Origin of the sequence: Pseudomonas mandelii (assembly GCF_900106065.1) — a bacterium.
Classification (GTDB): Bacteria; Pseudomonadota; Gammaproteobacteria; order Pseudomonadales; family Pseudomonadaceae; genus Aquipseudomonas; species Aquipseudomonas mandelii.
The window spans coordinates 1743706-1801376 of sequence record NZ_LT629796.1 but is presented as its reverse complement, the minus strand read 5'-3'; the positions used below and the strand labels follow the sequence as shown (position 1 = coordinate 1801376).

Genomic DNA, 57671 nt, shown 5'->3' with positions numbered 1-57671 from the left:
CCGACAGCCTGCCGGGCAACTCCATCACCATGGAAAACGCCCTGAGCAGCAACGACATTCAAGTGTTCGCCGAAGAGTGGGTTGGCCGCAGCGAAGTCTGGAACAAGGCCGAGAAGGCCGGCAAGGTTGTCGGTGTCGGCGCTCCGGTCGTTGGCGCAATCGAAGGCTGGTACGTGCCGCGCTACGTGATCGAAGGCGACGCCAAGCGCAAGCTGGAGCCCAAGGCCCCGGACCTGAAAGCAATCGCCGACCTGGGTAAATACGCCGCCGTGTTCAAGGACCAGGAAGAGCCTTCCAAGGGCCGTTTCTACAACTGCCCGGCCGGCTGGACCTGTGAACTCGACAACAGCGAAATGCTGAAAAGCTACGGCCTGGAAAGCACCTACACCAACTTCCGTCCGGGCACCGGCCCGGCGCTGGATGCCGCGGTGCTGTCGAGCTACAAGCGTGGAGAGCCGATCCTGTTCTACTACTGGTCGCCCACCCCGCTGATGGGCCAGGTTGACCTGGTCAAACTTGAAGAGAAACCAGGCGTGAACAAGGAAGTGACCATCAAGGTCGGCCTGTCCAAGACGTTCCACGAGCAAGCCCCGGAACTGGTGGCGGTGCTGGAAAAGGTCAACCTGCCGATCGACCTGCTCAATCAGAACCTCGGGCGCATGGCCAAAGAGCGGATCGAGTCGCCAAAACTGGCCAAGATCTTCTTGAAGGAACATCCTGAAGTCTGGCACGCATGGGTAAGCGAAGACGCAGCCAAGAAAATCGACGCGGCCTTGTAGGTTGGGCCTCTCCGACTGTCGGCAACGGCAATCGGGTGCTTGATCGCAACCCCTTGATTGAGAGTCTCTTATGTTTCCCGAAAGCTTTACCTTTTCCATCGCCGACTGGGTCAACGGTTGGGTCGACTCGCTGGTCACCAACTACGGCGATGTGTTCCGGCATATCTCCGACACTCTGTTGTGGGCCATCGTCAATCTTGAAGGGTTGCTGCGTGCGGCGCCCTGGTGGCTGATGCTGGCCATCGTGGCGGGCGTTGCCTGGCACGCGACTCGTAAAGTGGTGACCACGGCAGTCATCGTCGGCCTGCTGTTCCTGGTGGGTGCGGTCGGCCTCTGGGACAAGCTAATGCAGACCCTGGCGCTGATGATGGTGGCCACGGTCATTTCGGTGCTGATCGGCATCCCGCTGGGCATTCTCTCGGCACGCAGCAATCGCCTGCGTTCGGTGCTGATGCCGTTGCTGGACATCATGCAGACCATGCCGAGTTTCGTGTACCTGATCCCGGTGCTGATGCTGTTCGGCCTGGGCAAGGTGCCGGCGATTTTCGCTACCGTGATCTACGCTGCGCCACCGCTGATCCGCCTGACCGACCTGGGCATCCGCCAGGTGGACGGTGAAGTGATGGAAGCGATCAACGCCTTCGGTGCCAACCGCTGGCAGCAACTGTTTGGCGTGCAACTGCCGCTGGCCCTGCCGAGCATCATGGCCGGGATCAACCAGACCACCATGATGGCCCTGTCGATGGTGGTGATTGCCTCGATGATTGGCGCCCGTGGCTTGGGTGAAGACGTGTTGGTGGGGATTCAGACCCTCAACGTCGGACGTGGCCTGGAAGCCGGTCTGGCGATCGTGATTCTGGCAGTGGTCATCGACCGCATTACTCAGGCGTATGGTCGGCCACGGCATGAGGTGAGCAAATGAACGACGCAACCGTGAGCAAAATCGAAGTCAAAAACGTCTTCAAGATTTTCGGCAACCGCTCCAAGGACGCGCTGGGCATGATTGGCCAGGGCAAAACCAAGGATCAGGTGCTGGCCGAAACCGGCTGCGTGGTCGGCGTGAACGACTTGTCGTTGAGCATCGGCACCGGCGAAATCTTCGTGATCATGGGCCTTTCGGGTTCCGGCAAATCGACCCTGGTGCGCCACTTCAACCGCCTGATCGACCCCACCAGCGGCGCGATCCTGGTGGACGGCGTGGACATCCTGCAATACGACATGGAAGCCCTGCGCGAATTTCGCCGGCACAAGATCAGCATGGTGTTCCAGAGCTTCGGCCTGCTGCCGCACAAGACCGTGATCGACAATGTCGCCTACGGCCTGAAAGTGCGTGGCGAGAGCAAGCAAATGTGCTCCGAGCGTGCGCTGCACTGGATCAATACCGTGGGCCTGAAAGGCTACGAAAACAAATACCCGCACCAGCTCTCGGGCGGCATGCGTCAGCGTGTTGGCCTGGCCCGCGCCTTGGCGGCAGACACCGACATCATCCTGATGGACGAGGCCTTCAGTGCGCTTGATCCGTTGATCCGCGCGGAGATGCAGGACCAGTTGCTGGAACTGCAAAAGACCCTGCACAAGACCATCGTCTTTATCACCCACGACCTCGATGAGGCCGTGCGCATAGGTAACCGCATCGCGATCCTCAAGGACGGCCGCCTGATCCAGGTGGGCACGCCGAGAGAGATCCTGCATTCGCCGGCGGATGAGTATGTGGACCGGTTCGTCCAGCGTCGGGCGGCGGTGGTTTAAAGGTTTGCGGCGGTTGTGCCGGCCTATTCGCGAGCAGGCTCGCTCCCACAATTGGAATGCGTACCCTGTGGGAGCGAGCCTGCTCGCGAAAGCGTCGGCAAAGCTGCATCAATATTCAGGTAAGAGGTCAAAGATGTCCCAGGCTGAAAAAATCGTTATCGCCGACGCCCCGTTGCGTTGGCAGGATGTGGTTGCCGTCGCCCGTCATGGCGCTCAGCTTGAGCTGTCGGCCCAGGCCTGGGCGCGGATCGAGAATGCCCAGGCGATCGTCCAGCGCATCGTCGCCAGCGGCGAGCGAGCGTATGGCGTCAACACGGGCCTGGGTGCGTTGTGCAACGTCTCGCTCAAAGACGAACAACTGAGCCAGCTGTCGCGCAACACCTTGCTCAGCCACGCTTGTGGCGTTGGCGCTCCGCTGGCCGACGAGCAGACCCGTGCAATCATGTGCGCGGCGATCCGCAATTACAGCCATGGCAAATCCGGCATTCATCGCCGGGTGGTCGAAGCCCTCCTGGCGCTGCTCAATCGCGGCATCACCCCGCAAGTGCCGTCCCAGGGATCGGTCGGTTACCTGACCCACATGGCCCATATCAGCATCGCGCTGTTGGGTGTCGGCAATGTCAGTTATCGCGGGCAGATCGTTACCGCCCAGCAAGCCCTGGCCGAAGAAGGTCTGCAACCGGTTCAGTTGGGTGCCAAAGATGGCTTGTGCCTGGTCAACGGCACGCCGTGCATGTCCGGCCTCAGCTGTCTGGCGATTGCCGATGCGACGCGCCTGGTGCAATGGGCCGACGTGATCGGCGCCATGAGCTTCGAAGCCCAGCGTGGCCAGATCGCGGCGTTCGATGCCGAGATCATCGCGCTCAAACCGCATCCGGGCATGCAGCAGGTCGGCATCAATCTGCGAGCGTTGCTGGATGGCAGTGAAGTGATTGCATCGAGCAAAGGCATTCGCACGCAGGATGCGCTGAGCATCCGTTCAATCCCGCAAGTCCACGGTGCTGCACGGGATCAACTGGCGCACGCGATCCGCCAGATCGAAACCGAACTCAACGGCTGTACCGACAACCCGTTGCTGCTGGGTACGCCAGACAACTTCCGTGTCATGTCCCAGGCCAACCCGCATGGCCAATCCGTGGCCCTGGCGGCGGACTTGCTGGCCATCGCCATGGCCGAAATCGGCTCCATCGCCGAGCGTCGCCTGGACCGCTTGATCAACCCGCACGTCAGCGGCCTGCCAGCGTTTCTGGTGGCCAACCCCGGGGTGAACTCCGGGATGATGATTGTCCAGTACGTCGCCGCCTCGCTGTGCGCGGAAAATCGCCAATTGGCGCAACCGGCCGTGCTCGACAACTACGTTACCTCGGGCTTGCAGGAAGACCACTTGAGCATGGGCACCAACGCGGCGCTGAAGCTGCATCGCGCCCTGGAAAATTGCACGCAGATCCTCGCCATCGAGTACCTGCTGGCGGCCCAGGCGTTTGAATTTCTCAAGGAACAGCGTTTTGGCGCTGGCACCGATGCCGCGTGGCGTCTGCTGCGTGAACGCGTCCCGGCCTACGACCAGGACCGCTGGCTGGCGCCGGACATTGCCGCCGCTGCCGGCGTGTTGAAAGATCCGATTTTGCTGCACAAGGCGTTACCGAACCTCAACTGATTCCTACATCAAACCAGCGTGCCAAGGCGCCAGCCCCCCACGAGGCGGGAAGCGACGGACAACGGACATTTCCGGAGCGTCTGGTTAGTTAACAAAAAGACTCTCAAAAGGAGAATAAAAGTGACTGCGCTAAATTTGATTCCCGGCCAACTGAGCCTTGCCCAACTGCGTGATATCTATCAGCAGCCGGTCAAAATCACCCTCGACAACAGTGCATCAAAGCAGATCGAAGCCAGCGTTGCCTGCGTGGAACAGATCCTCGCCGAGAACCGCACCGCCTACGGCATCAACACCGGTTTTGGCCTTCTGGCTTCGACCCGCATCGCCAGCGAAGACCTGGAAAACCTGCAGCGCTCGCTGGTGCTGTCCCATGCCGCCGGTGTCGGCGAGCCGATCAGCGACGCGCTGGTGCGGTTGGTCATGGTGCTCAAGGTCAACAGCCTGAGCCGTGGTTTCTCCGGCATTCGTCGCGTCGTGATTGACGCGTTGATCGCGCTGATCAACGCCGAGGTTTACCCGCACATTCCATTGAAAGGTTCAGTCGGTGCGTCCGGCGATTTGGCGCCTTTGGCGCACATGTCCCTGGTGTTGCTGGGTGAAGGCAAGGCCCGCTACAAAGGCGAGTGGATGGAAGCGACTGAAGCACTGAAAGTCGCCGGCCTGACGCCGTTGACCCTGGCGGCGAAAGAAGGCCTGGCGCTGCTCAACGGCACTCAGGTGTCGACCGCTTATGCGCTGCGCGGTCTGTTCGAAGGCGAAGATCTGTTCGCCGGTGCCGTGGCGATTGGTGCCCTGACGGTCGAAGCCGTGCTGGGTTCGCGTTCGCCGTTCGACGCACGCATCCACGCCGCCCGTGGCCAGAAAGGCCAGATCGACGCCGCTGCCGCTTACCGTGATCTGCTGGGCGAGCGCAGTGAAGTGTCCGACTCGCACCAGAACTGTGAAAAGGTCCAGGACCCGTACTCCCTGCGCTGCCAGCCGCAAGTCATGGGCGCCTGCCTGACTCAGTTCCGTCAGGCGGCCGAAGTGCTGGCCGTCGAAGCCAACGCCGTTTCCGATAACCCTCTGGTCTTCGCCGCTGAAGGCGACGTGATCTCCGGCGGTAACTTCCACGCCGAACCGGTGGCCATGGCCGCTGACAACATGGCCCTGGCCATCGCTGAAATCGGTTCCCTGAGCGAACGTCGCATCTCGCTGATGATGGACAAGCACATGTCGCAACTGCCGCCGTTCCTGGTGGCCAATGGCGGGGTGAACTCCGGTTTCATGATCGCCCAGGTGACTGCGGCGGCACTGGCTAGCGAGAACAAGGCGTTGTCCCATCCGCATTCGGTGGACAGCCTGCCGACTTCCGCGAACCAGGAAGACCACGTATCGATGGCACCGGCTGCCGGCAAGCGCTTGTGGGAAATGGCTGAAAACACGCGCGGTGTGTTGGCGGTGGAATGGTTGGCGGCGGTTCAGGGGCTGGATTTGCGTGAAGGTCTGAAGACTTCGGCGAAGCTGGAAAACGCCCGTGGGATTCTGCGTAAAGAAGTGCCGTTCTATGAGAAGGACCGCTTCTTTGCGCCGGACATCAATGCGGCGACTGAACTGTTGGCCACGCGTTGCCTGAATGAACTGGTGTCGGCCAGGCTTTTGCCGAGCCTTTAACCCCCACCCACCGATCGTTCCCACGCTCTGCGTGGGAATGCAGCCCGTGACGCTCCGCGTCACTGGACGCAGAGCGTCCCTAGAGGCATTCCCACGTGGAGCGTGGGAACGATCAAAGTCGAGGAACTCGGGATGAAAACTCTCTGGCAACACTGCCACGTCGCAACCATGGCGCAAGGCGTCTACTCGATCATCGAGGACGCGGCCATCGTGACGTCCGGTGCGCACATTGAGTGGGTCGGCCCGCGCAGTGAACTGCCGTCGGGTGAGTACCCGGCGGTCAATGATTTGAAAGGGGCCTGGGTCACCCCGGGCTTGATCGACTGTCACACCCACACGGTGTTCGGCGGTAACCGCAGCGGTGAATTCGAACAGCGCCTGAAAGGTGTCAGCTACGCGGAAATTGCAGCAGCCGGTGGCGGCATCGCCAGCACCGTGCGCGCCACCCGTGCAGCGACCGAAGATGAGCTGTTCGCCAGCGCCGCCAAGCGTCTGAAAAGCTTGATGCGCGACGGCGTGACCACGGTCGAAATGAAATCCGGCTACGGCCTCGACCTGGCCAGTGAACGCAAGATCCTGCGAGTCATCCGTCGTCTCGGCGCCGAACTGCCGGTCAGCGTGCGCAGCACGTGCCTGGCCGCTCATGCGTTGCCACCGGAATATGCGGATCGCGCCGACGACTACATCGATCACATCTGCGCTGAAATGCTCCCGGCCCTGGCCGCCGAAGGGCTGGTGGATGCGGTGGACGCGTTCTGCGAATACCTGGCCTTTTCGCCGGCACAGGTCGAGCGGGTGTTCATCACCGCACAAGAACTGGGTCTGCCGGTGAAGCTGCACGCCGAGCAATTGTCGTCGCTGCACGGTTCGAGCCTGGCGGCGCGTTACCACGCTCTGTCGGCCGATCACCTGGAATTCATGACCGAAGACGACGCCATCGCCATGGCCAGATCCGGCACCGTCGCGGTGCTGCTACCCGGTGCGTTTTACTTCCTGCGTGAAACCCAGTTGCCACCGATGGATGCCCTGTGCAAACACGGCGTGAAAATCGCCATCGCCAGCGACCTCAACCCCGGCACGTCACCGGCGCTGTCGTTGCGCTTGATGCTGAACATGGCCTGCACCTGTTTGCGCATGACCCCGGAAGAAGCCTTGGCGGGCGCGACCATTCATGCCGCCACCGCGCTGGGCATGGCTGACACTCACGGTTCGCTGGAAGCCGGCAAGGTCGCGGATTTCGTCGCCTGGCAAATCGATCGTCCCGCCGATCTGTCGTACTGGCTGGGCGGTGACCTGGAAAAACGCGTCGTGCGTCACGGCGTCGAAACGAGCGTTTAGGAGAGCAGTTGTGGATAAGGTTCTGAACTTCAAACAAGGCCGCGTGCCGCTGCTGATCAGCATGCCCCACGCCGGCCTGCGCCTGACTCCGGCGGTGGAAGCCGGGTTGATCCCCGATGCGCGCAGCCTGCCGGACACGGACTGGCACATTCCCCAACTTTATGAGTTCGCTGCCGAACTGGGCGCCAGTACATTGGCTGCCGAGTACTCGCGCTTCGTCATCGACTTGAACCGTCCGTCTGACGACAAGCCGCTGTATGTCGGCGCCACCACCGGTCTGTATCCGGCGACGCTGTTCGACGGTATTCCGTTGTTCCGTGAAGGGATGGAACCGTCGGCGGCGGAACGAGCGACGTATCTGGAGCAGGTGTGGACGCCGTATCACACCACCCTGCAGAACGAACTGGCGCGACTCAAAGCCGAGTTCGGCTACGCGCTGCTGTTCGATGCGCATTCGATCCGCTCGATCATCCCGCACCTGTTCGACGGCAAGCTGCCGGACTTCAACCTCGGCACCTTCAACGGCGCCAGTTGCGATCCACAATTGGCCACTCAGCTGGAAGCGATCTGCGCCAGGCAGACCGATTACAGCCACGTGCTGAACGGTCGCTTCAAGGGCGGCCACATCACCCGGCATTACGGCAACCCGGCCGAAAACATCCATGCGGTGCAACTGGAGCTAGGGCAGTGCACGTACATGGAAGAGTTTGAGCCGTTTCGCTATCGCCCGGACCTCGCGGCGCCGACGCAGGTTGTGCTCAAGGAATTGCTGCAAGGCCTGCTGGCCTGGGGCCAAAAGCACTACAACGCGTAACCCTGTGGGAGCGCGCTTTTGTGGCGAGGGCGCTTGCTCCCGCTCGGCGGCGAAGCCGTCGTAAACCCGGCGAGTCGGGTGTATCTGATAACACTCGGTTGAATGGGTTGGGGACTGATTCGCAACTCAGCGGGAGCAAGCTCCCTCGCCACAGGGTGGGGTTGGTCTCGCTACCTGAGCGGAACGGTCGCCACCGTGCAAATCTCGGTCGCTACAGTTCGCTTTTACCCTCTCGACGCTGCGTAATGTGCTGGTCACGGTGCAAGAAGACACCGGCCCTCACAATAATCTGCCGCACGAGAACGCTCTCTATGACAAGCACCAAAGGTTTGTTCACCCGCTGTCTCTCAATCCTCTGCGGCACCGCTCTTCTGAGCACTAGCGTCCTGGCCAGTGACGACGCGTCCTGCAAGGCCGTGCGCATGGGCGTGGTCAACTGGACCGACGTGATCGCCACCAGCGGCATGGCTGACGTATTGCTCAACGGCCTCGGCTACGAAAGCAAGCAAACCAGCGCCGTGCAGCAAATCATCTTTGCCGGCATCCGCGACAAACGCCTCGATATTTTCCTCGGTTACTGGAAACCGGCGATGGACAAGAACATCGCGCCGTTCCTTGATGCCAAACAAGTGAAGGTCCTGGATAAGCCGAGCCTGGCCGACGCGCAGGCAACGCTCGCGGTGCCTCAGTACGTTGCGGACGCCGGGCTGAAAACCTTCGCCGACATCGCCAAGTTCAAAGACAAGCTCGGCGGCAAGATCTATGGCATCGAGCCCGGCAGTGGCGCCAACACCACGATCAAAACCATGATCGAGACCAATCACTTCGGCTTGAAAGACTTCAAGCTGATCGAGTCCGGTGAGGCCGGCATGCTCGCGGCCGTTCAGCGGGCGGTGAACCGTAAGGAGTTCGTGGTGTTCGTCGGTTGGACTCCGCACCCGATGAACATCAACATGAAAATCGCCTACCTGACCGGCAGCGAAGACGTTTATGGCCCCAACGAAGGCGCAGCGACGGTCTCGACTGTGACGTCCCCGGACTATGCCGAACGTTGCCCGAACGTGAACCGTTTGCTGGAGAACCTGACTTTCACCGCCGCTCAGGAAAGCCAGTTGATGGTGCCGATCATGGAGCGCAAGACGCCTCAGGACGTTGCCCGGCAATGGCTGCGTGATCATCCCGAAGACCTTCAGCGCTGGCTGGCCGGTGTGACCAGCTTTGAGGGCAAGGAGGGCGTGGCGACCGTTCTGGCCAGCTTGAAGCCCTAAACGCAAAACCTGTGGGAGCGAGCCTGCTCGCGAAGACGGAGTGTCAGTCGACATCAATGTTGACTGACACTCCGCTTTCGCGAGCGGGGCTCGCTCCCACAGGGGTTGGCCCCATCTCCTGAACGGGCACCAGACCCATGAAGCCTTACCCGATTTCTGAACAAATGTCGGCATTCGTCGAGAAAACCGTCAGCTTCAACAGCACCGACAGCAGCCTCGACGGTTTGCGCCAGGCCTACAGCACGATGTGCCGGGCGTTCACTCCGCCACGTCCCGCCGGGCTCTACGTGGTCGATTTCGAGTTGGCCGGTGTGTCGGTCCGATCCTATCAACCGCCGGTTTCACCTCCGACCGGCGGTGGACCGTGCATCGTGTATCTGCATGGCGGTGGTTGGGTGGTAGGGGATCTGGAATCCCACGATTTCATCTGCGCCGAACTGGCGTCGACACTCGGCGTACTGGTGATCGCGGTCGATTACCGATTGGCGCCGGAACATCCTTTTCCGGCGGCGTTCAATGATTGCCTGGGAGTCTGGCGCGCGCTGCGAAGCGGACCTTTTCGGCTTGATCCCGGACGAACGCTGGTGGCGGGGGACAGTGCCGGTGGCAATCTGGCTGCTGCGTTGTGTCTGGCGCTGCGGGATGCGGGCGAGCCGGTCCCGGCGGCGCAGGTTTTGATCTATCCGGGGCTGGGCGGTGATCGCTCGTTGCCGTCGCGTAGCGAATGCATCGACGCGCCATTGCTCGCCAGCAGTGATGTGGATTGTTATCACGCCCTGTACTTGCGCGGCACCCGACAGCCGGGCGCCTATGCGATGCCGTTGCTCGCCGGACACTTCGGCGGGCTGCCGCCGGCATTGATTGCCGTGGCGCAATTCGATCCGCTGCGCGATGACGGCGTGCTCTATGCCGAGCATCTCCAGGCCGCGGGTGTGCCCACCACGCTTTACTATGGAAAAGGGCTGGTTCATGGCTGTTTGCGGGCCCGGGGCCAGGTCGCCGAGGTCGACTTGCTGTATGAAACGCTGCTCGGGTTTTTGGCTGACAGGTTATGACGCTGCAAGGGGCATGCTCATTGGCGTAATTCGGGTTTATGATGCCGGACGGCAGAATAATAGAAGTCCCCCCAGGGATGACCTCGACCCCTTACGGAGCGCGCAATGCAGACTTTGTACCCGCAGATCAAACCCCACGCCCGGCACGATCTGGCCGTCGATGAAACTCACACCCTGTATGTCGACGAAAGCGGTTCACCGGAAGGTTTGCCGGTGGTGTTCATCCACGGCGGCCCCGGTGCCGGGTGTGATGCCCAGAGTCGACGGTACTTCGATCCGAACATGTACCGCATCGTGACCTTCGACCAGCGCGGTTGCGGGCGTTCCACGCCCCACGCCAGTCTTGAAAACAACACCACCTGGGATCTGGTCGCCGACCTTGAGCGCATTCGCAAACACCTGGGCATCGAAAAATGGGTGCTGTTTGGCGGCTCTTGGGGCTCGACCCTGGCGCTGGCCTACGCGCAAACCCACCCGGAGCGTGTACACGGTCTGATCCTGCGCGGGATTTTTCTCTGCCGTCCGCAGGAAATCGAGTGGTTCTACCAGTGTGGCGCCAGCCGTCTGTTCCCCGATTACTGGCAGGACTATGTCGCGCCGATTCCATTGGATGAGCGCGGCGACCTGCTCAGCGCTTTCCACAAGCGCCTGACCGGCAACGATCAGATCGCCCAGATGCATGCGGCCAAGGCCTGGTCCACCTGGGAAGGCCGGACCGCGACCTTGCGTCCGAATCCGCTGGTGGTCGATCGCTTCTCCGAGCCGCAGCGCGCATTGTCCATCGCACGTATCGAATGTCACTACTTCACCAACAATGCCTTCCTCGAGCCGAACCAGCTGATTCGCGACATGGGCAAGATCGCCCATTTGCCTGGCGTGATCGTCCACGGTCGTTATGACGTGATCTGCCCACTGGACAATGCCTGGGAACTGCATCAGGCCTGGCCGAACAGTGAACTCCAGGTGATCCGCGACGCCGGCCACGCCGCGTCCGAGCCGGGCATCACCGATGCACTGGTGCGTGCCGCCGGGCAGATGGCTCGCCGCTTGCTCGACCTGCCGCCCGAAGAAGCATGAAAGGCCTGCTGCAACGCGTGCATGGCGCGCGAGTCGAGGTAGCGGGGGAAGTGGTGGGGGCGGTCGATCAGGGATTATTGGTGCTGGTGGCGGTAGAGCCCGAGGATACTCGTGCCAGCGCCGACAAACTTCTGCATAAACTGCTTAACTATCGAGTATTCAGTGACGCCGAGGGCAAGATGAATCTGTCTTTGGCGGATGTAGGCGGCGGGTTGCTGCTGGTCTCGCAGTTCACCCTGGCCGCAGACACCAAGAGCGGGTTGCGCCCGAGTTTTTCGACCGCTGCCCCTCCGGCCCTGGGCGAGGAGCTTTTCGACTATTTATTAAGCAAAGCGAAACAGGTGCATGGCACTGTGGCATCAGGTAGATTCGGCGCGGATATGCAGGTGCACTTGGTCAACGATGGCCCGGTCACCTTCCTGTTACAGACGTGAAAGCACTTGAAACATGTTTTTCAGGGCTTTTCGACTGAAAACAGGGGTTTTTCGCGATAAATACTTTGTTACCCCTGATGCGTTGTAACGCGGCCTACTAGATAATCGCGCGCTACGGGGATCAGCGTTCGTTGGTCCATTTTGACTTAGGTAGAGACTTGTCCGAGACCTGTTGGGGAATCATTTAGCCCCATAGGAGTCGGAACAATGCTCGCCAACCTGGCATATAGATAGCTGGCCGTTGGTTTTTTGATCTGTTTTCGGCGAGGGTTGCTCGTGATTGTTACTCCCTGTAATGCACCAAAATTGACTGCCAAACGGTTCCGAAGCGCTCTGGTAGCGGGCTCTGCACTGCTCTGCTTGCTCAGCGCCGGCCAGATTTGGGCATTCAATCTGGAGGATGTATCGGTCAAGGCGAAAGAGCTGGCCGGACAAAAATACGAAGCCCCGCGCAGTAACCTGCCGAACGAATTCCGCGAAATGAAATTCGCGGACTATCAAAAAATTCGTTTCCGCACTGAAAAAGCCGAGTGGGCCGATCAGAAAACCCCGTTCAAGCTTTCGTTCTATCACCAGGGCATGCACTTCGACACGCCGGTGAAAATCAACGAAATCACGGCTAACACCGTCGAAGAGATCAAATACGACCCAACTCGTTTCGATTTCGGCGATGTGAAGTTCGATCCTAAAGCTACCGAACAACTGGGTTATGCCGGTTTCCGTGTGCTTTACCCGATCAACAAGGCCGATAAGCAAGACGAAATCATGACCATGCTCGGCGCGAGCTACTTCCGCGTTGTCGGCAAGGGTCACACCTATGGCTTGTCCGCTCGCGGCATGGCCATCGATACCGCATTGCCGTCCGGCGAAGAATTCCCGCGCTTCACCGAATTCTGGATTCAACGGCCAAAACCGGGTGACAAACACCTGGTGATCTTCGCGCTGCTGGATTCGCCACGCGCCACCGGTGCTTATCGTCTGACCCTGCGTCCTGGCAGCGACACCATTGTCGACGTCAAGGCCCGCATGTTCCTGCGTGACAAGGTCACCAAGCTTGGCGTTGCGCCGCTGACCAGCATGTTCCTGTTCGGCGCCAACCAGCCGTCGAAAGTGCTGAACTACCGTCGTGAACTGCACGATTCCAGCGGTCTGTCGATTCATGCCGGCAACGGCGAATGGATCTGGCGTCCACTGAACAATCCAAAACACTTGGCCGTGAGCAACTACTCGATCGAAAACCCGCGTGGTTTCGGCTTGCTGCAACGTGGCCGCGACTTTAGCCACTACGAAGACCTCGACGACCGCTACGACAAGCGCCCAAGTGCCTGGATCGAACCAAAAGGCGATTGGGGCAAGGGTTCCGTCGATCTGGTAGAGATTCCGACTGCCGACGAAACCAACGACAATATCGTTGCGTTCTGGAGCCCGGAAAAACTGCCTGAGCCTGGTCAGCCGCTGGACGTCGCCTATCGCATGCACTGGACCATCGACGAAGCCGCACTTCACGCACCGGACAGCGCCTGGGTCCAACAGACCCTGCGTTCCACGGGTGACGTGAAACAGTCCAACCTGATCCGTCAGCCGGATGGCAGCGTTGCCTATCTGGTGGACTTCGAAGGTCCGTCCCTGGCAGCACTGCCGGAAACCGCGGACGTTCGCAGCCAGGTCAGCGTGGGCGACAATGCCGAGCTGGTCGAAAACAGCGTGCGTTACAACCCTGAAACCAAGGGCTGGCGCCTGACCCTGCGGATGAAAATCAAGGATCCGGGCAAGCCTACCGAGATGCGTGCGGCACTGGTCGAGAACATCGTGCCGGGCGACCTCTCCAAGAACTCGCTGCCAGTCTCCAACTCTTCGGTTGCCAAGGCCGATAAAGTGGCCGCCAAGCAACAAGAGAAGGCGGACAAGGAAGCCAAGGAAGCCAAGGACGCCAAGCAAGCCGAAGCCAAGCAGGCTGACGCCAAGCCAGTTGCCGATACCAAGGAAAAGGACAAGGACAACAAAGACGCCAAGCAGCCTGTTGCTGCGGACGCGGCCCCAGCCACACCGGAATCGGCAGCGACGGAAGAAGTCCTGACCGAGACCTGGAGCTACCAGTTGCCTGCCGATGAGTAATTCTCAACTACAGCCAGAGACTCTTGCCGAGTATCTGGCGCATCTACCGATGACCGACCAGCAGCGCGCGGAACTCGCGGGCTGCCAGTCCTTCAGCGAACTGCACCAACGTCTGTCGTCTTCGACGTTCGACGCTCCGACCGAGGCTGCCCAAGCCTCGGTGGGCCGTCGCCTGACCCTGAGCACTGCTGAAGAACTGGAAGAAGCGGAAATGCTGGCGGTCGACGCCAGTGGTCGGGTTTGCCTCAAGGCCACCCCGCCGATCCGTCGGACCAAAGTCGTGCCGGAGCCGTGGCGCACCAACATTCTGGTGCGTGGCTGGCGGCGTCTGACCGGTCGCACCAATCCCCCGGCCCCGCCGAAGGACGAGAACGTGCTGCCGGCGGCTCGCTGGCGCACCGTCGGTTCGATCCGCCGTTACATTCTGCTGGTCCTGATGCTTGGCCAGACCATCGTCGCCGGCTGGTACATGAAAGGCATCATGCCGTACCAGGGCTGGTCGTTCGTCGACCTGAACGAGGTTCTGCACCAGCCGATCCTGAAAACCGTCACGCAAGTGCTGCCGTATGCGCTGCAAACCAGCATCCTGATTCTGTTCGGGATTCTGTTCTGCTGGGTCTCGGCCGGTTTCTGGACGGCGCTGATGGGCTTCCTCGAATTGCTCACTGGCCACGACAAATACCGGATCTCCGGTAAAAGTGCTGGCAACGAGCCGATTGCCAAGGACGCGCGCACTGCACTGGTGATGCCGATCTGCAACGAAGACGTGCCACGGGTGTTTGCCGGTTTGCGTGCGACCTTCGAGTCGGTTGCAGCCACGGGTGACCTGGATCGCTTCGACTTCTTCGTCCTCAGTGACAGTAATGACGCGGACATCTGCGTGGCCGAGCAGCAAGCCTGGCTGGACGTCTGCCGTGAAGCCAAGGGTTTCGGCAAGATTTTCTATCGCCGTCGTCGCCGTCGTGTGAAACGTAAAAGCGGCAACCTCGACGACTTCTGCCGTCGCTGGGGCGGTGACTACAAGTACATGGTCGTGCTCGACGCGGACTCCGTAATGAGCGGTGACTGCCTGACCAGCCTGGTGCGCTTGATGGAAGCCACGCCGGACGCCGGGATCATCCAGACCGCGCCGCGTGCGTCGGGCATGGACACCCTTTATGCGCGTATGCAGCAGTTTGCTACCCGCGTGTACGGTCCGTTGTTCACCGCCGGCCTGCACTTCTGGCAGTTGGGTGAATCCCACTACTGGGGCCACAACGCGATCATCCGCATGAAGCCGTTCATCGAGCACTGCGCCTTGGCGCCGTTGCCGGGTAAAGGTGCTTTTGCCGGTGCGATTCTGTCCCACGACTTCGTCGAAGCTGCGCTGATGCGCCGTGCCGGCTGGGGCGTGTGGATTGCCTACGATTTGCCGGGCAGCTACGAAGAACTGCCGCCGAACCTGCTGGACGAACTCAAGCGTGACCGTCGCTGGTGCCACGGTAACCTGATGAACTTCCGCCTGTTCCTGGTCAAGGGCATGCACCCGGTGCACCGTGCGGTGTTCCTGACCGGCGTGATGTCTTACCTGTCGGCACCGTTATGGTTCTTCTTCCTGGTGTTGTCGACGGCGCTGCTGGCGGTCAACACCTTGATGGAACCGCAGTACTTCCTTGAGCCGCGTCAGCTCTATCCGCTGTGGCCGCAATGGCACCCGGACAAAGCAATTGCGCTGTTCTCGACGACGATTGTGCTGTTGTTCCTGCCGAAGCTGTTGAGCATCATCCTGATCTGGGCCAAGGGCGCGAAAGAGTTCGGTGGCAAGTTCAAGGTGACCTTGTCGATGCTGCTGGAGATGCTGTTCTCCATGCTGCTGGCGCCGGTGCGGATGATTTTCCACACCCGTTTCGTCCTCGCCGCGTTCCTCGGCTGGGCCGCGACCTGGAATTCGCCACAACGTGACGACGACTCCACGCCATGGAGCGAAGCGGTCAAGCGCCACGGTCCGCAAACCTTGCTGGGCTTCTTCTGGGCCCTGCTGGTGGTCTGGCTGAACCCGAGCTTCCTGTGGTGGCTGGTGCCGATCGTCGGTTCGTTGATGCTGTCGATCCCGGTATCGGTGATTTCCAGTCGTGTCGGCCTGGGCCTCAAGTCCCGTGACGAAAGCCTGTTCCTGATCCCTGAGGAATACAATCCGCCGCAGGCGTTGCTGGCAACCGATCAGTACACCCACGAAAACCGTTGGCATGCACTGAACGACGGTTTCATCCGTGCGGTGGTCGATCCACAGCAGAACGCCTTGGCGTGCTCGCTGGCGACCTCGCGTCACGGTCAGGCCGAGCCGATCGAATGGTTGCGCATCGAGCGGGTGCGTCACGCATTGAAAGTCGGGCCTGACGGCCTGAACAACAATGAGCGTGTGCAATTGCTGAGCGACCCGGTGGCATTGGCTCGCTTGCATGAGCAGATCTGGAATGAAGGCCATCCCGAGTGGCTGGCAGCCTGGCGCAAATCGGTGAAAGCCGATCCCCATGCGCCGCTGCTACCGCTCAAACCACTGAGTGCGCAGCCTCAGTTGGCCTGACGAGAAACCCCGCGAAAGCGGGGTTTTTTTTGCGCTGCTGATCGTTAGAGCAACAATTCCTGCTTAAACCCTTGTGCAAACGGAGGCATGACCATGGTCTGCGTCACCCACGAGATGGGCTTTGCACGGGAAGTCGCGGATCGAGTGCTGTTCTTCGATCACGGCAAATTGCTGGAAGATGCCTCGCCGGCCGAGTTCTTCGATGCGCCGAAGGATCCGCGGGCGCAGGCCTTCTTGCGTCAGGTTTTGTAGCTTGAGCGCCTGTCGTGACGCCTTCGCGGGCAAGCCTCGCTCCTACAGTATTGTGTCGTGGCTCAATCGAGCGATACGCAAAGTCCTGTAGGCGCGAGGCTTGCCCGCGAAGGCATCACCTCGGTTTCAAACCTTGAACCTGCCCACCAGCATCTGCAGATGCGTCCCCAGGCGCGCCAGCTCGACGCTGGACGCCGCGGTCTCTTCACTGGCTGCCGAGGTCTGCTCGGACACATCGCGCACGTTCAGCACGCTCCGGTTGATCTCCTCGGCCACTGCGGTTTGCTGCTCGGCAGCGGCGGCAATCTGCTGGTTCATCGATTGAATCGCCGACACCGTGCGGGTGATGCTTTCCAGCGAGCTACCGGCGCGGCGGGTCAGTTCGACGCTGCTGTCGGTCAGGCTGCGGCTGTTGTCCATGATGGTCGCCACTTGCTGGGTGCCGGTTTGCAGGCCGACGATCAGCTCTTCGATTTCCTCGGTGGACTTCTGAGTGCGCTGGGCCAGGCTGCGCACCTCGTCGGCGACCACCGCGAAACCACGTCCGGCCTCACCGGCACGGGCGGCTTCAATCGCGGCGTTGAGGGCCAGAAGGTTGGTTTGTTGGGCCACGGATTTGATCACGTCCAGCACGCTGCCGATCTTGTCGCTCTCGCGTTTCAGATCACCCATGGCCGCTGTGGAATTGCCGACCTCAAGGGCCAGGCGCTCGATCTGAGCGATGGCCTCTCCGACCACTTTGTCACCTTCGCGGGCCTGCTGATCGGCGGCGACGGCGGCTTCGGAGGCTTCTTCGGCGTTTCGCGCGACTTCCTGCACGGTGGCCGTCATTTCGTTCATTGCCGTGGCCACCTGATCGGTCTCGACCTTCTGGCTGTTGACCCCGGCGCTGGTCTGTTCGGTGACGGCGGACAGTTCTTCGGCGGCGCTGGCGATTTGCGTTACGCCATCGCTGATACCACCGATCAGTTCGCGCAGGCCCAGAGTCATGTTCTGCATGGCACGCTGGAGCTGGCCCAATTCGTCGCGACGTTCAGAAACAAGGTTTTGCGTCAGGTCGCCAGCCGCCACGCGTTCGGCGACTTTGAGGGTCTGGTTCAGCGGAACCACGATCTGGCGAGTGATCGCCCATGCCGCCAGCAAGCCAAACGCCAGGGCCAGAACGGTGGCCATCAGCAGCAGGTTCTTGGCGTGTGCTGCGTCGGTGTCGCGGACGATGGTTTGTGACACGGTGAGTTTTTTACTGACGTCGAGCAAGATATCGCCTTGCGCGGCCATGCGCTTGAGGGCGGCGGCGCTGGCTACTTGCGAGTCGCGGAACTGGCTGACGGCGGCACGATAGGCCTTGAGCGAATCGCTGGCCTGCTGCAGGTTGGCAATGTGCTGTTCCGGCAGTTTGGAGGGCAGGCTTTCGAGGTTCTTCAGGGCGTTGTCGATGGCGTCCAGTGCAGGTTGCTCGGCCTCGGTCTTGCCGCTGTAGGTGTAGCCGCGCACCTGGAAGCGTGCCTGCTGAATCAGTTTGCTCAGGTCGATCACGCTGTTGAAGTCGGCGACGCTGTCGCCTTGCAGCATGGACTTTTCGACTTCAGCGACGCGGGCCACGGCGTTATCGGCGGTGGCGCCCAGTTTGCTGCGGGCGTCTTCGCGGTTGGCACCGGCCAGGGTCATCGCGATGAAGGCTTGCTTGTACTGGCTGACGGCGGCCAGTTGCTGGTCAATCATCGCCGCATCAGCAGGCTGTTCGATCAATTTGCGTGCGGTTTGCAGGCCTGTGTCGAGTTGGCTCAACAGATCGTTGACGGCGCCCGGGCCTTGTTCGCCTCGGCGCATTTCGTAGTCCAGACGGGCCAGGCGCAGGTCTTTGGTCTGGTTGTTGAGGCTGGCAATGAACCCCAGCTTGTCGCCCCGGCTCATCACGCCCGTCAGGCCGGTCCAGGCGGTGAAGGTGATCAGCAGCGTCAGCAGCAGCACCAGACCGAAACCGATCCCCAGTTTGCGATTGACGCTTACGTTTCCCAGACTCTCGGTTAGCCAACGGTACATGCTGCTACTCCCTCGGACTACAAATTGGTTTTATGGGAGCTGTATCGGCCGGCGGCCGGGTATCTGTAGGTACAGCGCGGTATTCAGGGCGAGTAAATCCCTGTGGCGAGGGAGCTTGCTCCCGTCCGGCTGCGAAGCAGTCGCAAATCAGGCTGAGATGGTTTTGCAGGAATAAATCGGTGGCCGCGGCGCGCCCAAACGGGAGCAAGCTCCCTCGCCACAGTGACCGTGCTTGATCTTAAAAGAGGCGGGCGAGCAGGGCGGTGACGGCGGTTTCGACGCGCAGGATGCGCTCGCCAAGTTGTACCGGTTGCAGGCCAGACTTGGCCAGCAGGTCGATTTCGTAAGGGATCCAGCCGCCTTCGGGGCCGATGGCCAGGGTCACCGGTTCATTCAGGCCGCGAGGGCAGGGCGGGTAATTGCCCGGGTGACCCACCAGGCCTAGGGTGCCTTCGGAAATGGCCGGCAGCCGATCTTCGACGAACGGCTTGAAGCGCTTCTCGATGACGATTTCCGGCAGCACGCTGTCCCGGGCCTGTTCCAGGCCGAGGATCAATTGCTCGCGAATCGCTTCAGGTTCCAGAAACGGCGTCTGCCAGAAGCTCTTCTCGACGCGATAGCTGTTCACCAGGATGATTCGTGGCACACCCATGGCCGCCACGGTCTGAAACACCCTGCGCAGCATTTTCGGCCGTGGCAGGGCCAATATCAGTGTCAGGGGCAGCTTGGTCGGCGGCGGCTGGTCAAGGGTGACGCGCAATTCTGCTTCATCAGCGTCCAGGCGCAGCACTTCGGCCGCACCCATCAGGCCGCCGATACGCCCGACGCGCATGCTGTCACCCACTTCACAGCGGTGGACTTCCTGCATGTGCGTCAACCGGCGATCACGCAGGATCACCCGGTCGGCCGCAATGAAATCGGCCTCTTCGAGGAGCAGCAGGTTCACGGCTGGGTCGCTGGCGGCTGGTCGTTGTGATCGTCTGCCGGCTGGTTGTCCGGCTGATCGTCTGGATGATCGCCGCGCTTGCTGATCAGACCGCCGAACAGGATGCCGATCTCGAACAACAACCACATCGGTACAGCCAACAGCGTCTGCGAGAAGATGTCCGGTGGTGTCAGGATCATGCCGACCACGAAGCAGCCGATGATCACGTAAGGGCGGATTTTCTTCAGGTATTTGACGTCGACCACGCCGATCCATACCAGCAGCACCACAGCCACCGGGATCTCGAACGCCACGCCGAAGGCAAAGAATAGCGTCATGACGAAGTCGAGGTAGCTGCTGATGTCAGTCATCATTTCCACGCCGGCCGGGGTGGCGGCGGCGAAGAACTTGAAGATCAGCGGGAACACCAGGTAATAGGCGAATGCCATGCCGGCGTAGAACAGCATGATGCTGGACACCAGCAACGGCACGGCGATGCGCTTCTCATGCTTGTACAGGCCCGGCGCGATGAAGCCCCAGATCTGATGCAGGATCACCGGGATTGCCAGGAACAGCGAGACCATCATGGTCAGCTTCAATGGCGTCAGGAACGGCGACGACACGTCGGTGGCGATCATCGTTGCGCCCACGGGCAAATACTGGCGCAGCGGCGTCGAAACGAAGGTATAGATCTGCTGGGTGAAGGCGAACAACCCGGCGAAGATGATGAAGATCGCCGCTACGCAACGCAGCAGGCGGGTACGCAACTCGGTGAGGTGCGAAACCAGCGGCATGTGCTGGTCGTTTTCAGGAAGATCGCTCATGGGGCTCGCGGCGCCAGTGTTGGGTCATGAGGGGCCGGCGCAACAGGCGCAGCCGCAGGCGTGGCAGGTTCAACCGGTGGCGTTGCAACAACGGGTGCAGGTGCTTCTACGGCGACGACAGGTGCTGGCTCGGCGGCGGGGGCATGAATCGTTTGCTCCGCGATCGGTTCAACAGGCTGAACGGGCGTGGCCTCCTGCTGGGTCGGCGTGAAAATCTTCCGCGCCTCCTGTTCCAGCGACAGGATGTGCTCGTTGTGCAGTTGCCGACGAATCTCGTCGGCACCGATTTCACGTTCAACTTCCTGTTTGATCGCGTTGAAGCTGCGCTTCAGGCGACCGACCCACAGGCCTGCGGTGCGCGCAGCGCCCGGCAGGCGCTCGGGGCCCAGCACTAGCAGGGCGACGAGGCCGACGAGCAGCAGTTCAGAGAAGCTGATACCAAACATTAGTCAGTGCTCACACGTCTTTGCGGATCGGCTCTTCGACTTTTTGCGCCTGCACGTCGATGGTGTGCGGCTGGTTCACGGACTGCGTGGTCTGTGGCTGAACAGGTGGAACCGGTTGCGCCGGAGTCACGGTAGGATCGGCCGGTTTCTCGTCATCGTTCATGGCTTTCTTGAAACCCTTGATCGACTCGCCCACGTCAGTACCGAGGTTTTTCAGTTTCTTGGTGCCGAACACCAGCACGACAACAACCAGGATGACGATCCAGTGTTTCCAGTCAAAAATGCCCATGTTGCTGCTCCTCTCTAATAGTTGTTCAGGCGGACGGGCGCGAGGCTTTCTCGGCGTGTCCGGACAGACCGAAACGACGGTCCAGTTCATCGAGTACAGCCTGTGGATGCTGCCCCAGTTGGGCGAGCATGACCATGCTGTGGAACCACAGGTCGGCGGTCTCGTAGATCACATCGCTGCAGTCGCCGCTGATGGCGGCATCCTTGGCGGCAATGATGGTTTCGACCGACTCTTCGCCGACTTTTTCCAGAATCTTGTTCAAGCCCTTGTGGTACAGGCTGGCGACATACGAGCTGTCAGCGGCAGCGCCTTTGCGCTCTTCCAGCACCTCGGCCAGACGGGTCAGGGTGTCACTCATGGCTGTGTCCTGCGGAATAAATGGCGTGCGGGTCCTTGAGCACGGGATCGACGGTTTTCCAGTCGCCGTTCTCGAAGACGCGGTAGAAGCAGCTCTGCCGACCGGTATGGCAAGCAATGTCGCCGATCTGCTCGACCATCAGGATGATCACGTCGGCGTCACAGTCCAGGCGCATCTCATGCAGCGTTTGCACGTGGCCGGACTCCTCGCCCTTGCGCCACAGCTTGCCACGGGAACGTGACCAGTAAATGGCACGGTTCTCGGCAGCGCTCAGTTCCAGTGATTCGCGGTTCATCCAGGCCATCATCAGGACGCGCCCGGTCTTGTGATCCTGGGCAATCGCCGGCACCAGGCCGTCTGCGTCCCACTTGATCTCGTCCAGCCAGTTTTTCATCTTCGACTCCGACAGCGGGTTCCACACTTCATGAGCAGAACCCAAGCGTTCAAACAGTGTGCCAGCGTGCGGGGGCGCTGGCTATCGGCGAACGACCAGATACAAACCGACGGCCACCATGATTCCGGCCGGCCAATGACCCATATCGCTCAATGGCCCGCCGGCCAGCAGAATGGCGCCGCCCGCCAGGTGAGCGCAGCCGAGCAGGCGCAGGAACCAGTCGTCCTTGCGCTTGTGCCACGGTGGCGGCGGATCGTTGGCGTGGGGCTGGGACATGCGTTCGAGCAGGTCACGGGCCATGTTGGCCAGGTGCGGAATCTGTTCGAACTGGCTCTGCACGTTGCCGAGCAGGGCTTTGGGGCTGACGCGCTCACGCATCCAGCGTTCGAGGAACGGCTGGGCGGTGTTCCACAGATCGAGATCCGGGTACAGCTGACGGCCGAGGCCTTCGATGTTCAGCAAGGTTTTTTGCAGCAACACGAGTTGCGGCTGCACTTCCATGTTGAAGCGGCGAGCGGTCTGGAACAGGCGCATCAGTACTTGGCCGAATGAAATATCTTTTAACGGTTTTTCGAAGATCGGCTCGCACACGGTGCGGATCGCTGCCTCGAATTCGTTGAGCTTGGTTTCTGCCGGTACCCAGCCCGAATCGATGTGCAACTGCGCCACACGACGGTAGTCACGCTTGAAGAACGCGAACAGGTTACGCGCCAGGTAATCCTGATCTTCAGGGGTCAGGCTGCCGACGATGCCGCAGTCGATCGCAATGTATTGCGGGCTCCACGGGTTGACGGTGCTGACAAAGATGTTGCCCGGGTGCATGTCGGCGTGGAAGAAACTGTCGCGGAACACTTGGGTGAAGAAGATTTCCACACCCCGTTCGGCGAGCATCTTCATGTCGGTGCGCTGGTCGGCCAGGGTCGCGAGGTCGGTGACCTGAATCCCGTAGATGCGCTCCATTACCAGCACTTTCGGCCGGCACCAGTCCCAATAGACTTGTGGCACATACAGCAGCGGCGAGCCTTCGAAGTTGCGCTTCAACTGGCTGGCATTGGCCGCTTCGCGCAGTAGGTCGAGTTCGTCGTAGATGGTTTTTTCGTAGTCCTGGACCACGTCCACCGGGTGCAGCAAACGTGCATCGGCCGAGAGTTTTTCGGCGGCGCGGGCGAGGATGAACAGCCACGCCAGGTCCTGGGCAATGATCGGTTTCAGGCCCGGGCGTATCACCTTGACCACCACTTCTTCGCCGGTCTTCAGTTGCGCGGCATGCACCTGCGCCACCGAGGCTGAGGCCAGCGGTTCGACGTCGAAACGGCTGAACACTTCACTGATCTTTTTGCCGAGCTGCTCTTCGATCAGGTTGACCGACACTTGCGAGTCGAACGGCGGCACACGGTCCTGCAGCTTCATCAACTCATCGGCGATGTCTTCGGGCAGCAGGTCGCGACGCGTCGAAAGGATCTGCCCGAACTTGATGAAAATCGGCCCAAGGTCCTGCAACGCCAGGCGCAATCGCGCACCACGGCTCAGGTCCAGCGTCTTGCGCGGGAACCAGCGCCACGGCAAGGCGTAGCGCAGCGCCAGGAGAAACCAGGGCAGCGGCAGGGCGAACAGCAGGTCATCGAGGCGGTAGCGAATCACAACGCGCTGGATGCGCAACAAACGGCGGACGGCAAGCAGCTTCATGCGTTATCGCTTGGGTCGAGGGATCGGGAAAGGCGCTCGAAACGCGCCTCGAGACGTTCCAGATCGAGCTTGATCTGGTCCAGTTCACTGAAACGGGCTTCGGCTTCGCGCTGACCGACGAGGGTGCGCGATTCTTCGGCCAGGTATTCGCCAAGATTCTGATTCAGGCTGGCGAAACCTTGCTGATACCAGCGTGCGCGGCTGCGCAGGTGACCTCCGACCAGTTGCGTGGCGACCGGGCCGAGCCAGCGCGAGAGTTCGTACTCCCAGTCCAGCTCAAGGTCCTGAAGGATCGCCGCCAGCTCCAGCAGCACGCCGCTGTCACCGTCGAGCTCGACTTCAGGGCCATGCAGCACCGAGGTCTTTTCCTTGCTCATCGCCAGTTTCAACAGGCTGGAGGCCGGTGCACGCAACGTGCAGTCAGCGCCGGTTTCCCAGTGGGACGCGAGCATCAGGCCTTCGTCGCTGGGCAGGATGAACAGTTGCAGCGCCGGGCTGCGGCAGTCGACGGCAATCACCCTGCCGCTCAAATGCGCCAGTCGCGGTAGCGCCGTGCTGTCGAGACGCAGCACCCGGTTCAGACCGAGTTCAACGCTGGCGAGCAGGCCGGCCAGCAACATCAGGGTTTGATGCCGCGGTGCAGGGCGACGATGCCTGCGGTCATGTTGTGGTAGGTCACGCGGTCGAAACCGGCCTCGACCATCATCGACTTCAGGGTTTCCTGATTCGGGTGCATGCGGATCGATTCGGCCAGGTAGCGATAGCTTTCCGAGTCGTTGGTGATCAGCTTGCCCATCAACGGCATGAAGGCGAACGAGTAGGCGTCGTAGGCTTTGGACATCAGCGCATTGGTCGGCTTGGAGAATTCCAGCACCAGCAAACGGCCGCCCGGTTTCAGTACTCGCAGCATCGAGCGCAGGGCGTCTTCTTTATGGGTCACGTTGCGCAGACCGAACGCGATGGTCACGCAGTCAAAATGGTTGTCCGGGAACGGCAGCTTTTCAGCGTCGGCCTGAACGAACTCGACATTACCGGCCACACCCAGATCCAGCAGGCGGTCACGACCGACCTTGAGCATGGATTCGTTGATGTCGGCCAACACCACCTGGCCGGTCGGGCCAACGAGGTGCGAGAACTTCTTGGTCAGGTCGCCTGTGCCGCCGGCGATGTCCAGCACGCGGTTACCGGTGCGAACACCCGACAGCTCGATCGCAAAACGCTTCCACAGACGGTGCATGCCGCCCGACAGGAGGTCGTTCATCAAGTCGTACTTGGCGGCTACCGAGTGGAAAACCTCAGCGACTTTTTCCGCTTTCTGGCTTTCCGGTACGTTTTTGAAGCCGAAGTGAGTGGTGGGTTCGGCATCGCTGCCTTTGCGCTGATCAGTCATATCGCTGTCACCAAAAGAGAATGCGGGACATTCTAATCCCGGTGGCCTGCTTTGTCTTGGCAAGGCTGAAGGTAAGATAGGCAACCACCGGGACGTTTTGCCGCAGCAGCGGTCAAGATGCTTCAGGAAAGTATCCATAAAGCAGGAGTCATTCGATGGCCCGTATTAGTGTTGAGCGTGCCCACGGCCTGGGCAAGGAAGCAGCCCGCGAGAAGGCTGATCTGTTGGCGCAGAAGCTGTCCGATCAATATGGCCTGGAGCCGCAATGGTCCGGCGACACCCTGAACCTCAAACGTTCCGGTGTGAAAGGCGCGGTACATGTCAGCGAAGATTCGATCCGCGTCGATGTGGAGTTGGGCCTGATGATGTCGGCCATGAGCGGCATGATCAAATCGGAAATCGAAAAAGCCCTTGATAAGGCCTTGGTCTGATTCCGGATTGAAATCCCTTCATCTGTAGGAGTGAGCCTGCTCGCGATAGCGGTCTGTCAGTCGAAATCAATGTCGACTGACAGACCGCTATCGCGAGCAGGCTCACTCCTGCATTTGTTTTGTGTGAAGCCAAAGTTTTATGTCAGTTGTTAGGGTGCCGTTTCTAATTTTTCTCCCTACTTTGTGCCTGAGCCCGACACTTTCGCGGGCAGTTCCTCAAACCTTCTGCGCGTGAGGTGCACCATGGCCAAAGTTATTTTGAAGAAAAAAATCGACGCTTCGACTACTGCTCTGGGCGACGTCAAATCCTATGCCCGCAAGATCTGGCTGGCAGGCCTAGGGGCCTACACCAAGGTCGGTCAAGAGGGCAGCGAGTACTTTCAAGAGTTGATCAAGGCTGGTCAAACTGTTGAAACCAAAGGTAAAAAAGTTGTTGCCGAGAAACTTGAAGCGGCTAACACAGAGATTGAAGAAGCCAAGAGTGAAGTGAGCACTTTCAAAGGCAAGGTCGAAGTTCAACTCGACAAGGTCGAGAAGGCTTTTGACTCGCGTGTCGCAAGTGCCTTGAATCGTATCGGCATTCCGTCTAAACATGACGTTGAGACACTCTCTGCTAAGCTCGATGAGCTGACGGCATTGCTCGAACGCGTCGCGCGTAAATCTTAAGGAGAACGGGATGGCTGGTAAAAAGAACACCGAAAAAGAAGGCAGCTCGTGGATCGGGAAAGTCGAAGACTACTCCCGCAAAATCTGGCTTGCTGGTTTAGGCGTGTACTCGAAGATCGACACTGACGGCAGCAAGCTCTTCGATACATTGGTTAAAGACGGCGAGAAAGCCGAGAAGCTCACCAAGAGCGCTGTCGGCAAGAAAGTCGATGCCGCCAAGGACTCCGCTTCGTCGGCCAAGTCGCGCATCAGCGGCGTGAAAGATCGTGCACTGGGCAAGTGGGATGAGCTGGAAGGGGCTTTTGACAAGCGCCTGAACAGCGCCATTTCGCGCCTGGGTGTACCGAGCCGCAATGAAGTGAAAGCGCTGCACAGCAAGGTCGATACCCTGACCAAGCAGATCGAGAAACTCACCGGCGCCAAGGTTGCACCTGTTGCGGCGAAAACCGCAGCGGCCAAACCTGCTGCTAAACCAGCCGCCAAAAGCGCTGCCAAGCCACTGGTAAAAGCGGCTGCCAAACCGGTCGCCAAAGCCGCGTCGAAAGTCGCATCCGCCGCCAAGTCCGCTACCAAGACTGCCGCCGCCAAACCTGCAGCAGCCAAGACAGCGGTCAAATCGGTTGCTGCCAAAGCCGCCGCCAAACCAGCAGCAAAACCGGCTGCCAAAACTGCAGCGGCCAAACCGGCAGCCAAGCCAGCGGCAAAACCTGCCGCAGCGAAGAAGCCAGCAGTGAAGAAACCGGCCACGCCTAAGGCTGCCGCGCCAAAACCAGCAGTGGCTGCCGCCAAACCGGCGACCCCGGTCAGCACGTCGAACTCCGCTGCTGCACCGACCCCTGCTGTAACCCCGACTGTCGCGCCAGCTCCATCGACGCCAACCAGTCAGTCCTGATTTTTCAGGGCTCAAGAAAACGCCCGGCCTGCAAAGGTCGGGCGTTTTTGTTTGTGCGCGATTTCATACACACCGCAGAACCCTTGTGGGAGTGAGCCTGCTCGCGATTGCGGTGTGTCATTCAACATTGATATTGACTGACCCGGCGACATCGCGAGCAGACTCGCTCCCACAGTGAAATGTGTTTATCCAGTGAAAGGGTTACTCGTGTTCTTCGAGGTATTGCAGGGCCAGGTGCTCGGTCGCCACTTTGATCGGCGGCAGCAAATGCGGCGCCACCAGCATCATGATCTGATACACCACCAACCTGACTTCACCCTCGCGATCAAGAATCCGCTGATAGTCCAGTGAGAACAGCAGCGTCATGGTGATCTGCTCCACCAACTGCCCCAGCGCTTGAGTGTCACTGACCAACTGCCCTTGCGCCTTCAATCGCGCCAGCAACGAAGCCAGCGTGCGCTTCAGTGCATTGAGCAGATTGCGGATGCCCTTGGCCAGTTTCGGCAGGCGCCCGGCCAGGTTTGACAGGTCCTGGAACAGAAACCGGTAATGGGCCAGCCGCTCGACGATCAAGTGCAGGAACAGCCAGTAATCCTCCGGTGCCAGCTCCACGTCGGCCGGAGGATCAAGCAGTGGCGCAAGCTCGGCCTGGAAACGCTCGAACAAGCCGAGAATCAACGGTTCCTTGCCGTGGAAGTGGTAGTAGAGATTGCCCGGGCTGATGCCCATTTCGTTGGCAACTTCCATGGTGGAAACGTTCGGTTCACCCTTCTGATTGAACAATTGCAGGGCACATTCGAGGATCCGGTCGCGGGTTTTCATCCAGTCTTCTTAATGGTCGGGTCATGCCACGGCAGGCGTGTGCCGTGGTTCGTTGTCAGTCAGCGCACACGCACGTAAGTACCGGGTGCCGCCTCCATCGGTGGATAGTTCTGGTTGCCGAGGGCCATGTGGGTTTCTTTTTGCGCGCCCGAGCGTTCCTGAATCCAGCTCAGCCATTGGGTCCACCAACTGCCGTCGACTTGCTTGGCGTCGTAATACCACGCTCGTGGGTCGCTGCTCAGTTTCGCGCTCTCGACGAAGTTGGCCTTCGGGTTGCTCGGCGGGTTGAGGATGCTCTGCACATGACCGCTGTTGGACAGGACGAAACGTCGCTCGCCACCCAGCAGCAGCGTCGAGCGATACACCGCGTCCCACGGCGTGATGTGGTCGTTGATGCCGGCCACGCTGAAGCTGTCGACCGTGACTTTCTGCAAGTCGATCGGCGTGCCGCACACTTCAAGGCCGCCCGGATGACTCAGTGGATTGTGCTTGAAGAAGTCCAGCAGGTCGCCATGCAAGGCTGCCGGCAACCGGGTGTTGTCGTTGTTCCAGTAGAGGATGTCGAACGCTGGAGGCTCCTTGCCCAACAGGTAGTTATTGACGAAGTAACTCCAGATCAAATCGTTGGGGCGCATCCAGGCAAAGACCTTGGCCATGTCGCGCCCGTCCAGCACACCTTTTTGATAGGAGCGACGCTTCGCCGCTTCCAGGGTCTGTTCGTCAGCGAAAAGCGTCGCCGGAGAGTCCATCTGACTGTCGAGCAGGCTCACCAGATACGTTGCGCTGGATACCCGCCGCAGTTGTCGCTTGGCCTGCAAGTGGCCTTGCAGCGCGGCGATGGTCAGCCCACCGGCGCAAGCGCCCATCAAGTTCACTTCGCGAGCGCCGGTGATTGCCCGGCAAACGTTCATCGCTTCTTCAACCGCTTCGACGTAGGTCGACAGACCCCATTCGCGATGGCGCACATCCGGATTGCGCCAGCTGATCATGAAGGTCTGCAGGCCGTTTTTCAGGGCGAACTGGACGAAGCTGTTATGCGGGCTCAGGTCGAAAATGTAGTACTTGTTGATCTGCGGCGGTACCACCAGCAGCGGTTTGGAATACTGCTTTTCGCTCATCGGCTTGTACTGGATCAGCTCCAGCAGCTCGTTGCGAAACACCACGGAACCCGTGGTGGTGGCGACCGTTTTACCGACCTCGAACGCTTGCTTGGTGACTTGTCTGGGCAGACCGTCGTTGTGCAGGAAATCGTCGACCAGATGGCTGATGCCACGCACCAGGCTGTTACCGCCGGAATTGAAGATTTCCTTGATCGCCAGCGGATTGAGCAGGGTGTTGGACGGCGCCACGGCGTCATTGAGCAAGGCGAACGCAAAGTGGGCGCGAGCGCGATCGTCCGGGGTCATGTTGCTTTCGTCGATCCAGCTTTTAACTTCTTTCTGCCAGCTCAGGTAGGCCTGCAAGCTGCGGCGATAAAACGGGTTGAGGCTCCACGCCGGGTCGGCAAAACGACTGTCCTGCGGGTTGGTCGGGTGCAGGGTTTCCCCCAGCATGACGCGACCCAGTTGGCCGCCCAGTTTCAAGGCATGTCGAACGCTGTGCACCGGGTTACGCAAGCCATGGGCGGCAACGCTGCGCAGGGTCGAAAACAGATCCCGGCCACGCAGGCCGGTGATCGCACTCTGCGCGTTGATGAACGCGGCGGGAGTGGGCAAAAAGTCCCTCGCTGGTTTGTCGCGCATGTGTCAACACTCCTTCGTCTTTCAGGCCAAATACAAACACATCGAACCAGAACACCATAGACGCTGTTATGGGTTGTTGCGCGGTGCGGCGTCCTGCCGACCGACAATGGGCCGGTTAACCGCCCAATGGCGCGGGATGCGGATGCATCACGGCGCGCTGACGTTCCTCCTCGAGGAATTTCATGATGATCGGTGCCACCGCTTCGGCGCGGGTAATCAGGAACAGATGCCCGTCATCGATGATGTGCAACTGCGCATTGGGGATCCGCCAGGCCAGCATGCGCATGTTGATCAGCGGGATCAGTGGATCGTCGTCGCCGGCCAGTACCAGCGTCGGCTGGTTGATCTTGTGCAGCCAGTGAATACTGGTCCAGCCAAGCCCGGCGAACAGCTGCCAGTAGTAACCGAGTTTGCCCGCCGAACGGACCTTCGCCGCATGGCTGGCGGCCAGGGTCGGATCGCGACGGAAAGAGCCGCCGTAGATCATCGGCGCAATGCGGATCACGTGAGATGGCTGGATGTAGCGCCGCGGGCTGGCCATCATCCACAGCACTTTCGGTTTGCCCGGCACCATCACCGCGCCGGCCGCCGTGGCCGCCAGCACGAGTTTCTTGCAGCGCTCGGGATAGTCGTAGGCGAACTGCTGAGCGAGTGCGCCTCCCCAGGAAACGCCGATGACGTTGACTTGCCCGTAGTCGAGATAGTCGAGCATCCGCGCCGTGAGTTTCGCCAGGCCCGGAAAACGGTACGGCCGATTCGGCGTCGACGAACCGCCGACACCGGGAACGTCGAAGGCGATGACTTCCAGGTCCGGGTCCAGCGCTGCCACGAACGGAAACACCAGCTCCAGGTTGGCGCCGATGCCGTTGAAAATCAGCAAGGGCGTCAAGTGAGGCTTGCCGGGGCGTACCGCCGTGCGGAGGGTCTGGCCATCCAGGTCGACGGTACGGAATATGAACGGTTGCGGCATGCTTCAGGCCCTGTGGGTTAATTCATCCCCGGTCCCCCTGCAAGAGCGAAGCTTGCTCGCGAAGGCGTCAAGTCAGTCGACATCCATGTTGAATGAAAGACCGCTTTCGCGAGCAAGCTTCGCTCCTGCAGAGGGGCGCGGGGTGTGTCAGTTACCGCTCATGCACATAAGTGCCGGGTGCTGCTTCGCCCGCTGGATAGGCCTTGTTCCCCAGGCTCGCCGGGGACTTCTTCAGCTTGCCCGAACGCTCGGCCTGCCAGGCCTGCCAGTGCAGCCACCAGGAGTCAGTGTGCTTGGTGGAGTTCTCTTGCCAGTCTTCGGCTTTGACCGGCATTTCGGTGCTGGTCATGTAGCGCGATTTCGGATTGCCCGGCGGGTTCAGAATGCTCTGGATATGTCCGCTGCTGGACAGCACGAACTCGACCTTGCCGCCAAACAACTGCGCCGACTTGTAGCAGGACTTCCACGGCGTGATGTGGTCGTTGGTGCCGGCCAGGGAAAAGATGTCGGCCGTGACCTGCTTCAGGTCGATCGGCGTGCCGCACACTTCCAGTGCATCAGGACGGATCAGCGGGTTGTTTTTGAACATTTCGATCAGGTCGCCGTGGAATGCGGCGGGTAACCGGGTGGTGTCGTTGTTCCAGAACAGGATGTCGAATACCGGCGGCTCGTTGCCCAGCAGGTAGTTGTTGACCCAGTAGTTCCAGATCAGATCGTTGGGGCGCATCCAGGCGAAGACTTTCGCCATGTCGCGGCCTTCCAGCACACCGGCCTGATAGGAATGGCGCTTGGCGGCTTCGAGGGTCTGCTCGTCGACGAACAAGGCCACGTCGCTGTCCAGGGTCGTATCCAGCACGCTGACCAGCAGGGTGAGGGCGTTGACCTTCTTCTCGCCGATCGCGGCGTAGTGGCCCAGCAGCGCGGTGCAGGTGATGCCACCGGAGCAGGCGCCCAGCATGTTCACGTCTTTGCTGCCGGTGATCGCAGTAACCACGTCGACCGCTTCCTTGAGCGCTTCGATGTAGGTCGACAGACCCCACTCGCGCTGCTCCTTGGTCGGGTTGCGCCAGCTGACGATGAACGTCTGCACGTTGTTGCGCAGGCAGAAGCGCGCCAGGCTCTTGTCCGGGCTCAGGTCGAATACGTAGAACTTGTTGATCTGCGGCGGCACCACCAGCAGCGGACGCTCGTGCACCTGCTCGGTGATCGGGCGGTACTGGATCAATTCCAGCACGTCATTGCGGAACACCACCGCGCCTTCGGTCACGCCCAGGCTCTTGCCGACTTCGAACGCGCCCATGTTGACCTGGCTCGGCATGCCGCCGTTGTGTACCAGATCCTTGGCCAGGTGCGAGAGGCCGTCGAGCAGGCTTTTGCCGCCGGTCTCGAAGAAACGTTTGACCGCCGCCGGGTTGGCCGCACTGTTGGTCGGGGCCATGGCTTCGGTCATGAGGTTGATCACGAAATGCCCGCGACTGACGTCTTTGGGCGGCAGGTTGCTGTCGTCAATCCAGTCGTGGAGTTCCTTGCGCCACGCCAGGTAAGTTTGCAGATAACGTTTATAGAGCGGGTTCTGGCTCCAGGCCGGATCGGCGAAGCGACGGTCATCGCTGGTAGGTTGAAGTTCTGATTTGCCGAACAACACGTTCTTCAATTCAAGGCCGAAATGGGCGACATGCTTGGCACTGTGAATCGGTTGTTTGATGGCCTGCCTGAGCACCATTCGAGCAGAAGCCAGTAGATCCTTTCCACGCAGCCCAACGACAGGATTCAGCCCCAAGGTGTTTTCCGAGGCTTGATACTTCAAGTCATCGTTATTCTTGTTACTCATCTACGACGCTCCATTGTCCTGAGACGAGTACCTGAGTCCAGCTGTAGTCACACAGCCAATGCCAGGTACTTATGCTCGGGTGACCGTTAATTCTGCATCGCTGCTTTTTACGGCAGAGAGCACTGCAGGGAACTTGCCAGCTCCATTGGTTACCCGAGTTTAATTTTTTTCGCAAGCGGGCCAATCATTGACCCAGGAGCGGAGCATTCAAACAGATGGAATTAGAAAATGCCCTCTAAAGAGCAAGAGGGCTGACCTAGAGCATCAGCTTGACGATGGATTCGTTCGGATCGCGGGTTTTTCCGGCGGCTTTGAGTTCGGCAAGATAATCGTTCCAGAGATCCTCTTGGCGCACGCCCAGCTGGTACAGATATTCCCAGGTGAACAGGCCGCTGTCGTGTCCGTCGTCGAAGGTCAATTTCAGTGCGTACTGACCGGCCGGTTCTACCTTGGTCAGGCCTACGCCGATCTTGCCAAATTGCAGGATAGGTTTGCCGTGGCCCTGGACCTCGGCGGAAGGAGAGTGCACGCGAAGGAACTCGGCGGGCAGGTGATATTCCTCGCCGGACGCGTATTTCAGCGACAGGGTTTTCGAGGCTTTGTGCAGTTTGATGTCGGTGGGAAGCATAGGAAGAGCCTCGGGCGGAAAGCTACAAGCTGCAAGCTTAACTCGATAAGCTTGACGCTTGTAGCTTGCAACTTGAGGCTTACAGAATGTAGCGGGACAGGTCTTCGTTCTGTGCCAATTCGCCAAGGTGACTGTTGACGTAATCGGCGTCGATCAGGATCGCCTTGTCGTCATGGGCGCTGGCCAGGTCGCCGGCGCTGAACGACACTTCTTCGAGCAAGCGTTCGAGCAAGGTGTGCAGGCGACGGGCACCGATGTTCTCGGTCTTCTCGTTGACCTGCCAGGCGATCTCGGCAATACGCTTGATGCCGTCCGGCTGGAACTCGATGACCAGGCCTTCGGTTTTCAGCAGGGCGCAATACTGCTCAGTGAGCGACGCATGCGGCTCGCTGAGGATGCGCTCGAAATCTTCCGGCGTCAGCGCCTTCAGCTCGACACGAATCGGCAGGCGACCTTGCAGCTCCGGCACCAGGTCACTTGGCTTGCTCAGGTGGAACGCACCGGAAGCGATGAACAGGATGTGGTCGGTCTTGACCATGCCCAGCTTGGTGTTGACGGTGCAGCCTTCGATCAGTGGCAGCAAGTCACGCTGCACGCCTTCACGGGATACGTCGACGCCACCGGAGTTGCCGCGCTTGGCGACTTTGTCGATTTCATCGATGAACACGATGCCGTGCTGCTCGACCGCTTCCAGCGCCTTGGCCTTCAACTCTTCATCGTTGACCAGGCGGCTGGCTTCCTCGTCACGCACCAGTTTCAGCGCTTCCTTGACCTTGATCTTGCGGTTTTTCTTTTTGCCCTTGCCCATGTTGGCGAACAGGCTCTGCAACTGGTTGGTCATTTCTTCCATGCCCGGTGGCGCGGAGATGTCGACGCCGGCCATTTCGGCGACTTCGATTTCGATCTCCTTGTCATCCAGCTGACCTTCGCGCAGGCGCTTGCGGAACAGCTGGCGGGTGTTGGAGTCGGCGGACGGGGCGTCGTCATTGTTGAAGCCCATGCGTGCCGGTGGCAGCAAGGCGTCGAGGATGCGTTCCTCGGCGGCGTCTTCGGCGCGGTGGCGAACCTTGGTCATTTCCTGTTCGCGCAGCAGCTTGATCGCCGCGTCGGCCAGGTCACGAATGATCGATTCGACATCGCGACCGACGTAGCCGACTTCGGTGAACTTGGTCGCTTCGACTTTGATGAACGGCGCGTTGGCGAGTTTGGCCAGGCGACGGGCGATCTCGGTTTTACCGACACCGGTCGGGCCGATCATCAGGATGTTCTTTGGCGTTACTTCAACGCGCAGCTCTTCGGGCAGCTGCATCCGGCGCCAGCGGTTACGCAGCGCGATGGCGACGGCGCGCTTGGCATCGTCCTGGCCGATGATGTGGCGATTGAGTTCGTGGACGATTTCACGGGGAGTCATGGACATAGTAATTGGCGGTCCTCAAGCAAAAGTGAGCCGTGGCACTAAGGCCGGAACAGGCTTACTCGGCGAGGTCCTGCTCCTCAATGGTGAAGGTGTGGTTGGTGAATACGCAAATGTCGCCGGCGATACCGAGTGCGGTTTCGACGATTTCCCGGGCCGACAGATCGGTTTTCTTCAGCAGCGCGCTGGCGGCGGCCTGGGCGTAACCGCCACCGGAACCCATGGCGATCAGGCCTTCTTCGGGTTCGACCACGTCGCCGTTGCCGGTGATGATCAGGGAGGCGTCTTTGTTCGCGACGGCGAGCATGGCTTCGAGGCGGCTGAGGGAGCGGTCAGTGCGCCATTCTTTGGCGAGTTCGACAGCGGCGCGAACCAGGTGGCCCTGATGTTTCTCAAGCTGGCCTTCAAAACGCTCGAAGAGGGTGAAGGCGTCAGCGGTGGCCCCGGCAAAACCGGCGATGACCTGGCCGTGGTACAGGCGACGAACTTTCTTCGCGTTGCCTTTCATCACGGTATTGCCGAGAGAAACCTGGCCGTCGCCGCCCATGACGACTTTGCCGTGGCGGCGAACTGAAACGATGGTGGTCAAGGGAGAGTCTCCACGCAGCGGGGCGAAAATGCCTTATGCCAACTCATATGGGGGTGGCGATGCGTTTTTCAACTGCGGGGCGGGAGAGGGGACGAGCGGTGTTGCGCGGGGAAGGGTGTGTTGGCTGTTCTGGCGCCTTCGCGGGCACGCCTCGCTCCTACAGGGAATCACGCAATCCTTGTAGGAGCGAGACTTGCCCGCGAAGAACGATAACGCGGTGCCCCTGACGAAATCAGCGGTTCTGGCGTTGTTGTAACAACAGGTTGCTGAAGCCGGCGCCGGACAGTTGTTTCTGCGCCGTGGTCAGCTGTTCGCGATTGCTGAACGGCCCGACCAGCACTCGATACCAGGTTTCGTCTTTGACTGTGCCGGATTCAACCGCCACCGCCTGGCCCAGCAGGATGATCTGCGCCCGAACCTTGTCCGCGTCAGCTTCCTTGCGGAACGAACCGGCCTGAAGGAAGAACTTGGTCACCGGAGCCGCCTTGGACACCGGTGGCGCTGGCGGCGGCGTGATCCCGGCCAGTGCCGCCTGGGCTCGCGCAGTATCAATCTTCGCTGCTTGCTCTGGCGTGACCGGCGTGGTCGGAATTGCCGGCACTTGTGGCGTCGGCAGGGTTTTCTCCGGCACGGCATCCGGCGGCACGATCACTTCCGATTCCGGCAGCAGGGTGTAGAAGTCGTACTTCGGCTTCACCGGTTGCGTCGGGCTCGGCGGGGTCTTGTTGGCCTCGGCGATCTTGGTGGCTTTCTGCTGTTCGATCTTCTCGCGCTTGACGCTCTCGCTGCCCTTGCCCGGTTCCAGTTTCATCAGGAACACAATGAACGCGCCGACCGTCAGGCCGATGGCCATCCAGAGCCAGCCCGGGATCGGTTGCTTTGCAGGAGCTTGGTAACGGCTGGCGCCACGCTTGGGTGCAGGTTTTTTCTTGGCAGCCAACTTACATACGCTCCAGAGTTTCCAGACCCAAGAGTTCCAGGCCTTGCTTGAGAGTGCGGCCGGTCAGCGCGGCGAGGCGCAGACGGCTTTGCATTTGCGCCGGGGTGTCGGCGCTGAGAATCGGGCAGTTCTCGTAGAAGCTGGAGAACAGGCCGGCGACATCGTACAGGTAGGTGCACAGAATGTGTGGCGTGCCTTTTTCGCACACGTTGTTCAGCACTTCGCCAAATTGCGCGAGCTTGGCTGCCAACTCGTGTTCGTGTGCTGCTTCGAGGACGATCTGGCCTTCGACTTCACTGAAGTCCTTGCCGAGTTTGCGGAATACACCGGCCACGCGGGTGTAGGCGTACAGCAGGTACGGAGCAGTGTTGCCTTCGAAGTTCAGCATCAGGTCGAAGTTGAAGCTGTAGTCGCTGGTACGGTGCTTGGACAGGTCGGCGTATTTCACTGCGCCAATGCCCACGACCCTGGCGATGTTGCGCAATTCGTTTTCGGCCAGCTCCGGGTTCTTGTCTTTCACCAGGGTGTAGGCGCGTTCCTGGGCTTCGGTCAGCAGATCGATCAGCTTCACGGTGCCGCCATCACGGGTCTTGAACGGACGGCCATCGGCGCCGTTCATGGTGCCGAAGCCCATGTGTTCCATTTCCATCGGGTGCGTCACGAAGCCGGCCTTGCGGGCGACTGCGAACACTTGCTGGAAGTGCAGCGCCTGGCGCTGATCGACGAAGTACAGCGCGCGGTCAGCCTTGAGTTTGCCGCTGCGATAACGCACGGCTGCCAGGTCAGTGGTGGCGTAGAGGTAGCCGCCATCGGCCTTGACGATGATCACCGGCAGCGGGTCGCCGTCGGCGTTCTTGAATTCGTCGAGGAACACGCACTGGGCGCCATTGCTTTCGACCAGCATGCCGGCGGCCTTGAGGTCGTTGACCACGTTGATCAGGTCGTCGTTATAGGCGCTTTCGCCCATCACGTCGGCCATGGTCAGTTTGACGTTCAGCAGTTCGTAGATTTTCTGGCAGTGCGACAGCGAGATGTCCTTGAACTTGGTCCACAGGGCCAGGCAGTCCGGGTCGCCGGCTTGCAGCTTGACCACCAGACCACGGGCGCGATCGGCGAACTCTTCGGATTCGTCGAAGCGTTGCTTGGCGGCGCGGTAGAAGTTTTCCAGGTCGGACAGTTCCTCGCTGGTGATCGGGTTTTCTTGCAGGTAAGCCATCAGCATGCCGAACTGGGTGCCCCAGTCGCCGACGTGGTTCTGACGGATGACGTCGTCGCCGAGGAACTCCAGAACGCGTGCCACGCCGTCGCCAATGATGGTCGAACGCAAGTGACCGACGTGCATCTCTTTGGCCAGGTTCGGGGCTGACAGGTCGACCACAGTGCGCTGCACCGGGCCAGCTTTGCGCACGCCGATGTGGTCGTCGGCGAGGGCGGCATCCAGGCGAGTGGCCAGGGCATCAGTGTTCTGGAAGAAATTCAGGAAGCCCGGGCCGGCGATTTCGGTCTTGGTGACGTTTTCATCAGCCGGCAGCGCAGCGATGATTTTCTCAGCCAGGTCACGCGGCTTCATGCCGGCCGGTTTGGCCAGCATCATCGCGATGTTGCTGGCGAAGTCGCCGTTCTTCTTGTCACGGGAGTTTTCCACCTGGATCGCCGGCGACAGGCCTTCAGGCAACACACCTTCGTTGACGAGTTGGGTGATGGCTTGTTGGATCAGCTGGCGAATGGTGTCTTTCATGGTGTTCTCTTTCGACCGCAAGCGCGGCGGCGCTTCGATGCGCTAGTGGAAAAACTGGGCATTATCCGTTGCGAAGACGGGCTTGCCAACTATAGCGGGCAGGTTATGGATATGTGGTGACAAATCGGGCCTCTTCGCGGGCCAGCCTCGCTCCTACAGATTTGTGTCGTTCACAATATTGGCAAACGACTCTCCCCCTGTAGGAGCGAGCCTTGCTCGCGAAGGCGATCGACCAATCAATACAAATCGACGGGATCCACATCCAGCGACCAACGCACCGCCCGCCCGCTCGGCATCTGCTCCAGCGCCAGCAACCAGCTACTCAGCAGCCGATGCAACGGCGCCCGGGCCGTGGCTTGCAACAACAACTGCGCACGATAACGCCCGGCCCGGCGCTCCATCGGAGCCGGCACCGGGCCGAGCAGCTCAATACCGGTCAGATTCTGCTCAGCCAGCAAGCGCTCGGCCTCGCTACACGCTTCATCGAGAAAACCTTCGGCCTGTCCCGGTTTATGCGCTTCGGCCCGTAGCAACGCCAAATGCGCAAACGGCGGCAATCCTGCCGAGCGGCGTTCGCTCAAGGCCTGTTCGGCAAAGGCGAAATAGCCTTGTTCGGTCAATTGCACCAGCAGCGGATGATCGGCCAGGTGCGTCTGGATAATCACCTTGCCCGGCTCTTCTGCCCGCCCGGCCCGGCCTGCCACCTGAACGATCAACTGTGCCATGCGCTCGCTGGCGCGGAAGTCGCCAGAGAACAATCCACCGTCGGCATCGAGAATCGACACCAGCGTTACCCGTGGAAAGTGGTGCCCTTTGGCGAGCATTTGCGTGCCCACCAGAATGCACGGCTGGCCTTTCTGGATGGTGGCGAACAACTGATTCATCGCGTCCTTGCGCGACGTACTGTCGCGGTCGACCCGCAGCACCGGGACGTCCGGGAACAGAATCGCCAGGCGCTCTTCTGCGCGTTCGGTGCCGGCACCCACCGGCCGTAAATCGACCTTGCCGCACTTCGGGCAATGCCGCGGCACGCGTTCCACGTAGCCGCAATGGTGGCAGCGCAATTCGCCGGAGCGCTGGTGCACGGTCATCCGCGCATCGCAGCGCTGGCACTCGGACATCCAGCCGCAGTCATGACACAGCAGCGTCGGCGCAAAGCCGCGACGATTCAGAAACACCAGGACTTGCTGGCCAGCCGCCAGCGTCTGGCCGATGGCTTGCTGCATCGGCCCGGAAATACCGCTATCCAGCGGACGGCTTTTTACATCGAGACGCAGGAATCGCGGTTGTTTGGCGCCGCCAGCACGCTCGTTCAGGCGTAGGAGCCCATACCGACCGGTGTAGGCGTTGTGCAGGCTTTCCAGTGAAGGCGTGGCGGAGCCGAGGACAATCGGGATGTTTTCCTGCCGCGCGCGCACCAAAGCCAGATCGCGGGCGTGATAGCGCAGGCCTTCCTGCTGCTTATAGGAGCCGTCGTGCTCTTCGTCGATGATGATCAGGCCGGGATTTTTCATCGGCGTGAACAGCGCCGAGCGGGTGCCGATAATGATGTCGGCGTCACCGTCCCGGGCCGCGAGCCAGGCCTCGAGGCGCTCCCGATCATTGACTGCCGAGTGAATCAGGGCGATGCGCGCATTGAAACGCTGCTCGAAGCGCGCCAGGGTTTGCGGGCCGAGGTTGATCTCCGGGATCAGGACCAGCGCCTGCTTGCCGGCTTCGAGCGTTTCGCGGATCAGCTGCAGATAGACTTCGGTCTTGCCGCTGCCGGTAACGCCGGCCAGCAGGAACGCATGATAACTGTCGAACCCGGCGCGAATCGCTTCATACGCGGCACGCTGCTCAGGGTTGAGCGGCAATTCCGGTTGCGCCAGCCAATGTTCGTGGCGGGCGCCGGGAGCGTGCTTGCGGATTTCCACCTGCACCAGATCCTTGGCCAGCAGCAGATCCAGGCTGTCCTTGCTCAGCATCAGTTTGCTCAACAACTGATGGGCCACGCCGTGAGGGTGCTGGGCCAACGTGGCCAGGGCTTCGCGCTGGCGCGGGGCACGGGCGATACGCGGATCATCCAGGCTGGCACCGGGCGCGGCGGACCAGAAGCGTTCCTGGCGCGCCTCGGCCAATTCGCCCTGGCGCAGCAACACTGGAAGCGCCCAGCTCAAGGTGTCACCGAGGCTGTGCTGGTAATACTGCGAGGTCCACAGACACAGCTTGAACAGTGCTGGCGGTAGCGGCGGGGTGGCGTCGAGCAGGGCCAGCGCCGGTTTGAGCTTTTCCACCGGGACTTCGCTGGTGTCGGTGACCTCCACCAGAATCCCGATCATCTCCCGCCGGCCAAACGGCACCCGCAGGCGCATGCCCGGTTGCAACTGGGCGCGCAGGATCCCGGCCGGGGCACGGTAATCGAACAGGCGGCGCAGCGGCGAAGGCAGGGCGAGGCGCAAAATGGCGTCGGGCACGCGGGGATCTCGATAAACGGGCAGTAAAAGAAGTCGGACGCATACTAATTGTGGGAGTGGGCTTGTTCGCGAATGCGTTGGGTCAGACACCTCATCGCTGGCTGGCAGGCCGTATTCGCGAGCAAGCCCGCTCCCACAAGGGGCACATATCAGGCGGGGAGCCTAGCAGACGGTCGGTAGAAGCGACAGCTTGCGCGATTGGCATTGTCTGGTAGAATCCGCGGCCTAATTACGTGCGGTATTCAACAATAGTGTTGAGTGGCGGCACGCTAGCTCGAGGAAGACACCATGAAAGCCGAAATCCATCCAAATTATCCAGTCATTGCTGTTACTTGCAGCTGTGGCAACAAGTTCGAAACCCGTTCGACCTTCGGCAAAGCTCTGCCGATCGACGTTTGCAACGAATGCCACCCGTTCTACACCGGTAAGCAGAAGACTCTGGATACTGGCGGTCGTGTACAGCGCTTCGCAGACCGTTTCGGCGCTTTTGGCAAAACCAAAGCTCCTGCTGCTGCAGAGTAAGGTTGAAAAGCCCCATGGGCTTTACCTTGCTAACGAAAAAGGCGTCCCTCGCGGGCGCCTTTTTTGTGTCCGCGATTTGGCTGTCCGGCGCCCAGGCCTTCTGCCCGGTGCCGAGCGGGCTTACACCCGTCGCGGTGCAGCGTGTGGTGGATGGCGACACTTTGCGCCTGAGCGATGGCCGCAGTGTGCGCATGATCGGCTTGAATACGCCTGAGCTGGGCAAGCAGGGCCGTTCCGATGAGCCGTTCGCCGTGGTCGCGCACAAACGCCTGGAAGCGCTGGTGGCGGCCAGCGACGGGCGCGTGGGTTTGCGTCCCGGTAAAGAGAGCAAAGATCATTACGGTCGCACGCTGGCCCATGTCTATGGCGCCAATGGCGCCAACCTCGAAGCGCAGATGCTCGCCGAGGGCCTTGGTTTTCAAGTGGCGGTCGCGCCGAATGTCGATTTGGTCAGCTGTCAGCAAGCCGCCGAACGCAGTGCCCGTCAGGCCGGCCTTGGCCTGTGGCGGCAATCCCCTGTACTGAAAGCGGAGCAGATCAACGCCTCCGGTTTCGCCGTGCTCAGTGGTCGTGTGAGCAAGGTTCAGCGCAATCGCGGCGGAGTTTGGATTGAGTTGCAGGACGCGGTTGTATTGCGCGTTGCACCCAATTTGCTCGGGCAGTTCGATGTTGCATCGCTTGAGCGGCTCAAGGGCAAGCAGATTGAGGCGCGTGGCTGGGTCGTGGATCGATCGCGTCGGGGCGGCTTGAAACCCGGGCAGGCACGCTGGCTTCTGCCGCTGACCGATCCGGCGATGCTGCAAGCGGCGCCTCGATAAAAAATTGTAGACATTTTTTATGGCGATTGTGAACAGTCTATCCCTTGTGTTCCGCGGCTCTTGGCCCAAAGTCGTAGGGCAGGGCGCTTGACAGGGGTGACCGGTCAGTCTTGTGGGGACTTTGCGACACGCGTATCCTCGGCGGTCCGTCTGTCCAACAGTAAAAGCGGAATGCCCACATGTCTGATTTGAAAACTGCCGCTCTCGAATATCATGCCCATCCTCGTCCAGGGAAGCTGAGTGTCGAGCTCACCAAGGCCACCGCTACCGCCCGCGACCTGTCGCTGGCCTACAGCCCCGGCGTAGCCGAACCAGTACGCGAAATCGCCCGCGATCCTGAACTGGCCTACAAATACACCGGCAAAGGCAACCTGGTTGCAGTCATTTCCGATGGCACCGCGATTCTCGGCCTGGGTAACCTCGGCCCATTGGCTTCCAAGCCAGTCATGGAAGGTAAGGGCGTGTTGTTCAAGCGCTTCGCCGGCATCGACGTTTTCGACATCGAAGTCGACTCCGAAAGCCCGCAAGCCTTCATCGACACCGTCAAGCGTATCTCCATCACCTTCGGCGGCATCAACCTGGAAGACATCAAGGCACCTGAGTGCTTTGAGATCGAGCGCGCTCTGATCGAACAGTGTGACATTCCAGTGTTCCACGATGACCAGCACGGCACCGCAATCGTTACCGCGGCCGGCATGATCAACGCCCTGGAAATCGCTGGCAAAACCCTCGCTGACGCCAAGATCGTCTGCCTGGGCGCCGGTGCGGCCGCCATCTCCTGCATGAAATTGCTGGTGAGCATGGGCGCCAACATCGAAAACATCTTCATGGTTGACCGTACCGGTGTGATCCACTCCGGCCGTGACGACCTGAACCAGTACAAGGCTGTCTTCGCTCACGCGACCGACAAGCGCACCCTGGCTGACGCCCTGACCGGTGCTGACGTGTTCGTTGGCCTGTCCGGCCCGAACCTGCTGAGTGCTGAAGGCCTGAAGTCCATGGCGGCCAACCCGATCGTGTTCGCCTGCTCGAACCCGGATCCGGAAATCGCCCCGGAACTGGCGCACGCCACCCGTGACGACGTGATCATGGCGACCGGCCGTTCGGACTACCCGAACCAGGTCAACAACGTATTGGGCTTCCCGTTCATCTTCCGCGGTGCCCTGGACGTTCGCGCCAAGCGCATCAACGAAGAAATGAAAGTGGCAGCGGCCAACGCCCTGCGCGAACTGGCCAAGCTGCCGGTTCCTCAGGAAGTGTGCGACGCCTATGGCGGCATCAAGCTGGAATTCGGTCGTGAGTACATCATTCCGAAGCCAATGGATGCCCGCCTGATCACCGTGATCTCCGATGCCGTGGCCAAGGCCGCCATTGAGACCGGCGTAGCGACCCTGCCGTATCCGAAGAACTACCCGCTGAAAAGCGTGGATGACGTGTTCAACGGCTAAACCGTTGTAGCGCTTCAACCGAAAGCCCCGGCTCAATTGAGTCGGGGCTTTTTTTTGTCTGTGGTTTTTGTGGTGTCTGTAAGGATCTCTTCGCGGGCAAGCCTCGCTCCTACAGGGGCAAGCGCTGGGAACTTTCCATGTCCGTAGGAGCGAGGCTTGCCCGCGAAGAGGCCCTCAAGGACGAAGCAAAACCTGCAGGCCATAAAAAGCCCCGCTCTTCTTGAGAAGGCGGGGCTTTTGCGTTGCGCTACGATCAGAACAGATCGATTGGCGCTACTTCGTCCGCTGGCAGCGGGCTGCCCGGCGCATTGCCGTTACCCAGTTCATTCACCGACGGAGGCGTGTCCTCGGCCTTGAACAGCTCGAAGTACGCGCCTGGCGTGCCTGGGCTGGCCGCACGGCCGCTGACGGGGTCAACCCGCAAACTGAGAATGCCTTCCGGCTCTGGTTGAGTGTGAGGCGGCTTGTCCTTGAGCGCGGCCGCCATGTAGTTCATCCAGATCGGCAGCGCGACGGTGCCACCGAACTCGCGCTTGCCCAGGCTTTCAGGCTGATCGAACCCGGTCCAGACGGTGGTTACGTAATCGGCGTTGTAGCCGGAGAACCAGGCGTCCTTGGATTCGTTGGTGGTACCGGTCTTGCCCGCAATGTCACTGCGACCCAAGGCCAGTGCGCGGCGGCCGGTGCCGAGTTTGATCACGTCCTCAAGCATGCTGTTGAGGATGTAAGTGGTGCGACCGTCGACGATGCGTTCGGCCACGGCCGGCGTTTGCGGCGTAGTGCCGGGTGCGGCTGGAGCTTCCCCTGGAGTCGCATTGACCGTGAATGCCTGGGCGTCGGTCGGTGCGGCGATGCCGTTGGTCACTGCGGCGCCCTGAGGAACGCTCGGCGGGTTGGCGACGAACAGCGTGTCGCCATTGCGGCTTTCGATCTTGTCGATGATGTACGGGCTGATTTTGTAGCCACCGTTGGCGAAGGTGCTCCAGCCGGTGGCGATTTCCATTGGCGTCAGGGTCGCGGTGCCCAGGGCCAGGGACAGGTTGCGCGGCAGGTCCTGCTTGTTGAAGCCGAACTTGCTGATGTAGTCGATGGTGCGATCGATGCCCAGCGCCTGCACCAGACGGATCGACACCAGGTTGCGCGACTTGTACAGCCCTTCACGCAGGCGGATCGGGCCGAGGAAGGTGTTGGTGTCGTTCTTCGGGCGCCAGACCTTGTCCAGGTATTCATCGACGAACACGATCGGCGCATCGTTCACCAGGCTGGCGGCGGTGTAGCCGTTATCCAGCGCGGCGCTGTACACGAAGGGCTTGAAGCTCGAACCCGGCTGACGCTTGGCCTGCATGGCGCGGTTGTAGTTGCTCTGCTCAAAGGCGAAACCACCGACCAGCGAGCGAATGGCGCCGTTCTGCGGATCAAGTGACACCAGCGCGCCTTGCGCTTGCGGGATCTGGCTGAACTTCAGCGAATTGTCCGGTTGGCGCTGCACGCGAATCAGGTCGCCGACCTGAGCCACGTCCGAGGGCTGCTTCGGATTGGCGCCCATGCTGTTGGTGTTCAGGAACGGACGCGCCCATTTCATGCTGTCCCAGCCGACGTGTTCTTCGCCGGTGCGGGTCAATACTTGCAGGCCAGTCTTGTCGACCTGAGTGACGATGGCGGGCTCAAGGCTGCTGATGGTCCGCTGTTTGGTCAGTTCGGTGGCCCAGGCCTCGCGAGTCTTGCCCGGCAGGCGCGACTCGGGACCGCGATAGCCGTGACGCTGATCGTAGGTCATCAAGCCTTCGTGCAGCGCGGTGTTGGCCATTTCCTGGAGATTGCTCGGCACCGTCGTGGTCACGCGAAAACCTTCGGTGTACGCATCGCTGCCATAGCGGCCGACCATTTCGGCACGGGCCATTTCAGCAATGTACGGCGCGTTCACTTCCGGCGTCGGCACGTGGTAGCTGGCGTTCAGCGGTTCGTTGATCGCAGTGGTGTAGTCGGCTTCGGTGATTTTGCCGAGCTTGTACATGCGCCCCAGGATCCAGTCGCGACGTTCCTTGCTGCGGGCCGGATTGGCCAGCGGGTTGAAGCGCGAAGGGGCTTTTGGCAGGCCGGCGATCATCGCCATCTGCGCCAGGCTGACATCACGAATCGATTTGCCGTAGTAAACCTGCGCGGCGGCTTCGATGCCATAGGCGCGGTTACCCAGGTAGATCTTGTTGACGTACAGCTCCAGGATTTCGTCCTTGGTCAGCTGCCGTTCGATCTGCAGGGCCAGGAGGATTTCGGTGGTTTTGCGCGAGAAGCTGCGTTCGCTGGTCAGGAAGAAGTTCTTCGCCACCTGCATGGTGATGGTGCTGCCGCCGGACTGGATGTGTCCGCTTTTTACCAACTGGGTTGCAGCGCGCATCAAGCTGCTGGGATCGACGCCGTAGTGGTTGGCGAAATTGTCGTCTTCAGCACTTAGTAACGCATTGATGAAATTGGGGGGAATGTCGGCGAAACGGATTGGTGTGCGGCGCATCTCGCCAAATTCTGCGATCAACTTGTTGTCGCTGCTGTATACCCGCAATGGAATCTGCAACTGGATGCTTCGCAGAGCCTCCACAGATGGCAATCCCGGACTAAGGTAAAGAAACGCGCCGCTCAGACCAAGGAGCAGTCCGCAGAAAACGGCGACGATGGACCAACCGAAAAATTTCAGCAGACGAATCAAGGCTTTGGGATATCCAGGGCAAAGAATGAATTGGGCAACAGGGTTCAGATAACAGGGAACGACCCGCGCTTGCAGTAAAAACCGGAAAAAATCGCTGGGCATTATAAGCATTTTTCCGTCGAGGGCGTCATTTGCGCTGCTGTCAAGACGGGTGGTTTGAACGCAATGGGTATTACAGAGTCCGTAAGACACGGATAGTCATAGGGAATTGGTAGTGCTAGGACTCTTCAATAAAAAAGCCAATACGCTTCTGGGCATCGACATCAGCTCCACGTCGGTGAAGTTGCTTGAGCTAAGTCGCCAGGGTGAGCGTTATCGGGTCGAGGCCTATGCGGTCGAGCCCTTGCCTACCAACGCAGTGGTCGAAAAAAATATCGCCGAGCTCGAAGGCGTGGGCCAGGCACTCGCGCGCGTGCTGCTCAAAGCCAAAACCAACCTCAGGAATGTCGCCGTGGCCGTCGCCGGTTCGGCAGTCATCACCAAAACCATCGAGATGGACGCAGGTCTTTCCGACGACGAGATGGAAAACCAGCTGAAGATCGAGGCCGATCAGTACATCCCCTATCCATTGGATGAAGTCGCCATCGACTTCGAAGTCCAGGGCGTGTCGGTGCGCAACCCCGAACGGGTCAATGTGCTGCTGGCGGCCTGTCGCAAGGAAAACGTGGAGGTGCGTGAAGCCGCCCTGGCGCTGGCCGGCCTGACCGCGCGAGTGGTGGATGTCGAGGCCTATGCGCTTGAGCGGTCGTTCTCCTTGCTGGCGGGGCAACTGGCGGTCTCTCAGGAGGGGCTGACCGTGGCGGTGGTCGACATCGGTGCGACCATGACCACCCTGAGCGTGCTGTACAACGGGCGGATCATCTACACCCGGGAACAATTGTTCGGCGGTCGTCAGCTCACGGAGGAAATCCAGCGTCGTTATGGCCTGACCGTCGAGCAGGCGGGGTTGGCGAAGAAGCAGGGCGGGTTGCCGGATGACTACGTCAGCGAAGTCTTGCAACCGTTTCGCGATGCGCTGGTGCAGCAGGTTTTCCGGTCGTTGCAGTTCTTCTTCGCATCCGGTCAGTACAACGCGGTCGATCACATCCTGCTGGCTGGCGGTACCGCGTCGGTCCCGGGGCTTGATCGCCTGATCGAGCAGCGGTTGGGCACGCCAACCCAGGTGGCCAATCCGTTCTCCGACATGGCATTGAGCAGTAAGGTCAACGCCGGGGCCCTGGCGAGCGATGCGCCAGCACTGATGATCGCTTGCGGGCTCGCCCTCAGGAGTTTCGACTGATGGCACGGATCAATCTTTTACCTTGGCGCGAAGAGCTGCGTGAAGAGCGTCGCAAGCGCTTTTTGCTGGCACTGGTCGGCGTATTGGTGTGCTCGGTGGGCGCGATTTTTATCGCGGACCAGGTCATCAGCAGCGCCATTGACCGACAAGTGGCCCGTAACGAATACATCGGCAAACAGATTGCCGTGGTCGACGAGCGTATCAAGCAGATCAGCGACCTGAAGTCCCGTCGCCAGCAGCTCGTCGAGCGCATGCGCATCATTCAGGACCTGCAAGGTAACCGTCCGATCAGTGGACGGATTTTCGACCAGTTGGCGCGTACCCTGCCTGACGGGGTGTATTTCACCGAAGTGAAAATGGCCGGAAAAACCCTGTCCATTACCGGTGCAGCGGAATCGAACAATCGTGTTTCGGACCTGATGCGCAATCTGGATGCGTCCGACTGGTTCGATGCGCCGAGTCTCACGGAAGTCAAAGCCACCACCGCCGGTCAGCTGGATCAGGCCAACGTCTTTCAGTTGACCGTCCGTCAGACTCAGCCCGCCGTTGTGGAGGCTGGCAAATGAGCCCCTCGGAATGGTTCGAAAGCCTGCGCAAGATCGACATCAACGATCTGGACACCAACAACATGGGTTCCTGGCCGCCAGCGATCAAGGCCCTGGCGGGCGTCTTGCTCATGGTTCTGGTGTTGACCCTCGGCTACACCTTTTACATCAGCGATCAGGAAGATCACCTCGGACTCAAGCGTGAAGAGGAGTCGACCCTCAAGGAGCAATTCGCGAACAAGGCGCACATGGCGGCAAACCTGGAGCTGTATACCCAGCAGATGAAAGAGATGGAGAACTCTTTTGGCGTGTTGCTGCGGCAATTGCCCAGCGATACCGAGGTGCCCGGGCTGCTGGAGGACATCACCCGCACCGGCCTCGGTAGCGGGCTGGAGTTCGAAGAGATCAAGCTGTTGCCGGAGGTTGCCCAGCAGTTCTACATCGAACTGCCGATCCAGATCACCGTGACGGGTGCCTATCACGACCTGGCGACGTTCGTCAGTGGCGTGGCCGGGTTGCCGCGGATCGTTACGCTGCATGATTTCGACCTTGCGCCAGCCGACCCCGAGGGCGGGCCGAAACTACGCATGAGCATCCTTGCCAAGACCTATCGCTACAACGACAAGGGGTTGCAGAAATGAACCCGATTCGTTGCGTGTCGATGGTTGTGTTGCTCGCCGGCCTGGCCGGTTGCGGCAACGGCAATGACGTCGGCGACCTCGACGCCTTCATGAATGAAGTCCGTCTGCGGCCGCCGGGCAAAATTGAACCAACGCCGACATTCCGGTCTTACCCAACGTTCACCTATAACGCTGCCAACCTGCGCAGCCCGTTTTCTCGGCAGGTCAGGGTCGATCTGGCGGGGCAGAAGCGCGGCTCGCGCAACGTCAAACCCGACCCCAACCGGGCCAGGCAATACCTCGAAGGTTTCAACATCGAGCAGTTTGAAATGGTCGGCACGATCTCCAATGCCACCGGCTCCTTTGCGCTGTTGCGCGGGGCAGGCGGGGTGCATCGGCTGAAAGTCGGCGATTACCTGGGGCGTAACGATGGACGGATCGTCGCCATCAGCGGCTCGCAAGTCGATGTGGTCGAAATCGTTCCCGACGGCGAAGGCGCCTGGCTGGAACGGCCACGAACCATCCCTTTGAAAGAGCACTCATAGTGGAACTCGAATAATGAACAGGATTTTCTCAACCCTCGGTATCTCGCTATGGATAGCGTTGCTGTCGCCGATGGTACAAGCGGCCAACCTCAAAGCGCTGGATGTTGCTGCGCTGCCGGGTGATCGTGTCGAGTTGAAGTTGTCTTTCGATGGCCCGCCCCCACAACCTCACGGTTATACGACCGAGTCGCCGGCACGAATCGCGCTGGATCTGCCCGGGGTGGTCAATCAGCTTTCGAGCAAGAGTCGTGAGCTGGGTGGTGGCAATGCCCGTAGCGCGACGGTGGTGGAAGCCAAGGACCGGACGCGGCTAATCATCAATCTGACCCAGTTGACCCCGTACAGCGCCCGTGTCGACGGCAACAACCTGATTGTGGTGGTCGGGCAAGGCGCCAATAACAAAACGCCTCGGCCGACTACCCGCGCGCCTCGCGCCGCGACTGCAATGCCCGCCCCGACGAAAGCCTATGCGCCCGTGGGCAAAGCCATTCGCGGTGTGGATTTCCAGCGCGGTACGCAGGGTGAAGGCAATGTAGTGATTGATCTGTCGGATCCGTCCATCGCCCCGGACATCCAGGAGCGCGACGGAAAGATCATCCTGGGATTCGCCAAAACCCAATTGCCAGAACCGTTGCGCGTGCGCCTGGACGTCAAGGATTTCGCCACCCCGGTGCAGTTCGTCAATGCCAGCGCCGCGGGGGATCGGGCCACGATCAGTATCGAGCCCAGTGGAGCCTTCGATTATTCGACCTACCAGACCGACAACAAGCTGACGGTCAGCATTCGGCCAATGACCGTCGACGACCTGCAAAAGCGCAACGCCGAACGTTTTGCCTATACCGGTGAAAAACTCTCGCTGAATTTCCAGGACATCGATGTGCGTTCGGTGCTGCAACTGATCGCTGATTTCACCAACCTCAATCTGGTGGCCAGCGACACGGTGCAGGGCGGCATCACCTTGCGTTTGCAGAACGTGCCGTGGGACCAGGCGCTGGACCTGGTGCTGAAAACCAAAGGCCTGGACAAGCGCAAGATCGGTAACGTCCTGCTGGTGGCGCCGGCCGATGAAATCGCCGCGCGTGAACGTCAGGAACTGGAATCGCAGAAGCAGATTTCCGAGCTCGCGCCTTTGCGTCGCGAATTGCTGCAGGTCAACTACGCCAAGGCCGCCGACATCGCCAAGCTGTTCACGTCGGTGACCAGTGCCGAAGCGAAAATCGACGAGCGGGGTTCGATCACGGTTGATGAACGGACCAACAACATCATTGCCTACCAGACCCAGGACCGACTCGACGAACTTCGTCGCATCGTCGCGCAACTGGATATCCCGGTGCGTCAGGTGATGATCGAGGCGCGAATCGTCGAAGCCAACGTCGACTACGACAAAAGCCTCGGCGTGCGCTGGGGCGGTTCGGTGCAGAACAAGGGCAACTGGAACACATCCGGCGTCAGCAATGGCTCGTCGACCACTATTGGTACTCCGGGCAGCACCAGCACCAACTCGCCGTTTGTCGACCTGGGCGCTGCGGGCAACACCTCGGGGATCGGCATCGCCTTCATCACCGATAACGTGTTGCTGGACCTGGAGCTGACCGCAATGGAGAAGACCGGTAACGGCGAAATCGTCTCACAACCCAAGGTGGTCACGTCCGACAAGGAGACCGCGAAAATTCTCAAGGGCACCGAGATTCCCTATCAGGAAGCCAGTTCCAGCGGTGCCACGTCGGTGTCGTTCAAGGAAGCGTCGCTGTCCCTTGAGGTCACGCCGCAGATCACCCCGGACAACCGGATCATCATGGAGGTCAAGGTGACCAAGGATGAGCCGGACTACCTGAACAAGGTCCAGGATGTACCCCCGATCAAGAAAAACGAGGTCAATGCCAAGGTCCTGGTCAATGATGGCGAGACCATCGTGATTGGTGGGGTTTTCTCAAATACTCAGAGCAAGGTTGTAGATAAGGTGCCATTTCTCGGTGATGTGCCGTATCTTGGCCGCCTTTTCCGGCGTGATGTGGTTTCGGAGAAAAAATCCGAGCTGCTGGTATTTCTCACTCCGCGTATCATGAATAACCAGGCGATTGCTGTGAGTCATTGATTCTGTGCGAAATTTGATTCTTGTTGGACCGATGGGGGCTGGAAAAAGCACCATCGGCCGGTTGCTGGCCAAAGAGCTGCGCCTGCCGTTCAAAGATTCCGATAAGGAAATTGAATTGCGCACGGGCGCCAATATCCCGTGGATTTTCGATAAAGAAGGCGAACCGGGCTTTCGTGACCGCGAGCAGGCGATGATTGCCGAGCTGTGCGGCTGCGACGGCGTGGTGTTGGCGACCGGTGGTGGTGCGGTGATGCGCGAAGCCAATCGTCGGGCGTTGCACGCCGGCGGTCGGGTGGTCTATCTGCATGCCTCTGTCGAGCAGCAGGTCGGCCGCACGTCCCGCGATCGCAATCGCCCCTTGTTGCGCACCGCTGATCCGGCCAAGACCCTGCGGGATCTGCTGGCGATCCGCGACCCGCTGTATCGGGAAATCGCTGACCTGGTGGTTGAAACCGATGAGCGGCCGCCGCGAATGGTCGTGCTCGATATTCTCGAACGCTTGCAGCAACTACCTCCCCGTTAAAGCGAGGCGCGAAATGCGCTATCCTCGGCGTCCTGTCACGACTGCTCATGGTTGTGGCGGATGGCTACCGAACGGCGTCACACCAGCAGACGCCGTGGACATTCGTTAATTCAAGGCAGGACGCCTGATTCCATCTTCACTGTGGGGACACATGCAGACACTCAAGGTCGATCTAGGCGAGCGCAGCTACCCGATTCATATTGGCGAAGGTTTGTTGGATCAGCCGGAACTGCTGGTACCGCACATCCGCGGACGGCAAGTGGCGATCATCTCAAACGAGACCGTTGCGCCGCTCTATCTCGAACGTCTGACCCGCAGCCTCGCGCAGTTCTCGGTGATTTCCGTGGTGCTGCCCGACGGCGAAGCCTTCAAGACCTGGGAAACCCTGCAACTGATTTTCGACGGCCTGCTGACTGCACGCCACGACCGCCGTACCACGGTGATCGCCCTCGGTGGCGGTGTGATTGGTGACATGGCCGGTTTCGCGGCTGCCTGCTATCAGCGCGGTGTCGATTTCATCCAGGTCCCGACCACGTTGCTGTCGCAAGTCGACTCCTCGGTGGGCGGCAAGACCGGGATCAACCATCCGCTGGGCAAGAACATGGTCGGCGCGTTTTATCAGCCGAACGTCGTGCTGATCGATACCGCGACCCTCAACACCCTGCCGGCCCGCGAACTCTCTGCGGGGCTGGCGGAAGTCATCAAGTACGGGCTGATCTGCGACGAGCCATTCCTGACCTGGCTCGAAGAAAACGTCGATCGCCTGCGCGCCCTGGACCAGGTCGCCCTGACGTATGCCATCGAGCGTTCCTGCGCCGCCAAGGCTGAAGTGGTCGGTGCCGACGAGAAGGAAACCGGTGTTCGTGCCACGTTGAACCTGGGCCACACCTTCGGCCACGCTATCGAAACCCATATGGGCTATGGTGTCTGGCTTCATGGTGAAGCCGTCGCTGCTGGCACCGTAATGGCTTTGGAAATGTCCGCGCGATTGGGCTGGATCAGCGAGCAAGAACGCGATCGCGGTATTCGCCTGTTTCAGCGTGCCGGCCTGCCGGTCATCCCGCCTGAAGAGATGACTGAAGCCGATTTTCTAGAACACATGGCAATTGACAAGAAAGTGATCGACGGTCGTTTACGCCTGGTGCTGCTGCGCCACATGGGCGAAGCGGTGGTGACCGACGATTATCCGAAAGAAGTTTTACAGGCCACGCTGGGAGCGGATTACCGCGCCCTGGCTCAGCTTAAAGGTTAATAAGATCCCGATGACTAGTTTGCATGCCGACGAGGCTTTCCTCGGCCATTACCAGTTGAGTCATGACCCTTTTGCTCCACGGGTGCCTGGCTTCAAATTCTTCCCGGCCCAGCGCAAACCGGTGCTGGGGCAGCTGCATCATCTGGCGCGCTATAGCCAGTTGCTGCTGGTGGTCACCGGCCCGCAGGGCAGCGGCAAGACCCTGTTGCGCCAGGCCCTGGTGGCCAGCACCAACAAGCAATCGGTGCAAAGCGTGGTGGTTTCCGCCCGTGGCGCTGGCGATGCGGCCGGCGTGCTGCATCAGGTGGCACAGGCGCTGAATGTTGCCCAGGCGGAGGTCAATGCGATTCTTTCGCAGGTCGTGCAACTGGCGCTGACCGGGCAGGAAGTCTATTTGCTGGTCGATGACGCCGAGCAGCTCGACGAATCCGCGCTGGAGGCCTTGCTGGCCCTGGCCGCCGGTGCGCCGGAAGGTCGTCCGCATGTGTTTCTGTTCGGTGAGTCGTCGCTGATTGCGCAACTGGACGCGCTGAGCCTCGAGGAAGAACGCTTCCACGTCATTGAGCTGCAGCCTTACACCGAAGAAGAAACCCGCGAATACCTGGACCAGCGGCTCGAAGGCGCCGGCCGGGGTATCGAACTTTTTACCGCAGATCAGATCTCTGATATTCACGAAAGCTCCGACGGCTGGCCTGGCAACATCAACCAGGTTGCCCGCGATGCAATGATCGAAGCCATGATTGCCAGCCGCTCAGCGGTCAAGCGTCCAAGTATGGGGTTCAACATGCCGAAGAAACACGTATTGGCGATTTCCGCCGTCGTCGTGGTCGCGGTAGCCGCCGCCTGGTTGATGCCGGGCCGCAGCAAAGCACCGACCACCGGCGCGCCGGCCAACGAACAGGCGCAACTGCCGCTCGGCCAGGGCACGCCACAACCTAATAGCGGCGGGGCACCTTCCGTCGAATTCGCCGGCAATTCGCAGCCGATGCCATTGCCGCTGGTCGGCAACTCGCAACCGGTCATGCGCGGTCCGCTGGCCGAAGCCGCCGGTGGCATCACCGAAGGCGACGACGGTGTGCCGGTCGAAGGTTCCAGCGCTACACCGCCAACCGTGACCACCACTGCGCCGCCGGCGGGCATCCAGCCTGGCCCTGCGCCGACGCCTGCCGCCAAACCGGTGCCTGCGCCGACTCAGGTTGCGACCGCCAAGCCAGTCCCGACTGCGCCAGCCGTGAAGCCGGCCCCAGTGCCAGCCAAGCCAGCCGCCGTGGCCACCGCCAAGCCTGTCGAGAAGCCAGCCGCCGCTCCTGCGAAAGGCGCTGGTGGTACCTGGTACGCCGGGCAGCCTACCAGCAACTATGTGGTGCAGATCCTCGGCACCAGCTCCGAAGCGACCGCGCAAAACTTCGTGAAAGAGCAGGGCGGCGAGTACCGTTACTTCAAGAAAGTCCTCAACGGCAAGCCGCTTTACGTCATCACCTACGGTAACTTCGCCAACCGCGATGCAGCCCTGACCGCCATCAAGGCCTTGCCAGCGAAGGTTCAGGCTGGTAAACCTTGGCCTCGCACTGTCGCCAGCGTCCAACAGGAACTGGCAACAACTCGCTGAAGATTCGGCGGCCTTACCCAGGCCGCCTCTCCAAGCACCTCAAAATTTCTACAAGTGCATGCCGCCTCTACAGGCCGCGTGCCTTGTGGTGTCTGCGTCACAGTAGTCTTTGAGTCGTTGCGGTCAAAATTAAAAAAGTTTTGACTAGCACAGCAGATCGCTTTAAACCTTTCACAAATGCGACATAGATTTGCGACAGTTCGTCGTCAAATTTGTGAGCCTCTGTGTCGCTGTGTACAATGACCACCCTTTTGCCCCCGCTAAAGCCGGCGAACGTTCGGCGCGGAACGCAAGTGGTTGAATTGAAAAGAAATTTGCCTCGAAAAGAGGCAGCCTGGTGAGAAAGTGTCTATGAAAGCAGGTCTGTACCAACCAGATGAATTCAAGGATAACTGCGGTTTCGGCCTGATAGCCCATATGCAGGGCGAGCCCAGTCATACCCTTTTGCAAACGGCCATCGAGGCCCTGACCTGCATGACCCACCGCGGTGGGATCAACGCCGACGGCAAGACCGGTGACGGTTGCGGTCTGCTGATTCAAAAGCCGGACGTGTTCCTGCGAGCCATCGCCCAGGAAACCTTCGGCGTCGAACTGCCCAAGCAATATGCCGTGGGCATGGTCTTCTTCAACCAGGACCCGGTCAAAGCCGAAGCCGCTCGCGAGAACATGAACCGCGAGATTCTGGCCGCCGGCCTGCAGCTTATCGGCTGGCGCAAAGTGCCGATCGATACCAGCGTCCTCGGCCGTCTGGCCCTGGAGCGCCTGCCGCAGATCGAACAGGTGTACATCGGCGGTGAAGGCCTGAGCGACCAGGACATGGCGATCAAGCTGTTCACCTCCCGTCGTCGCTCGTCCGTGGCCAACGCTGCCGATGCCGATCACTACATCTGCAGCTTTTCGCACAAGACCATCATTTATAAAGGCCTGATGATGCCGGCGGATTTGACCGCCTTCTATCCAGACCTCAGCGATCAGCGCCTGCAAACCTCGATTTGCGTGTTCCACCAGCGCTTCTCGACCAACACCCTGCCGAAATGGCCGTTGGCGCAGCCGTTCCGCTTCCTCGCCCACAACGGCGAGATCAACACCATCACCGGCAACCGTAACTGGGCCGTGGCCCGTCGCACCAAGTTCACCAACGATCTGATGGACCTGGAAGAGCTCGGCCCGCTGGTCAACCGTGTCGGTTCCGACTCCTCCAGCATGGACAACATGCTCGAGCTGATGGTCACTGGTGGCATCGACCTGTTCCGTGGCGTGCGGATGATCATTCCGCCTGCGTGGCAGAACGTCGAAACCATGGACCCGGATCTGCGGGCGTTCTACGAATACAACTCGATGCACATGGAACCTTGGGACGGCCCGGCCGGCGTGGTAATGACCGATGGTCGTTACGCGGTGTGCCTGCTCGACCGTAACGGTCTGCGTCCGGCGCGTTGGGTCACCACCAAGAACGGTTTCATCACCCTGGCCTCGGAAATCGGCGTCTGGAACTACCAGCCTGAAGACGTGATCGCCAAGGGACGTGTGGGCCCGGGCCAGATCTTCGCCGTGGACACCGAAACCGGTCAGATCCTCGACACCGATGCCATCGACAACCGCTTGAAGTCCCGTCATCCGTACAAGCAATGGCTGCGCAAGAATGCCCTGCGCATCCAGGCGACCATGGAAGACAACGACCACGGTTCGGCTTTCTACGATGTCGACCAGCTCAAGCAATACATGAAGATGTACCAGGTCACGTTCGAAGAGCGCGACCAGGTATTGCGTCCGCTCGGCGAGCAGGGCTACGAAGCTGTCGGCTCGATGGGCGACGATACGCCAATGGCCGTGCTGTCCCAGCGCGTGCGCACGCCGTACGACTATTTCCGCCAGCAGTTCGCGCAGGTCACCAACCCGCCGATCGACCCGTTGCGTGAAGCCATCGTCATGTCGCTGGAGATCTGCCTCGGTGCCGAGCGCAACATCTTCCAGGAGTCGCCGGAACACGCCTCGCGCGTGATCCTAAGCTCGCCGGTCATTTCGCCGGCCAAGTGGCGTTCGCTGATGAACCTGGATCGTCCGGGCTTCGAGCGCGCGATTATCGACCTCAACTACGACGAAAGCGTCGGCCTCGAAGCGGCCATCCGCAACGTCGCCGATCAGGCTGAAGAAGCCGTGCGCTCCGGCCGCACCCAGGTCGTGCTGAGTGACCGCCACATTGCCCCGGGCAAGTTGCCGATCCACGCTTCGCTCGCCACCGGCGCGGTGCACCACCGCCTGACCGAGAAAGGCCTGCGTTGCGACTCCAACATCCTCGTGGAAACCGCCACCGCTCGTGACCCGCATCACTTTGCGGTGTTGATCGGTTTCGGCGCCTCGGCGGTCTATCCGTTCCTGGCCTACGAAGTGCTGGGCGACCTGATCCGTACCGGTGAAGTGCTGGGCGACCTCTATGAGGTGTTCAAGAACTACCGCAAAGGCATCACCAAAGGTCTGTTGAAGATCCTGTCGAAGATGGGTATCTCGACCATTACGTCGTACCGCGGTGCGCAGTTGTTCGAAGCCATCGGCCTGTCTGAAGAAGTCTGTGAGCTGAGCTTCCGTGGCGTACCGAGCCGCATCAAGGGTGCGCGTTTCGTCGACATCGAAGCCGAGCAGAAAGCCCTGGCGGCCGAAGCCTGGAGCCCGCGCAAGCCGATCCAGCAGGGCGGTCTGCTGAAGTTCGTCCACGGTGGCGAATATCACGCGTACAACCCGGACGTGGTCAATACTCTGCAAGCCGCTGTGCAGCAGGGCGACTACAGCAAGTTCAAGGAATACACGGCGCTGGTGGATAACCGTCCGGTGTCGATGATCCGCGATCTGTTCAAGGTGAAGACCCTGGACACGCCGCTGGACATCAGCGAGATCGAACCGCTGGAATCGGTGCTCAAGCGCTTCGACTCTGCGGGCATCTCGTTGGGCGCATTGTCGCCAGAAGCCCACGAAGCCCTGGCCGAAGCCATGAACCGCCTCGGTGCGCGTTCCAACTCCGGCGAAGGCGGCGAAGACCCGGCGCGTTACGGCACCATCAAAAGCTCGAAAATCAAGCAAGTCGCGACTGGCCGTTTTGGTGTAACCCCGGAATACCTGGTCAACGCTGAAGTGCTGCAGATCAAAGTCGCTCAGGGCGCCAAGCCCGGTGAAGGGGGTCAGCTGCCAGGCGGCAAGGTCAACGGTCTGATCGCCAAGCTGCGTTACGCGGTGCCGGGCGTGACCTTGATTTCGCCGCCGCCGCACCACGACATCTATTCGATCGAAGACTTGTCGCAGTTGATTTTCGACCTGAAACAAGTCAACCCGAAGGCCCTGGTCTCGGTGAAGCTGGTAGCAGAAGCAGGCGTCGGCACCATCGCCGCCGGTGTGGCCAAGGCCTACGCGGACTTGATCACCATCTCCGGCTACGACGGCGGCACCGGTGCATCGCCGCTGACGTCGATCAAATACGCCGGTGCTCCGTGGGAA

Annotated in this window: 49 protein-coding genes and 2 pseudogenes (2 of these 51 only partly in view); 29 read left to right on the top strand and 22 right to left on the bottom strand. The window is 60.4% G+C overall.

All coding sequences use genetic code 11. From position 1 onward, the window contains the following. The 14 genes and pseudogenes from BLU63_RS08080 to BLU63_RS08015 form a co-directional block, all read left to right on the top strand. Positions 1 to 779, top strand: the 3' portion of a protein-coding gene (locus BLU63_RS08080; RefSeq protein WP_010464521.1) for an ABC transporter substrate-binding protein. 190 nt of this gene lie to the left of the window's left edge; the window shows 779 of its 969 coding nt (coding positions 191-969); its start codon lies off the left edge, out of view; its stop codon occupies positions 777 to 779. Positions 780 to 849: 70 nt separating this feature from the next. Further along, positions 850 to 1701: an ABC transporter permease gene (locus BLU63_RS08075; protein WP_010464518.1), complete on the top strand. Its 852-nt coding sequence runs from the start codon at positions 850 to 852 to the stop codon at positions 1699 to 1701. Further along, positions 1698 to 2528, top strand: coding sequence for a quaternary amine ABC transporter ATP-binding protein (locus BLU63_RS08070; protein ID WP_010464516.1), 831 nt, complete (start codon positions 1698 to 1700; stop codon positions 2526 to 2528). Before BLU63_RS08075 ends, BLU63_RS08070 begins: the two co-directional genes overlap by 4 nt. A 133-nt stretch (positions 2529 to 2661) precedes the next feature. After that, positions 2662 to 4185 (top strand): histidine ammonia-lyase, encoded by a 1524-nt coding sequence (hutH, locus tag BLU63_RS08065; protein ID WP_083375239.1) that lies wholly within the window; start codon positions 2662 to 2664, stop codon positions 4183 to 4185. 120 nt (positions 4186 to 4305) lie between these two features. Further along, a complete protein-coding gene (gene hutH / locus BLU63_RS08060; RefSeq protein ID WP_010464511.1) occupies positions 4306 to 5838 on the top strand; it encodes a histidine ammonia-lyase in 1533 nt (510 codons plus the stop codon). A 132-nt stretch (positions 5839 to 5970) separates the two neighbouring features. Continuing rightward, complete coding sequence (gene hutI / locus BLU63_RS08055; RefSeq protein ID WP_083375238.1) at positions 5971 to 7176, top strand: imidazolonepropionase; 1206 nt, start codon at positions 5971 to 5973, stop codon at positions 7174 to 7176. Positions 7177 to 7186: 10 nt separating this feature from the next. Further along, positions 7187 to 7990 carry an N-formylglutamate deformylase gene (hutG, locus tag BLU63_RS08050; protein ID WP_083375237.1) on the top strand — a complete coding sequence of 268 codons (804 nt, stop codon included), beginning with the start codon at positions 7187 to 7189 and terminating at the stop codon, positions 7988 to 7990. A gap of 311 nt (positions 7991 to 8301) precedes the next feature. Continuing rightward, the gene (locus BLU63_RS08045) at positions 8302 to 9258 is read left to right on the top strand and encodes a choline ABC transporter substrate-binding protein (RefSeq protein ID WP_083375236.1); all 957 of its coding nucleotides are present in this window, start codon (positions 8302 to 8304) and stop codon (positions 9256 to 9258) included. A 137-nt stretch (positions 9259 to 9395) separates the two neighbouring features. After that, complete coding sequence (locus tag BLU63_RS08040; protein WP_083375235.1) at positions 9396 to 10313, top strand: alpha/beta hydrolase; 918 nt, start codon at positions 9396 to 9398, stop codon at positions 10311 to 10313. A 105-nt stretch (positions 10314 to 10418) separates the two neighbouring features. Then, positions 10419 to 11390, top strand: a complete 972-nt coding sequence (gene pip / locus BLU63_RS08035; protein WP_010464501.1) for a prolyl aminopeptidase — start codon at positions 10419 to 10421, stop codon at positions 11388 to 11390. Next, a complete protein-coding gene (dtd, locus tag BLU63_RS08030; protein ID WP_010464499.1) occupies positions 11387 to 11824 on the top strand; it encodes a D-aminoacyl-tRNA deacylase in 438 nt (145 codons plus the stop codon). Before pip ends, dtd begins: the two co-directional genes overlap by 4 nt. 276 nt (positions 11825 to 12100) lie before the next feature. Further along, positions 12101 to 13939 carry a glucan biosynthesis protein gene (locus BLU63_RS08025; RefSeq protein WP_083375234.1) on the top strand — a complete coding sequence of 613 codons (1839 nt, stop codon included), beginning with the start codon at positions 12101 to 12103 and terminating at the stop codon, positions 13937 to 13939. Continuing rightward, on the top strand, positions 13932 to 16502 hold the full coding sequence (mdoH, locus tag BLU63_RS08020; RefSeq protein ID WP_010464496.1) for a glucans biosynthesis glucosyltransferase MdoH: 2571 nt from the start codon (positions 13932 to 13934) through the stop codon (positions 16500 to 16502). Before BLU63_RS08025 ends, mdoH begins: the two co-directional genes overlap by 8 nt. 84 nt (positions 16503 to 16586) lie before the next feature. After that, a pseudogene (locus BLU63_RS08015) lies at positions 16587 to 16754 on the top strand (peptide ABC transporter ATP-binding protein); the annotation flags it as partial. A 126-nt stretch (positions 16755 to 16880) separates the two neighbouring features. Here BLU63_RS08015 and BLU63_RS33750 read toward each other — a convergent pair. The 11 genes and pseudogenes from BLU63_RS33750 to ubiE form a co-directional block, all read right to left on the bottom strand. Then, positions 16881 to 17585: a methyl-accepting chemotaxis protein gene (locus BLU63_RS33750; protein WP_371918554.1), complete on the bottom strand. Its 705-nt coding sequence runs from the start codon at positions 17583 to 17585 to the stop codon at positions 16881 to 16883. Positions 17586 to 17786: 201 nt separating this feature from the next. Beyond that, positions 17787 to 18668 (bottom strand): annotated as a pseudogene (locus BLU63_RS33745) (methyl-accepting chemotaxis protein); the annotation flags it as partial. A gap of 367 nt (positions 18669 to 19035) precedes the next feature. After that, entirely contained in the window at positions 19036 to 19743 is a 708-nt protein-coding gene (locus tag BLU63_RS08005; protein WP_083375232.1) for a 16S rRNA (uracil(1498)-N(3))-methyltransferase, read from the bottom strand. After that, positions 19740 to 20546, bottom strand: coding sequence for a twin-arginine translocase subunit TatC (tatC, locus tag BLU63_RS08000; RefSeq protein ID WP_010464487.1), 807 nt, complete (start codon positions 20544 to 20546; stop codon positions 19740 to 19742). The genes BLU63_RS08005 and tatC overlap by 4 nt, the downstream gene beginning before the upstream one ends. Then, entirely contained in the window at positions 20543 to 20992 is a 450-nt protein-coding gene (gene tatB / locus BLU63_RS07995) for a Sec-independent protein translocase protein TatB (RefSeq protein WP_077747609.1), read from the bottom strand. The genes tatC and tatB overlap by 4 nt, the downstream gene beginning before the upstream one ends. A gap of 10 nt (positions 20993 to 21002) precedes the next feature. After that, on the bottom strand, positions 21003 to 21281 hold the full coding sequence (locus BLU63_RS07990; protein WP_010464483.1) for a twin-arginine translocase TatA/TatE family subunit: 279 nt from the start codon (positions 21279 to 21281) through the stop codon (positions 21003 to 21005). A 25-nt stretch (positions 21282 to 21306) separates the two neighbouring features. Beyond that, the gene (locus BLU63_RS07985) at positions 21307 to 21639 is read right to left on the bottom strand and encodes a phosphoribosyl-ATP diphosphatase (RefSeq protein WP_008047820.1); all 333 of its coding nucleotides are present in this window, start codon (positions 21637 to 21639) and stop codon (positions 21307 to 21309) included. Beyond that, the gene (hisI, locus tag BLU63_RS07980) at positions 21632 to 22033 is read right to left on the bottom strand and encodes a phosphoribosyl-AMP cyclohydrolase (protein WP_010464478.1); all 402 of its coding nucleotides are present in this window, start codon (positions 22031 to 22033) and stop codon (positions 21632 to 21634) included. Before hisI ends, BLU63_RS07985 begins: the two co-directional genes overlap by 8 nt. Positions 22034 to 22114: 81 nt before the next feature. Continuing rightward, positions 22115 to 23719 (bottom strand): ubiquinone biosynthesis regulatory protein kinase UbiB, encoded by a 1605-nt coding sequence (ubiB, locus tag BLU63_RS07975; RefSeq protein ID WP_010464476.1) that lies wholly within the window; start codon positions 23717 to 23719, stop codon positions 22115 to 22117. Then, positions 23716 to 24339, bottom strand: coding sequence for a ubiquinone biosynthesis accessory factor UbiJ (locus BLU63_RS07970; protein WP_010464473.1), 624 nt, complete (start codon positions 24337 to 24339; stop codon positions 23716 to 23718). Before BLU63_RS07970 ends, ubiB begins: the two co-directional genes overlap by 4 nt. After that, entirely contained in the window at positions 24339 to 25109 is a 771-nt protein-coding gene (gene ubiE, locus BLU63_RS07965) for a bifunctional demethylmenaquinone methyltransferase/2-methoxy-6-polyprenyl-1,4-benzoquinol methylase UbiE (protein ID WP_007948968.1), read from the bottom strand. Before ubiE ends, BLU63_RS07970 begins: the two co-directional genes overlap by 1 nt. 155 nt (positions 25110 to 25264) lie before the next feature. Here ubiE and BLU63_RS07960 point away from each other — a divergent pair, with 155 nt between their 5' ends. The 3 genes from BLU63_RS07960 (at position 25265) to BLU63_RS07950 (ending at position 27098) form a co-directional block, all read left to right on the top strand. Continuing rightward, positions 25265 to 25540, top strand: coding sequence for a polyhydroxyalkanoic acid system family protein (locus BLU63_RS07960; protein ID WP_010464468.1), 276 nt, complete (start codon positions 25265 to 25267; stop codon positions 25538 to 25540). A 243-nt stretch (positions 25541 to 25783) separates the two neighbouring features. Further along, positions 25784 to 26206 carry a phasin family protein gene (locus BLU63_RS07955; RefSeq protein ID WP_010464467.1) on the top strand — a complete coding sequence of 141 codons (423 nt, stop codon included), beginning with the start codon at positions 25784 to 25786 and terminating at the stop codon, positions 26204 to 26206. A 10-nt stretch (positions 26207 to 26216) separates the two neighbouring features. Beyond that, positions 26217 to 27098, top strand: a complete 882-nt coding sequence (locus BLU63_RS07950) for a phasin family protein (protein ID WP_010464464.1) — start codon at positions 26217 to 26219, stop codon at positions 27096 to 27098. A gap of 201 nt (positions 27099 to 27299) precedes the next feature. Here the strand turns inward: BLU63_RS07950 and BLU63_RS07945 are convergent, their stop codons facing one another. From BLU63_RS07945 to BLU63_RS07900, 10 genes are all read right to left on the bottom strand, one after another. Further along, positions 27300 to 27920 (bottom strand): TetR/AcrR family transcriptional regulator, encoded by a 621-nt coding sequence (locus tag BLU63_RS07945; RefSeq protein ID WP_010464462.1) that lies wholly within the window; start codon positions 27918 to 27920, stop codon positions 27300 to 27302. Positions 27921 to 27979: 59 nt separating this feature from the next. Then, positions 27980 to 29662, bottom strand: a complete 1683-nt coding sequence (phaC, locus tag BLU63_RS07940; protein WP_010464460.1) for a class II poly(R)-hydroxyalkanoic acid synthase — start codon at positions 29660 to 29662, stop codon at positions 27980 to 27982. 115 nt (positions 29663 to 29777) lie between these two features. After that, on the bottom strand, positions 29778 to 30632 hold the full coding sequence (phaZ, locus tag BLU63_RS07935; RefSeq protein WP_010464458.1) for a poly(3-hydroxyalkanoate) depolymerase: 855 nt from the start codon (positions 30630 to 30632) through the stop codon (positions 29778 to 29780). 151 nt (positions 30633 to 30783) lie between these two features. After that, a complete protein-coding gene (gene phaC, locus BLU63_RS07930; RefSeq protein WP_010464456.1) occupies positions 30784 to 32463 on the bottom strand; it encodes a class II poly(R)-hydroxyalkanoic acid synthase in 1680 nt (559 codons plus the stop codon). 256 nt (positions 32464 to 32719) lie between these two features. Further along, positions 32720 to 33091 (bottom strand): gamma-butyrobetaine hydroxylase-like domain-containing protein, encoded by a 372-nt coding sequence (locus BLU63_RS07925; protein WP_010464454.1) that lies wholly within the window; start codon positions 33089 to 33091, stop codon positions 32720 to 32722. 79 nt (positions 33092 to 33170) lie between these two features. Further along, a complete protein-coding gene (gene hslU / locus BLU63_RS07920) occupies positions 33171 to 34508 on the bottom strand; it encodes an ATP-dependent protease ATPase subunit HslU (protein WP_010464452.1) in 1338 nt (445 codons plus the stop codon). 55 nt (positions 34509 to 34563) lie between these two features. Continuing rightward, entirely contained in the window at positions 34564 to 35094 is a 531-nt protein-coding gene (gene hslV / locus BLU63_RS07915; RefSeq protein WP_007899242.1) for an ATP-dependent protease subunit HslV, read from the bottom strand. Between the two features lie 232 nt (positions 35095 to 35326). Further along, complete coding sequence (locus tag BLU63_RS07910) at positions 35327 to 36034, bottom strand: SPOR domain-containing protein (protein WP_010464446.1); 708 nt, start codon at positions 36032 to 36034, stop codon at positions 35327 to 35329. Between the two features lies 1 nt (position 36035). Continuing rightward, positions 36036 to 37772 carry an arginine--tRNA ligase gene (gene argS / locus BLU63_RS07905; protein ID WP_083375231.1) on the bottom strand — a complete coding sequence of 579 codons (1737 nt, stop codon included), beginning with the start codon at positions 37770 to 37772 and terminating at the stop codon, positions 36036 to 36038. Positions 37773 to 38008: 236 nt separating this feature from the next. Then, complete coding sequence (locus BLU63_RS07900) at positions 38009 to 40228, bottom strand: primosomal protein N' (protein WP_010464441.1); 2220 nt, start codon at positions 40226 to 40228, stop codon at positions 38009 to 38011. A gap of 288 nt (positions 40229 to 40516) precedes the next feature. Between BLU63_RS07900 and rpmE the strand changes: the two genes are divergently transcribed. The 3 genes from rpmE (at position 40517) to BLU63_RS07885 (ending at position 43016) form a co-directional block, all read left to right on the top strand. Next, entirely contained in the window at positions 40517 to 40750 is a 234-nt protein-coding gene (rpmE, locus tag BLU63_RS07895; protein WP_083375230.1) for a 50S ribosomal protein L31, read from the top strand. A 14-nt stretch (positions 40751 to 40764) separates the two neighbouring features. Further along, positions 40765 to 41568 carry a thermonuclease family protein gene (locus tag BLU63_RS07890; protein ID WP_083375229.1) on the top strand — a complete coding sequence of 268 codons (804 nt, stop codon included), beginning with the start codon at positions 40765 to 40767 and terminating at the stop codon, positions 41566 to 41568. A 179-nt stretch (positions 41569 to 41747) separates the two neighbouring features. Then, positions 41748 to 43016, top strand: coding sequence for a malic enzyme-like NAD(P)-binding protein (locus BLU63_RS07885; RefSeq protein ID WP_010464435.1), 1269 nt, complete (start codon positions 41748 to 41750; stop codon positions 43014 to 43016). A gap of 253 nt (positions 43017 to 43269) precedes the next feature. Here the strand turns inward: BLU63_RS07885 and BLU63_RS07880 are convergent, their stop codons facing one another. Then, entirely contained in the window at positions 43270 to 45714 is a 2445-nt protein-coding gene (locus tag BLU63_RS07880) for a penicillin-binding protein 1A (RefSeq protein ID WP_371859411.1), read from the bottom strand. Positions 45715 to 45931: 217 nt separating this feature from the next. On the opposite strand from BLU63_RS07880, the gene BLU63_RS07875 reads away from it, so the two are divergent. The 9 genes from BLU63_RS07875 to gltB form a co-directional block, all read left to right on the top strand. Continuing rightward, positions 45932 to 46996, top strand: a complete 1065-nt coding sequence (locus tag BLU63_RS07875; RefSeq protein ID WP_010464432.1) for a pilus assembly protein PilM — start codon at positions 45932 to 45934, stop codon at positions 46994 to 46996. Beyond that, positions 46996 to 47562 (top strand): PilN domain-containing protein, encoded by a 567-nt coding sequence (locus BLU63_RS07870; RefSeq protein WP_010464430.1) that lies wholly within the window; start codon positions 46996 to 46998, stop codon positions 47560 to 47562. The genes BLU63_RS07875 and BLU63_RS07870 overlap by 1 nt, the downstream gene beginning before the upstream one ends. Further along, positions 47559 to 48182 carry a type 4a pilus biogenesis protein PilO gene (gene pilO, locus BLU63_RS07865; RefSeq protein ID WP_010464427.1) on the top strand — a complete coding sequence of 208 codons (624 nt, stop codon included), beginning with the start codon at positions 47559 to 47561 and terminating at the stop codon, positions 48180 to 48182. Before BLU63_RS07870 ends, pilO begins: the two co-directional genes overlap by 4 nt. Then, positions 48179 to 48706: a pilus assembly protein PilP gene (locus BLU63_RS07860; protein ID WP_010464425.1), complete on the top strand. Its 528-nt coding sequence runs from the start codon at positions 48179 to 48181 to the stop codon at positions 48704 to 48706. Before pilO ends, BLU63_RS07860 begins: the two co-directional genes overlap by 4 nt. Before the next feature lie 13 nt (positions 48707 to 48719). Further along, positions 48720 to 50801 (top strand): type IV pilus secretin PilQ, encoded by a 2082-nt coding sequence (gene pilQ, locus BLU63_RS07855; protein WP_083375227.1) that lies wholly within the window; start codon positions 48720 to 48722, stop codon positions 50799 to 50801. Between the two features lie 4 nt (positions 50802 to 50805). Beyond that, positions 50806 to 51324, top strand: coding sequence for a shikimate kinase AroK (gene aroK, locus BLU63_RS07850; protein WP_010464421.1), 519 nt, complete (start codon positions 50806 to 50808; stop codon positions 51322 to 51324). Positions 51325 to 51475: 151 nt separating this feature from the next. Continuing rightward, positions 51476 to 52576 (top strand): 3-dehydroquinate synthase, encoded by a 1101-nt coding sequence (aroB, locus tag BLU63_RS07845; protein ID WP_077747614.1) that lies wholly within the window; start codon positions 51476 to 51478, stop codon positions 52574 to 52576. Between the two features lie 10 nt (positions 52577 to 52586). Beyond that, positions 52587 to 54185 (top strand): SPOR domain-containing protein, encoded by a 1599-nt coding sequence (locus BLU63_RS07840; RefSeq protein ID WP_083375226.1) that lies wholly within the window; start codon positions 52587 to 52589, stop codon positions 54183 to 54185. Between the two features lie 351 nt (positions 54186 to 54536). Further along, positions 54537 to 57671, top strand: the 5' portion of a protein-coding gene (gltB, locus tag BLU63_RS07830; RefSeq protein ID WP_077747616.1) for a glutamate synthase large subunit. The gene runs 1311 nt beyond the window's last position; only the first 3135 of its 4446 coding nucleotides appear in the window; it begins with the start codon at positions 54537 to 54539; its stop codon lies off the right edge, out of view.

Excerpts from the sequence above, each read along its gene's own strand:
- BLU63_RS08075 (WP_010464518.1), top strand. The coding sequence starts at position 850 with ATGTTTCCCGAAAGCTTTACCTTTTCCATCGCCGACTGGGTCAACGGT.
- BLU63_RS08070 (WP_010464516.1), top strand. The coding sequence starts at position 1,698 with ATGAACGACGCAACCGTGAGCAAAATCGAAGTCAAAAACGTCTTCAAG.
- hutH (WP_083375239.1), top strand. The coding sequence starts at position 2,662 with ATGTCCCAGGCTGAAAAAATCGTTATCGCCGACGCCCCGTTGCGTTGG.
- hutI (WP_083375238.1), top strand. The coding sequence starts at position 5,971 with ATGAAAACTCTCTGGCAACACTGCCACGTCGCAACCATGGCGCAAGGC.
- BLU63_RS08045 (WP_083375236.1), top strand. The coding sequence starts at position 8,302 with ATGACAAGCACCAAAGGTTTGTTCACCCGCTGTCTCTCAATCCTCTGC.
- BLU63_RS08040 (WP_083375235.1), top strand. The coding sequence starts at position 9,396 with ATGAAGCCTTACCCGATTTCTGAACAAATGTCGGCATTCGTCGAGAAA.
- pip (WP_010464501.1), top strand. The coding sequence starts at position 10,419 with ATGCAGACTTTGTACCCGCAGATCAAACCCCACGCCCGGCACGATCTG.
- dtd (WP_010464499.1), top strand. The coding sequence starts at position 11,387 with ATGAAAGGCCTGCTGCAACGCGTGCATGGCGCGCGAGTCGAGGTAGCG.
- mdoH (WP_010464496.1), top strand. The coding sequence starts at position 13,932 with ATGAGTAATTCTCAACTACAGCCAGAGACTCTTGCCGAGTATCTGGCG.
- BLU63_RS33750 (WP_371918554.1), bottom strand. The coding sequence starts at position 17,585 with ATGACGGCCACCGTGCAGGAAGTCGCGCGAAACGCCGAAGAAGCCTCC.
- tatC (WP_010464487.1), bottom strand. The coding sequence starts at position 20,546 with ATGAGCGATCTTCCTGAAAACGACCAGCACATGCCGCTGGTTTCGCAC.
- tatB (WP_077747609.1), bottom strand. The coding sequence starts at position 20,992 with ATGTTTGGTATCAGCTTCTCTGAACTGCTGCTCGTCGGCCTCGTCGCC.
- BLU63_RS07990 (WP_010464483.1), bottom strand. The coding sequence starts at position 21,281 with ATGGGCATTTTTGACTGGAAACACTGGATCGTCATCCTGGTTGTTGTC.
- BLU63_RS07985 (WP_008047820.1), bottom strand. The coding sequence starts at position 21,639 with ATGAGTGACACCCTGACCCGTCTGGCCGAGGTGCTGGAAGAGCGCAAA.
- hisI (WP_010464478.1), bottom strand. The coding sequence starts at position 22,033 with ATGAAAAACTGGCTGGACGAGATCAAGTGGGACGCAGACGGCCTGGTG.
- ubiB (WP_010464476.1), bottom strand. The coding sequence starts at position 23,719 with ATGAAGCTGCTTGCCGTCCGCCGTTTGTTGCGCATCCAGCGCGTTGTG.
- BLU63_RS07970 (WP_010464473.1), bottom strand. The coding sequence starts at position 24,339 with ATGTTGCTGGCCGGCCTGCTCGCCAGCGTTGAACTCGGTCTGAACCGG.
- ubiE (WP_007948968.1), bottom strand. The coding sequence starts at position 25,109 with ATGACTGATCAGCGCAAAGGCAGCGATGCCGAACCCACCACTCACTTC.
- BLU63_RS07960 (WP_010464468.1), top strand. The coding sequence starts at position 25,265 with ATGGCCCGTATTAGTGTTGAGCGTGCCCACGGCCTGGGCAAGGAAGCA.
- BLU63_RS07955 (WP_010464467.1), top strand. The coding sequence starts at position 25,784 with ATGGCCAAAGTTATTTTGAAGAAAAAAATCGACGCTTCGACTACTGCT.
- BLU63_RS07950 (WP_010464464.1), top strand. The coding sequence starts at position 26,217 with ATGGCTGGTAAAAAGAACACCGAAAAAGAAGGCAGCTCGTGGATCGGG.
- BLU63_RS07945 (WP_010464462.1), bottom strand. The coding sequence starts at position 27,920 with ATGAAAACCCGCGACCGGATCCTCGAATGTGCCCTGCAATTGTTCAAT.
- phaC (WP_010464460.1), bottom strand. The coding sequence starts at position 29,662 with ATGCGCGACAAACCAGCGAGGGACTTTTTGCCCACTCCCGCCGCGTTC.
- phaZ (WP_010464458.1), bottom strand. The coding sequence starts at position 30,632 with ATGCCGCAACCGTTCATATTCCGTACCGTCGACCTGGATGGCCAGACC.
- phaC (WP_010464456.1), bottom strand. The coding sequence starts at position 32,463 with ATGAGTAACAAGAATAACGATGACTTGAAGTATCAAGCCTCGGAAAAC.
- BLU63_RS07925 (WP_010464454.1), bottom strand. The coding sequence starts at position 33,091 with ATGCTTCCCACCGACATCAAACTGCACAAAGCCTCGAAAACCCTGTCG.
- hslU (WP_010464452.1), bottom strand. The coding sequence starts at position 34,508 with ATGTCCATGACTCCCCGTGAAATCGTCCACGAACTCAATCGCCACATC.
- argS (WP_083375231.1), bottom strand. The coding sequence starts at position 37,772 with ATGAAAGACACCATTCGCCAGCTGATCCAACAAGCCATCACCCAACTC.
- rpmE (WP_083375230.1), top strand. The coding sequence starts at position 40,517 with ATGAAAGCCGAAATCCATCCAAATTATCCAGTCATTGCTGTTACTTGC.
- BLU63_RS07890 (WP_083375229.1), top strand. The coding sequence starts at position 40,765 with ATGGGCTTTACCTTGCTAACGAAAAAGGCGTCCCTCGCGGGCGCCTTT.
- BLU63_RS07885 (WP_010464435.1), top strand. The coding sequence starts at position 41,748 with ATGTCTGATTTGAAAACTGCCGCTCTCGAATATCATGCCCATCCTCGT.
- BLU63_RS07870 (WP_010464430.1), top strand. The coding sequence starts at position 46,996 with ATGGCACGGATCAATCTTTTACCTTGGCGCGAAGAGCTGCGTGAAGAG.
- pilO (WP_010464427.1), top strand. The coding sequence starts at position 47,559 with ATGAGCCCCTCGGAATGGTTCGAAAGCCTGCGCAAGATCGACATCAAC.
- BLU63_RS07860 (WP_010464425.1), top strand. The coding sequence starts at position 48,179 with ATGAACCCGATTCGTTGCGTGTCGATGGTTGTGTTGCTCGCCGGCCTG.
- pilQ (WP_083375227.1), top strand. The coding sequence starts at position 48,720 with ATGAACAGGATTTTCTCAACCCTCGGTATCTCGCTATGGATAGCGTTG.
- aroB (WP_077747614.1), top strand. The coding sequence starts at position 51,476 with ATGCAGACACTCAAGGTCGATCTAGGCGAGCGCAGCTACCCGATTCAT.
- BLU63_RS07840 (WP_083375226.1), top strand. The coding sequence starts at position 52,587 with ATGACTAGTTTGCATGCCGACGAGGCTTTCCTCGGCCATTACCAGTTG.